General features: G+C 50.4%; 55 protein-coding genes, 1 tRNA gene and 1 pseudogene (1 of these 57 running past the window's edge). 27 read left to right on the plus strand and 30 right to left on the minus strand.

From position 1 onward, the window contains the following. Positions 1-4: 4 nt before the first annotated feature. On the minus strand, positions 5-1,306 hold the full coding sequence (locus tag ACY2RQ_RS09385; protein ID WP_490112708.1) for an inosine/guanosine kinase: 1,302 nt from the start codon (positions 1,304-1,306) through the stop codon (positions 5-7). Between the two features lie 391 nt (positions 1,307-1,697). Here ACY2RQ_RS09385 and ACY2RQ_RS09390 point away from each other — a divergent pair, with 391 nt between their 5' ends. After that, entirely contained in the window at positions 1,698-3,005 is a 1,308-nt protein-coding gene (locus ACY2RQ_RS09390) for a glycoside hydrolase family 27 protein (RefSeq protein WP_490112709.1), read from the plus strand. Between the two features lie 135 nt (positions 3,006-3,140). On the opposite strand, the gene iscX is transcribed toward ACY2RQ_RS09390, so the two are convergent. From iscX to ACY2RQ_RS09440, 10 genes and pseudogenes are all read right to left on the minus strand, one after another. After that, positions 3,141-3,335, minus strand: coding sequence for a Fe-S cluster assembly protein IscX (iscX, locus tag ACY2RQ_RS09395; RefSeq protein WP_490112710.1), 195 nt, complete (start codon positions 3,333-3,335; stop codon positions 3,141-3,143). Then, the gene (gene fdx, locus ACY2RQ_RS09400; RefSeq protein ID WP_490112711.1) at positions 3,335-3,682 is read right to left on the minus strand and encodes an ISC system 2Fe-2S type ferredoxin; all 348 of its coding nucleotides are present in this window, start codon (positions 3,680-3,682) and stop codon (positions 3,335-3,337) included. The genes iscX and fdx overlap by 1 nt, the downstream gene beginning before the upstream one ends. A gap of 5 nt (positions 3,683-3,687) precedes the next feature. Then, positions 3,688-5,583, minus strand: coding sequence for a Fe-S protein assembly chaperone HscA (gene hscA, locus ACY2RQ_RS09405; RefSeq protein ID WP_490112712.1), 1,896 nt, complete (start codon positions 5,581-5,583; stop codon positions 3,688-3,690). Between the two features lie 22 nt (positions 5,584-5,605). Next, positions 5,606-6,196 (minus strand): Fe-S protein assembly co-chaperone HscB, encoded by a 591-nt coding sequence (gene hscB / locus ACY2RQ_RS09410; RefSeq protein WP_490112713.1) that lies wholly within the window; start codon positions 6,194-6,196, stop codon positions 5,606-5,608. Then, on the minus strand, positions 6,189-6,512 hold the full coding sequence (gene iscA, locus ACY2RQ_RS09415) for an iron-sulfur cluster assembly protein IscA (RefSeq protein WP_490112714.1): 324 nt from the start codon (positions 6,510-6,512) through the stop codon (positions 6,189-6,191). Before iscA ends, hscB begins: the two co-directional genes overlap by 8 nt. Before the next feature lie 91 nt (positions 6,513-6,603). Next, positions 6,604-7,005 carry a Fe-S cluster assembly scaffold IscU gene (gene iscU / locus ACY2RQ_RS09420; protein WP_490112715.1) on the minus strand — a complete coding sequence of 134 codons (402 nt, stop codon included), beginning with the start codon at positions 7,003-7,005 and terminating at the stop codon, positions 6,604-6,606. Between the two features lie 73 nt (positions 7,006-7,078). Continuing rightward, complete coding sequence (locus tag ACY2RQ_RS09425; protein ID WP_490112716.1) at positions 7,079-8,293, minus strand: IscS subfamily cysteine desulfurase; 1,215 nt, start codon at positions 8,291-8,293, stop codon at positions 7,079-7,081. A 94-nt stretch (positions 8,294-8,387) separates the two neighbouring features. After that, entirely contained in the window at positions 8,388-8,888 is a 501-nt protein-coding gene (gene iscR / locus ACY2RQ_RS09430; protein ID WP_490112717.1) for a Fe-S cluster assembly transcriptional regulator IscR, read from the minus strand. A gap of 244 nt (positions 8,889-9,132) precedes the next feature. Beyond that, positions 9,133-9,909: pseudogene (gene cysE, locus ACY2RQ_RS09435) on the minus strand (serine O-acetyltransferase); the annotation flags it as partial. Between the two features lie 121 nt (positions 9,910-10,030). Continuing rightward, the gene (locus ACY2RQ_RS09440) at positions 10,031-10,819 is read right to left on the minus strand and encodes an RNA methyltransferase (RefSeq protein WP_490112718.1); all 789 of its coding nucleotides are present in this window, start codon (positions 10,817-10,819) and stop codon (positions 10,031-10,033) included. 188 nt (positions 10,820-11,007) lie between these two features. Between ACY2RQ_RS09440 and ACY2RQ_RS09445 the strand changes: the two genes are divergently transcribed. Together ACY2RQ_RS09445 and ACY2RQ_RS09450 are read left to right on the plus strand one after the other, a co-directional pair. Next, positions 11,008-11,820: an inositol monophosphatase family protein gene (locus ACY2RQ_RS09445; protein WP_490112719.1), complete on the plus strand. Its 813-nt coding sequence runs from the start codon at positions 11,008-11,010 to the stop codon at positions 11,818-11,820. 193 nt (positions 11,821-12,013) lie between these two features. Next, a complete protein-coding gene (locus ACY2RQ_RS09450; RefSeq protein WP_490112720.1) occupies positions 12,014-12,502 on the plus strand; it encodes a bacteriohemerythrin in 489 nt (162 codons plus the stop codon). An 88-nt stretch (positions 12,503-12,590) separates the two neighbouring features. Here ACY2RQ_RS09450 and secF read toward each other — a convergent pair whose 3' ends face one another. The 6 genes from secF to ACY2RQ_RS09480 form a co-directional block, all read right to left on the minus strand. After that, positions 12,591-13,556 (minus strand): protein translocase subunit SecF, encoded by a 966-nt coding sequence (gene secF, locus ACY2RQ_RS09455; RefSeq protein ID WP_490112721.1) that lies wholly within the window; start codon positions 13,554-13,556, stop codon positions 12,591-12,593. A gap of 12 nt (positions 13,557-13,568) precedes the next feature. After that, positions 13,569-15,449 carry a protein translocase subunit SecD gene (gene secD, locus ACY2RQ_RS09460; RefSeq protein ID WP_490112722.1) on the minus strand — a complete coding sequence of 627 codons (1,881 nt, stop codon included), beginning with the start codon at positions 15,447-15,449 and terminating at the stop codon, positions 13,569-13,571. A 66-nt stretch (positions 15,450-15,515) separates the two neighbouring features. Continuing rightward, complete coding sequence (gene yajC / locus ACY2RQ_RS09465) at positions 15,516-15,854, minus strand: preprotein translocase subunit YajC (protein ID WP_490112723.1); 339 nt, start codon at positions 15,852-15,854, stop codon at positions 15,516-15,518. An 82-nt stretch (positions 15,855-15,936) separates the two neighbouring features. After that, on the minus strand, positions 15,937-17,055 hold the full coding sequence (gene tgt, locus ACY2RQ_RS09470) for a tRNA guanosine(34) transglycosylase Tgt (protein WP_490112724.1): 1,119 nt from the start codon (positions 17,053-17,055) through the stop codon (positions 15,937-15,939). Between the two features lie 77 nt (positions 17,056-17,132). Then, complete coding sequence (gene queA, locus ACY2RQ_RS09475; protein ID WP_490112725.1) at positions 17,133-18,197, minus strand: tRNA preQ1(34) S-adenosylmethionine ribosyltransferase-isomerase QueA; 1,065 nt, start codon at positions 18,195-18,197, stop codon at positions 17,133-17,135. A gap of 149 nt (positions 18,198-18,346) precedes the next feature. After that, positions 18,347-19,630, minus strand: a complete 1,284-nt coding sequence (locus ACY2RQ_RS09480; protein WP_490112726.1) for a hypothetical protein — start codon at positions 19,628-19,630, stop codon at positions 18,347-18,349. A gap of 101 nt (positions 19,631-19,731) precedes the next feature. Here ACY2RQ_RS09480 and ACY2RQ_RS09485 point away from each other — a divergent pair. Together ACY2RQ_RS09485 and ACY2RQ_RS09490 are read left to right on the plus strand one after the other, a co-directional pair. Further along, positions 19,732-19,818: transfer RNA gene (locus ACY2RQ_RS09485), tRNA-Leu, on the plus strand. 44 nt (positions 19,819-19,862) lie between these two features. Continuing rightward, positions 19,863-19,979 carry a YgjP-like metallopeptidase domain-containing protein gene (locus ACY2RQ_RS09490; RefSeq protein ID WP_490112888.1) on the plus strand — a complete coding sequence of 39 codons (117 nt, stop codon included), beginning with the start codon at positions 19,863-19,865 and terminating at the stop codon, positions 19,977-19,979. Between the two features lie 26 nt (positions 19,980-20,005). On the opposite strand, the gene ACY2RQ_RS09495 is transcribed toward ACY2RQ_RS09490, so the two are convergent. Next, a complete protein-coding gene (locus ACY2RQ_RS09495) occupies positions 20,006-20,701 on the minus strand; it encodes a hypothetical protein (RefSeq protein WP_490112727.1) in 696 nt (231 codons plus the stop codon). Between the two features lie 554 nt (positions 20,702-21,255). Here ACY2RQ_RS09495 and ACY2RQ_RS09500 point away from each other — a divergent pair. Beyond that, entirely contained in the window at positions 21,256-22,884 is a 1,629-nt protein-coding gene (locus tag ACY2RQ_RS09500) for a hypothetical protein (protein WP_490112728.1), read from the plus strand. Here the strand turns inward: ACY2RQ_RS09500 and ACY2RQ_RS09505 are convergent. After that, positions 22,856-23,629 (minus strand): ferredoxin--NADP reductase, encoded by a 774-nt coding sequence (locus tag ACY2RQ_RS09505; RefSeq protein WP_490112729.1) that lies wholly within the window; start codon positions 23,627-23,629, stop codon positions 22,856-22,858. The two genes, ACY2RQ_RS09500 and ACY2RQ_RS09505, sit on opposite strands and share 29 nt — an antisense overlap. Positions 23,630-23,857: 228 nt before the next feature. Between ACY2RQ_RS09505 and ACY2RQ_RS09510 the strand changes: the two genes are divergently transcribed. Together ACY2RQ_RS09510 and ACY2RQ_RS09515 are read left to right on the plus strand one after the other, a co-directional pair. After that, complete coding sequence (locus ACY2RQ_RS09510) at positions 23,858-24,811, plus strand: LysR substrate-binding domain-containing protein (RefSeq protein ID WP_490112730.1); 954 nt, start codon at positions 23,858-23,860, stop codon at positions 24,809-24,811. Then, positions 24,768-26,150 (plus strand): class II fumarate hydratase, encoded by a 1,383-nt coding sequence (locus tag ACY2RQ_RS09515; protein ID WP_490112731.1) that lies wholly within the window; start codon positions 24,768-24,770, stop codon positions 26,148-26,150. Before ACY2RQ_RS09510 ends, ACY2RQ_RS09515 begins: the two co-directional genes overlap by 44 nt. Positions 26,151-26,184: 34 nt before the next feature. Here ACY2RQ_RS09515 and pssA read toward each other — a convergent pair whose 3' ends face one another. From pssA to ACY2RQ_RS09530, 3 genes are all read right to left on the minus strand, one after another. After that, complete coding sequence (pssA, locus tag ACY2RQ_RS09520; protein ID WP_490112732.1) at positions 26,185-27,534, minus strand: CDP-diacylglycerol--serine O-phosphatidyltransferase; 1,350 nt, start codon at positions 27,532-27,534, stop codon at positions 26,185-26,187. A gap of 357 nt (positions 27,535-27,891) precedes the next feature. Further along, positions 27,892-29,142: an OprO/OprP family phosphate-selective porin gene (locus tag ACY2RQ_RS09525; protein ID WP_490112733.1), complete on the minus strand. Its 1,251-nt coding sequence runs from the start codon at positions 29,140-29,142 to the stop codon at positions 27,892-27,894. Positions 29,143-29,368: 226 nt separating this feature from the next. After that, entirely contained in the window at positions 29,369-29,536 is a 168-nt protein-coding gene (locus ACY2RQ_RS09530; RefSeq protein ID WP_490112734.1) for a rubredoxin, read from the minus strand. Between the two features lie 143 nt (positions 29,537-29,679). Here ACY2RQ_RS09530 and ACY2RQ_RS09535 point away from each other — a divergent pair, with 143 nt between their 5' ends. The 5 genes from ACY2RQ_RS09535 to ACY2RQ_RS09555 all read left to right on the plus strand — a co-directional run bounded on the left by ACY2RQ_RS09535 (position 29,680) and on the right by ACY2RQ_RS09555 (position 34,299). Next, positions 29,680-30,159, plus strand: a complete 480-nt coding sequence (locus tag ACY2RQ_RS09535) for an RDD family protein (protein ID WP_490112735.1) — start codon at positions 29,680-29,682, stop codon at positions 30,157-30,159. 768 nt (positions 30,160-30,927) lie between these two features. Beyond that, positions 30,928-31,674: a hypothetical protein gene (locus ACY2RQ_RS09540; RefSeq protein ID WP_490112736.1), complete on the plus strand. Its 747-nt coding sequence runs from the start codon at positions 30,928-30,930 to the stop codon at positions 31,672-31,674. A 204-nt stretch (positions 31,675-31,878) separates the two neighbouring features. Next, entirely contained in the window at positions 31,879-32,550 is a 672-nt protein-coding gene (locus ACY2RQ_RS09545) for a hypothetical protein (RefSeq protein WP_490112737.1), read from the plus strand. 132 nt (positions 32,551-32,682) lie between these two features. Continuing rightward, positions 32,683-33,426, plus strand: coding sequence for a hypothetical protein (locus ACY2RQ_RS09550; protein ID WP_490112738.1), 744 nt, complete (start codon positions 32,683-32,685; stop codon positions 33,424-33,426). 132 nt (positions 33,427-33,558) lie between these two features. Further along, positions 33,559-34,299: a hypothetical protein gene (locus ACY2RQ_RS09555; RefSeq protein WP_490112739.1), complete on the plus strand. Its 741-nt coding sequence runs from the start codon at positions 33,559-33,561 to the stop codon at positions 34,297-34,299. Positions 34,300-34,314: 15 nt separating this feature from the next. Here the strand turns inward: ACY2RQ_RS09555 and lptG are convergent, their stop codons facing one another. Then, a complete protein-coding gene (lptG, locus tag ACY2RQ_RS09560; RefSeq protein ID WP_490112740.1) occupies positions 34,315-35,373 on the minus strand; it encodes an LPS export ABC transporter permease LptG in 1,059 nt (352 codons plus the stop codon). After that, positions 35,370-36,509, minus strand: a complete 1,140-nt coding sequence (gene lptF / locus ACY2RQ_RS09565; protein ID WP_490112741.1) for an LPS export ABC transporter permease LptF — start codon at positions 36,507-36,509, stop codon at positions 35,370-35,372. The genes lptG and lptF overlap by 4 nt, the downstream gene beginning before the upstream one ends. Before the next feature lie 208 nt (positions 36,510-36,717). Between lptF and ACY2RQ_RS09570 the strand changes: the two genes are divergently transcribed. Together ACY2RQ_RS09570 and ACY2RQ_RS09575 are read left to right on the plus strand one after the other, a co-directional pair. Continuing rightward, entirely contained in the window at positions 36,718-38,271 is a 1,554-nt protein-coding gene (locus ACY2RQ_RS09570; protein ID WP_490112742.1) for a leucyl aminopeptidase, read from the plus strand. Between the two features lie 196 nt (positions 38,272-38,467). Further along, positions 38,468-38,704 (plus strand): DUF2789 family protein, encoded by a 237-nt coding sequence (locus ACY2RQ_RS09575; protein ID WP_490112743.1) that lies wholly within the window; start codon positions 38,468-38,470, stop codon positions 38,702-38,704. A 61-nt stretch (positions 38,705-38,765) separates the two neighbouring features. On the opposite strand, the gene ACY2RQ_RS09580 is transcribed toward ACY2RQ_RS09575, so the two are convergent. Further along, a complete protein-coding gene (locus tag ACY2RQ_RS09580) occupies positions 38,766-39,215 on the minus strand; it encodes a hypothetical protein (protein ID WP_490112744.1) in 450 nt (149 codons plus the stop codon). A gap of 173 nt (positions 39,216-39,388) precedes the next feature. Between ACY2RQ_RS09580 and ACY2RQ_RS09585 the strand changes: the two genes are divergently transcribed. The 4 genes from ACY2RQ_RS09585 to ACY2RQ_RS09600 all read left to right on the plus strand — a co-directional run bounded on the left by ACY2RQ_RS09585 (position 39,389) and on the right by ACY2RQ_RS09600 (position 41,955). After that, the gene (locus tag ACY2RQ_RS09585; protein ID WP_490112745.1) at positions 39,389-39,832 is read left to right on the plus strand and encodes a DNA polymerase III subunit chi; all 444 of its coding nucleotides are present in this window, start codon (positions 39,389-39,391) and stop codon (positions 39,830-39,832) included. Then, the gene (locus tag ACY2RQ_RS09590; protein WP_490112746.1) at positions 39,829-40,245 is read left to right on the plus strand and encodes a hypothetical protein; all 417 of its coding nucleotides are present in this window, start codon (positions 39,829-39,831) and stop codon (positions 40,243-40,245) included. Before ACY2RQ_RS09585 ends, ACY2RQ_RS09590 begins: the two co-directional genes overlap by 4 nt. A 241-nt stretch (positions 40,246-40,486) precedes the next feature. After that, complete coding sequence (locus ACY2RQ_RS09595; RefSeq protein WP_490112747.1) at positions 40,487-41,032, plus strand: hypothetical protein; 546 nt, start codon at positions 40,487-40,489, stop codon at positions 41,030-41,032. A gap of 170 nt (positions 41,033-41,202) precedes the next feature. Further along, on the plus strand, positions 41,203-41,955 hold the full coding sequence (locus ACY2RQ_RS09600) for a hypothetical protein (RefSeq protein ID WP_490112748.1): 753 nt from the start codon (positions 41,203-41,205) through the stop codon (positions 41,953-41,955). A gap of 124 nt (positions 41,956-42,079) precedes the next feature. Here the strand turns inward: ACY2RQ_RS09600 and ACY2RQ_RS09605 are convergent, their stop codons facing one another. Both ACY2RQ_RS09605 and ACY2RQ_RS09610 read right to left on the minus strand, forming a co-directional pair. Next, positions 42,080-43,084 carry a CobW family GTP-binding protein gene (locus ACY2RQ_RS09605; protein WP_490112749.1) on the minus strand — a complete coding sequence of 335 codons (1,005 nt, stop codon included), beginning with the start codon at positions 43,082-43,084 and terminating at the stop codon, positions 42,080-42,082. A gap of 67 nt (positions 43,085-43,151) precedes the next feature. Beyond that, entirely contained in the window at positions 43,152-43,346 is a 195-nt protein-coding gene (locus ACY2RQ_RS09610; protein ID WP_490112750.1) for a CPXCG motif-containing cysteine-rich protein, read from the minus strand. 261 nt (positions 43,347-43,607) lie between these two features. On the opposite strand from ACY2RQ_RS09610, the gene ACY2RQ_RS09615 reads away from it, so the two are divergent. Then, on the plus strand, positions 43,608-44,309 hold the full coding sequence (locus ACY2RQ_RS09615; RefSeq protein ID WP_490112751.1) for a hypothetical protein: 702 nt from the start codon (positions 43,608-43,610) through the stop codon (positions 44,307-44,309). A gap of 752 nt (positions 44,310-45,061) precedes the next feature. After that, a complete protein-coding gene (locus ACY2RQ_RS09620) occupies positions 45,062-47,995 on the plus strand; it encodes a valine--tRNA ligase (protein WP_490112752.1) in 2,934 nt (977 codons plus the stop codon). A gap of 137 nt (positions 47,996-48,132) precedes the next feature. Here ACY2RQ_RS09620 and ACY2RQ_RS09625 read toward each other — a convergent pair whose 3' ends face one another. Then, on the minus strand, positions 48,133-48,666 hold the full coding sequence (locus ACY2RQ_RS09625) for a hypothetical protein (RefSeq protein WP_490112753.1): 534 nt from the start codon (positions 48,664-48,666) through the stop codon (positions 48,133-48,135). 196 nt (positions 48,667-48,862) lie between these two features. Here ACY2RQ_RS09625 and ACY2RQ_RS09630 point away from each other — a divergent pair, with 196 nt between their 5' ends. Beyond that, entirely contained in the window at positions 48,863-49,432 is a 570-nt protein-coding gene (locus tag ACY2RQ_RS09630) for a chalcone isomerase family protein (protein ID WP_490112754.1), read from the plus strand. Positions 49,433-49,470: 38 nt separating this feature from the next. Here ACY2RQ_RS09630 and ACY2RQ_RS09635 read toward each other — a convergent pair whose 3' ends face one another. Next, positions 49,471-50,565, minus strand: coding sequence for a glutathione S-transferase family protein (locus tag ACY2RQ_RS09635; RefSeq protein WP_490112755.1), 1,095 nt, complete (start codon positions 50,563-50,565; stop codon positions 49,471-49,473). A gap of 139 nt (positions 50,566-50,704) precedes the next feature. Here ACY2RQ_RS09635 and ACY2RQ_RS09640 point away from each other — a divergent pair, with 139 nt between their 5' ends. Beyond that, positions 50,705-51,544 carry a 23S rRNA (adenine(2030)-N(6))-methyltransferase RlmJ gene (locus ACY2RQ_RS09640; protein WP_490112756.1) on the plus strand — a complete coding sequence of 280 codons (840 nt, stop codon included), beginning with the start codon at positions 50,705-50,707 and terminating at the stop codon, positions 51,542-51,544. Positions 51,545-51,864: 320 nt separating this feature from the next. Beyond that, complete coding sequence (locus tag ACY2RQ_RS09645) at positions 51,865-52,839, plus strand: hypothetical protein (RefSeq protein ID WP_490112757.1); 975 nt, start codon at positions 51,865-51,867, stop codon at positions 52,837-52,839. A 141-nt stretch (positions 52,840-52,980) separates the two neighbouring features. Here ACY2RQ_RS09645 and ACY2RQ_RS09650 read toward each other — a convergent pair whose 3' ends face one another. Continuing rightward, positions 52,981-53,916 carry an acyl-CoA dehydrogenase family protein gene (locus tag ACY2RQ_RS09650; protein ID WP_490112758.1) on the minus strand — a complete coding sequence of 312 codons (936 nt, stop codon included), beginning with the start codon at positions 53,914-53,916 and terminating at the stop codon, positions 52,981-52,983. A gap of 216 nt (positions 53,917-54,132) precedes the next feature. Here ACY2RQ_RS09650 and ACY2RQ_RS09655 point away from each other — a divergent pair, with 216 nt between their 5' ends. The 3 genes from ACY2RQ_RS09655 to ACY2RQ_RS09665 all read left to right on the plus strand — a co-directional run. After that, entirely contained in the window at positions 54,133-54,915 is a 783-nt protein-coding gene (locus ACY2RQ_RS09655; RefSeq protein ID WP_490112759.1) for a GNAT family N-acetyltransferase, read from the plus strand. A 3-nt stretch (positions 54,916-54,918) separates the two neighbouring features. Further along, positions 54,919-55,812, plus strand: a complete 894-nt coding sequence (locus ACY2RQ_RS09660; protein WP_490112760.1) for a lysophospholipid acyltransferase family protein — start codon at positions 54,919-54,921, stop codon at positions 55,810-55,812. Between the two features lie 207 nt (positions 55,813-56,019). Continuing rightward, positions 56,020-57,671, plus strand: partial view of a U-box domain-containing protein gene (locus ACY2RQ_RS09665; protein ID WP_490112761.1) — the 5' portion only. It continues 610 nt past the right edge of the window; only the first 1,652 of its 2,262 coding nucleotides appear in the window; it begins with the start codon at positions 56,020-56,022; its stop codon lies off the right edge, out of view.

Below are 57,671 nucleotides of genomic sequence, written 5' to 3' on the forward strand. Positions count from 1 at the left end.
ACAACTAACGGCTCCAATAAGCCTCTTCGAGGCTGTCCTCACGTTCAGGCAGACCACGGGAGAGCCTCGGAGAACTCTGGGCCAGAACCTGATAACTCACCCGGTTAGCGTACTTGCACACCTGAGCGAATGAGGAATACGTAAGATAAGAGCGAGTATGTTTCCCGGAAGTGGGCAAAACCCTTGTGTGGAAGGCGTTTGCCGCCACATCATGCACCACAGCAGCCAGGGCACCATCTCCAGCACCATTAGTATTGCTTATCCGTTCCGGGCCGCCCATATATGGGTCTATCTGGGCGTATATCTTAGTCGGCTGCTGACACTCACGGTGCAGCATCGGCCGACTGAACTCATAGCGGTTGAAGTCACTGATGGAACCGGAACGAATGGGATTGGAGGTCTGCCGGAGCACATCCTCATCAGCATAACCACTGAGGTACAAGCCTTCAGGCCCGGCAGTCAGCAGCACCATATCGGTTAAATCCAGCAGTTTTTCACTGGCCAGCAAAGGATCGGAAAAGCCTGTCAACGCTTCGGCTTCCTCTTCATTCATGGCCACGAGGGTGATGTATTCCTCAATAAACGACAAGAATTCTTTCTGCCGCGCGGCCACCATTTGACGGGAACCCATAGTCAGAATGACCGGCACGCCATTCTTTTTTGCGATTTTCGCAGCTTTCAGCGTCGCACGATAAATGGGTAGACCGGTATTGGCCAGCGTATAGGCGCATAGCAACAGAGCGGAGCTTCCGGCAACTTTCTCTTCCGGAATAAATGTTTCATCCAGCTGGTTCATCAAGCCTGGGCTGATGCCAAATGTGCGCTCTCCGTCTGGGGTAATCAGCGCGAAAGCCCGCCCGATAGAACCACTGACAGGCTGAAGACAGGTTAGATCAACCTTACTGCTGGTATTGCAGAGATAACGATAGGCCGATGTACCAATAACAATATTTTCGCTCATCACCCCAAATTGAATGGAACTGTCGTCAGCGAGAACCGAATAATTATGGAGGGTGTTGCCAATGGTGCCGCCAGCAAACTCCTCTTCGATCAATTTATTCTTCAACAGGAAAGCATACAACCGCTCAGTGGTGTCGTTATCAGGCAGCAGCTGGGATACACCTTTCTGCAACCCGAATTCTTTTAAAACATCGTCGTTTACCCTGGCGGTAATATCGACAATATTCTGGTCAATGCCAGTCACATAGGTATTGACATGGCCAAATGTGACGCTCTCGCGATCAAAGCGATTACCTGCATTCACGGGAAAATAATGTTTGATTTTCCGCTGACCGGGAAACTTCATGGATCACCTGCCGTACACCGGATTACTGACAACCAGCAACACCTGAGCGAGGAACAAAGAAAGGTCGCGGATTGTACGCTGGCTACAGGAATTAGGCTATAGCATAAAGAAACCCGACTGCGGAAACCGGGTTTTTTTGCCTCTCCATTTGTCCAGGGAATGACAGCTCCGCCGTTTTTCGACGTCAACGCATCCATAGACTTGAACGTTCCTAGCCCTTTAGGAAAGAACGAACATTACCCTGAACTTTACGACACCCTGAGGTCTTGCAACTTTGCATTCCAGCAAGCGCGGAAGTGATTTATGGGGCCTGCGTTAACCACAAGCTTCTTATCGCAGATATGGACTATAGTTTCCCCGGTTTAGTGAGGTACTACAGGAGCTGGCCATTATGGCTAATTGCAATAAATACACGCTTGATGGTGTGACAGCCGGCATTACAAAGAGTTTTCTTGTCACTAATATGAGTTGTCTCCTGTTAGTCGTTACTCTGTGCTTTGCTCCTCTTTCCCGAGCTCTGGAAAATGGTCAGGAAAGAGTACCAATTCTGGGGTGGGGCAGCTGGAATGGTTTGCAGAGAAATATCTCGGATGAGGTGATCCGCAACCAGGTTGACCTTATGCACTCCCTGGGTCTTTACGACGCCGGCTACAGGTTTATCAATATTGATGATGGCTTCTGGGGGGGGCGTGACGGGAACGGCAGGCTTAAAGTCAATGCAAACAAGTTTCCCTCCGGCATGAAACCTCTTACAGACTATATCCATTCCAAAGGGTTTAAGGCTGGTATATACACCGATGCGGGATCGGACACCTGTGGCTCAGAGAACAGTGATCCAAACGGCATTGGATCAGGTTTATATGGGCATGATCTGTCTGACCTGACGACTTTTTTTATGGACTGGGGTTATGATTATATCAAGGTCGACTGGTGTGGAGGCAAGAAGCTCGGCCTGAATCAGCAGACGCGTTATACCCAGATCCGCGATGCGATTCAAAAGGTTAAACCTGATGTCGTCTATGGTATCTGCAGCTGGGGTTTCCCTGGTGGATGGGTCGTACAAACGGGTAACTCATGGCGTATTTCCGCTGATATTCGCCCTGCATTCGATAGCATCCTTTCTACTGTAGACAACAATGCCACTCTGGCGAAATATGCGGGCCCTGGCCATTTCAATGATATGGATGCCCTTGAGGTCGGCAATGGCATGTCGGTCACGGAAGACAGGGCTCATTTCAGTTTATGGAGCATCATGAGTTCACCACTGATTATAGGGGCGGATCTTCGCAAGATTTCCCACGATGCTCTGGAAATCCTGACCAACAGGGATGTCATCGCAGTCAATCAAGACCCTGCAGGGAGGCAGGGTATCAGGGTCTATCAGAAGGATGGTAAGGAAGTTTGGGTCAAATCCCTGGGGAAGCAGGGGACAGAAAAAGCGGTTGTCTTTTTCAATCGTCAGGAGCATGTGGACTCTCTCAGAATGAAGTGGAAAGATCTTGGCGTGAGCGGGAAGACATTATCTGTTCATGATCTCTGGACGCATCATAAGGGCGAGACTGCAGAGGATACAATCGATGTTCACATGGAGGCGCACGGCGTTGTGATGCTTCGCGTGAAGCCAGCCGGAAAGAGCACACGCTTCACAAACTCTTCGAGCACTCCTGACTTGCTCAGTTCTACCAGTTCAACTTTGTAAGAGTCATGGCTTACCTGCCATAAGTCTTTAAAATCAAAGTGCTGAGAATTCTGGGCAAATACAGGACGGCAGGACAACCAGAGAGTCTGAGGCCAGGAAAACCGACCTCTGGAAAAAGGAAGGTGCTCAGAATAATTATTCTGTTTCTTCAATCCAGGCGGCCTGAATGGCCTCCAGGATTTTTTCACCACAACGCTCCGGATCATCATCAAAGCTTTCCAGCTCCGTGACCCAGGTGCGCAGATCAAAAAAATTCACATAGCGGGGGTTCACATCCGGCTTCCCATCCGCCAGCTCAATAGCAATATCATGAATATCCATCCATTTCATCAGTGCTTCTCCGACACCTGGTTAATGGTATAGCGGGGAATTTCAACAACCAGCTCTTCATCCGCCACCTGCGCCTGGCAGCTCAGGCGGGATTCCGGCTCCAGCCCCCAGGCCTTATCCAGAAGGTCATCTTCCAGCTCATCGGACTCTTCAAGGGAGTCGAAACCTTCCCGAACAATGACATGACAGGTAGTACAGGCGCAGGATTTCTCACAGGCGTGCTCAATCTCGATACCTTCTTTCAGGGCAGCATCAAGAATAGTGGTTCCCGGCTCCACTTCGACGACAGCGCCTTCAGGGCAGATCTCTTCATGGGGCAGAAAAACAATCCGAGTCGTTTTTATCATAACCTTTACTCCTCTGGCCTGTTTGACTGATTATTATCCGTGGTGACATCAAGCTCATTGACAGAGTGGCCCGACAGAGCGGCACGAATACCGGCATTCATACGGCGCCCGGCAAATTCCTCGGAAGCCTTGGCCACCTCTTCAGTCACCTTAACAATCAAAGCGGTATCTGTGCTTTTTGTTGTTTCTGCCAGACGGCGAACCTCTCCAGCAAGGCGTTCCCGCTCTTCGGCGGTAAGAAGAATATCACCATCCTGCTCAAGAGCATTCTCAAGGGCTTCAAAAATACGCTCCGCTTCTACACGGGCCTCCAGAAGCCTGCGGGCTTCCTTGTCCTCAGAGGCATAAGTATAAGAGGCCTGCAGCATATCGGTAATCTGGTTCTCAGACAGGCCGTAAGAGGGACGAATCTCAATACTTGCGGCCACGCCGGTGGATTCTTCCCGGGCACTGACGCTGAGCAGGCCATCCGCATCTACCTGGAAAGTTACCCGGATACGGGCCATACCCGCCGGCATGGGGGGAATACCATTCAGGACAAAACGGGCCAGGGAACGACTGGCAGATACCAGTTCACGCTCACCCTGAAGCACATGGATGACCATGGCCGTCTGGCCATCTTTGAAAGTAGTGAATTCCTGGGCACGGGCCACAGGAATGGTTGTGTTCCTGTGGATAACCTTTTCCATCAGCCCGCCCATGGTTTCCAGACCAAGGGAGAGGGGAATTACGTCCAGCAAAAGCATATCGTCTGCAGACTTGTTACCCGCCAGAACATCAGCCTGCAAAGCCGCACCGATAGCAACGACACGATCCGGGTCGATATCCGTCAGGGGCTGTTTACCAATCAGTTCCGCTACACGCTCACGGACACGGGGCACACGGGTAGAACCGCCCACCATGACCACACTCTGAATATCCGCCGCTTTCAGTTTGGCATCTCTAAGAGATTTCTTAACACTCTTCAGGGTACGGTCAATCAGACCATCAACCAGACTGTCAAAAATTGCGCGGGTTACTTCACCGGACCAGCCACCAAAGCTAACGGTAACGGCGTCACTATCAGTCAGAGACTCTTTGGCGGAACAGGCCACATCCAGCAGCTGACGATGCTGTTCCGGATTCAGGGCGGGCATATCCATACCAGCCTGCTCAAGAATCCAGCGGGCCAGAGCCAGATCAAAATCATCACCACCCAGGGCAGTATCACCACCGGTGGCCAGCACTTCAAATACGCCACGATGCAACCGCAGAATGGAGATATCAAAGGTACCGCCGCCGAGATCATAAACGGCAATGGTACCTTCTCCACCCTGGTCCAGACCATAGGCGACAGCCGCCGCAGTTGGCTCATTCAGAAGCCGCAAAACTTCCATACCCGCAAGACGTGCAGCGTCTTTTGTCGCCTGACGCTGGGCATCATCAAAATAAGCGGGAACGGTAATCACCGCGCCTAGAAGATCACCACCCAGGCTATCTTCTGCACGGCGACGCAGGGTTTTCAGAATTTCCGCAGAGACCTGCACCGGACTTTTATCACCCTGCACGGTTTCAATAAACGGCATGCCTTGCTCCGCATCGCGGAAACGATAAGGCAGTCTTTCACTCAGCGCCTGAATATCTTCCAGGCCACGGCCCAGAAAACGCTTGGCAGAGATAATAGTATTCAGGGGGTCTTCTGCTGCCAGGCGACGGGCTTCAGCGCCGGTCAGGGTACATTCCGGACCGTAATGAACAACGGAAGGAAGTATATGCTCGCCCAGGACATCGGGCAGGGTTTCAACGGTACCACTGCGAACAGTGGCCACCAGAGAGTTTGTTGTACCAAGATCAATCCCGACGGCCAGCTTGCGCTGATGGGGATCAGGGCTCTGCCCTGGCTCGGCTATCTGCAATAACATGTTTTTTCCCAGGCATCAGCTTTCAGAAATCAAGGATCTCTTCTTCAAGCTGCTCGACTTCGGTGATCAGTTTATCGACAAAATGCATTTTCCGGGCAAAATCAGCAGCCAGTCCAAAACTCTCTGTCGTATTCTTTTTCCAGGCAGCGACAAAACCGTCCTGCAATTCAGACAGCAGGTTTTCCGCCCGTTCCCTGACAGCTTCAACCGCCGCTTCCTGGTCACGGGCATCACGGACATCACCCAGGTCCTCACGGAGGGACATCTGCTCCATCAGGAAACCGGCGTCCATAACCGTGTTTTTTTCCACATCAACGGGGTGACCGGAGAGCTCCAGCAGATAGAGGGCACGCTTCAGGGGAGAGCAGAGAGTGTCATAGGCTTCGTTGACGAATGCCGCATACTGCACAGCCAGTCGCTGTCCGCGCTCTCCGAGCCCGACAAAACGATCAGGGTGAACAATACGCTGCAAGTCAAGGTAACGACCCTGGATGGTGTTGCGGTCACAGTCGTAGCTCTGCTCAACACCAAACAGTTCAAAATAGCTGGATCGCAGGTCGATACCGACAGGGCTGGCCGCCCCAGCCGCATCCGGTGTGTTTGTCTCAGACATTGAAGCTTTCGCCGCAACCGCATTCACTGGAGATGTTAGGGTTGTTGAACTGGAAACCTTCGTTCAAACCTTCCTTTACAAAATCCAGCTCGGTTCCGTCGAGATACACAAGACTCTTCGGGTCGATGAATACCTTTTCACCGAAGTGCTCGAAAGACTCATCTTCCGGATTCTGCTCGTCGACAAATTCCAGAACGTAAGCCATACCTGAACAGCCACTGGTTTTCACCCCCAGGCGAATTCCCAGTCCCTTGCCTCGCCCATCCAGCTGCCTGCGGATATGCCGGGCAGCGGCTTCAGTCATTGTTACTGCCATGAAAGATCCTGATGACACGTGAAGGCAGGCACGCTACCCGCCAGAAAATTTCCAACACCTGTTTCAGCAACTACCGCTGGTATTCCCGCAATTATTCAGCGACGTTTTCAGAGCCACCCTGCTTGTGGCGGTAATCTTCGATCGCTGCCTTGATGGCATCCTCCGCCAGCACTGAACAGTGAATTTTCACTGGCGGCAGGGCCAGCTCTTCGGCGATCTGGGTATTGCGGATTTCAGCCGCCTCATCCAGGGTGCGTCCTTTCATCCACTCAGTGGCCAGGGAGCTGGACGCAATAGCAGAGCCACAACCATAGGTTTTGAACTTGGCGTCTTCAATAACACCTGTATCATCCACCTTGATCTGCAGGCGCATAACGTCACCACAGGCCGGCGCTCCCACCATGCCGGTACCGACTGCCGGGTCTTTGTCGTTCATCTTGCCAACGTTACGAGGGTTCTCGTAGTGGTCGATTACTTTTTCGCTGTAAGCCATGATTCGTTCCTCCAGCCTGCGCCACCGGGCGCGAGGCTTTCTATTCGTGATGCACCAGTTTACGGAGCACCTGTCAGTGCGCGACCCACTCGACCTTGCTCAGGTCAACACCGTCCTTATACATGTCCCAGAGAGGGGACAGTTCACGCAGTTTTGCCACTGCTGAGCGCACTTGTTCTGCGGCGTGGTCCACTTCCTCTTCCGTTGTGAAGCGACCAAAGCTGAACCGCAGGGAACTGTGTGCCAGTTCATCGTTCAGACCCAGAGCACGCAGTACGTAAGACGGTTCAAGGCTCGCGGATGTACAGGCGGAACCTGAGGAAACAGCAATATCCCTCAGGGACATAATCAGGGATTCACCTTCCACAAAGGCGAAGCTGACATTCAAAATACCGGACACCCGTTGCGTAACAGAACCATTGATATGAACTTCTTCCATATCGGTAAAGTGGTTCAGGAAACGGGTTTTCAGGGCTAAAGCATGGTCATTGTTGGCCTGCATTTCTTCCTTGAGAATGGCACAGGCTTCACCCATACCAACAATCTGATGAGTCGCCAGGGTACCGGAACGCATACCACGCTCATGACCACCGCCGTGCATTTGGGCTTCCAGACGAATACGGGGCTTGCGGCGAACATACAGGGCACCAATACCTTTCGGGCCATAAATCTTGTGGCCGGAGAAGGACATCAGGTCCACTTTCAGCTCTTTCATGTCGATGGGCAGACGCGCCATGCTTTGGGCCGCATCGACATGGAAAATAATTTTGCGTGAACGGGTCAGTTCGCCGATAGCGGCGATATCCGTCACTGTGCCGATTTCATTGTTCACGTGCATCAGGGATACAAGGATCGTATCTTCACGGATCGCAGACTCAACCAGCTCCGGAGTAATGATGCCGTCAGAACCCGGCTCAAGGTAAGTGACTTCGTAACCTTCACGCTCAAGCTGACGACAGGTATCCAGTACCGCCTTGTGTTCCAGCTTGGAAGTAATGATGTGGTTGCCGTTCTTCTTATAGAAGTGGGCGACACCTTTGATGGCGAGATTGTCTGACTCGGTAGCACCGGATGTCCAGACAATTTCACGGGGGTCGGCATTAATCAGCCCAGCCACCTGCAGGCGGGCATTTTCTGCAGCTTCTTCTGCCTTCCAGCCAAACACATGGGAGCGAGACGCAGGATTACCGAAGTTGCCTTCTGTCGTAAGACACTGCACCATTTTTTCTGCCACTCGTGAATCAACCGGCGCGGTGGCGGCATAATCGAGATAAATCGGCAGCTTCATTCTAGGTTTTCTCCCAAGTATTTTCGAACCGGTACGCTAGTTAATACTGTTGCACCGGCAGCTTTGCCAAACAGCTTTCCATTGACAACGGAGGTCAGAGGGTTTCCGCGGCTATACGGCGCCCCAGTTCCTCTGCTTCCAGCACACGGGATTCTTCCTGTTCCCTATCCTGTCTTTCAGCCACAGAGCGCACTTCCCTGCGCTCTACAAGGTCGGCCAGGGTGATACCACTGAGAAATTCATGAATCTGCTGGCTCAGGTCACACCAGAGGTGGTGGGTCAGGCAGACTTCACCATGCTGGCAACCTTCTGTGCCATGACAGCGCGTTGCGTCGACTGACTCATCGACAGCATCAATCACTTCCGCAATACCAACTTCAGCACCGGGGCGATTCAGGCAATAACCACCACCAGGGCCTCGAACACTTTTCACCAGATGATTACGACGCAGCTTGGCAAACAGCTGCTCAAGGTAAGACAGGGATATTCCCTGGCGCTCAGAAATATCAGCAAGGGCAACAGGGCCGCTGCCAGCATGAAGCGCCAGGTCAAGCATCGCTGTTACCGCATAACGGCCTTTTGTTGTCAGACGCATACCGCTTGTCCATCTGGGGTGCCACATGGAGAACCATATGACATTCGATCCAGTCAGTTTACTTTCTCAATATCCGGACTATCCGGAAATACTGACTGAATTATCTAATAACCAACCATTTCAGTCAACTATTAGCCATTCAGAAAGGGACACTATGGTTAGCGCGACGGAGTATAACAAACAAGTATGAAATAACCGAAGCGCCTAACCAAAGTCAGCAGTCAAAGTAACAATTTCAACCGGTTCAGATCTTGTCGCCACCGGACATCACCTCAAAATCCTCTTCCCGCAACTCGGGAATAGAGGCCTCGCCGCAATCCAGGCCCTTCTCTTTCAGAGCCTCGCAAAGGCTCTCAAAGCGAGCGTCTACGGCCTGGATATGCTCAAGCATGGCGTTAATGGCATGAACCGTCGGGTCAGGCATTTCTCCGGTGATGGCATAGGCGTCAAAGCCTATCTTTTGGGCCATGGCCTGCTGGGCCTCCCCTACAGGGGACTTGCGCCTGACAATCCTGCCAGGAATACCAACAACCGTCGCCCCCGGAGGAACAGCCTTAACAGCAACAGCATTAGAGCCAATCTTGGCACCCGCACCCACCGTAAACGGCCCAAGCACCTTGGCACCGGCACCTACAACCACACCATTCTCCAACGTTGGGTGTCGCTTGCCTTCATTCAGGCTGGTGCCACCAAGGGTAACGCCCTGGTAAAGGGTGACATCATCACCCACTTCAGAGGTTTCACCAATGACAACACCCATACCATGGTCAATAAAGAAACGACGACCAATCCTGGCCCCGGGGTGAATTTCAATTCCAGTGAGCCACCGTGAAAATGTAGAAATAGTACGCGCCAGCCATTTCCAGTCCCGACACCAGAGAGGATGCGCCAGCCTGTGCAGCAGAATCGCATGCAGGCCCGGATAGTTGGTCAGAACCTCAAAGGTATTACGCGCGGCCGGATCTCTGTCCAAAACACTGCGAATATCTTCACGAATTCTTTCTAACATGGTGACGCATTCCTGTTTTTTAAAATTAAAACATTGCCTTTCTAGTTATACTGGCAATATTTCCCGCACAGCCTGACAGATTCCAAATCAAACTCCCAACCCATCAGGATACGCAACAAAGCTTATTGCGGTTTCAGCTTCGCGTTTTGCGAACGGCAACCTGTGTTTCAGACAGGATACCCCGCAAAATATTGTACTCAACCCGGTCAGGACGCCCCCGACCATACAGACGGCGCAATTTGGCCATGATCTTATCCGGGTTACAACTTTTGAAGAAGCCGATTTCCTCAAGGGTTTCTTTCAGATGAGAATAATACCCTTCCATCTGCTCGGAAGAGGCCGGTTGATACTCACGCACCTCAGGCACTTTCTGGCCACCTTCAGCAGTCAGGGAAGCCATACGCAATTCATAACTCAGAACCTGCACAGAAGCCGCCAGATTCAGGGAGCTGAATTCCGCGACAGAGGGAATATGCACCTGACGGTGACACATGCGCAGTTCTTCATTGGTCAGGCCACGATCTTCCCGACCAAATACCAGAGCAACTTTCCCCTCTTCAGAGGCCTCATTCACAACCAGCCTTGCGGTATCCCGGGGATCGGTCAGCTCCAGAGAGATACCCCGCACACGGGCACTGGCACCAATAATCAGGTCACAGTCCGCCACAGCTTCGGCCAGGGTTTCAGTAACCACCGCATTTTCCAACAGGTCGGTGGCACCGGAAGAAAGAGCCCGCGCCTCACCGGAAGGAAAATCAACGGGATCAACCAGATAAAGAGAGGACAGGCCCATAGTCTTCATCGCCCGGGCGGCGGAACCGATATTGCCCGGGTGAGTGGTATTAACAAGAACGATCCGGATATTCTCTACAGACATCTTCAGCCACTGGCCCGCTCTCGGGCCTTTATCCAAAAGGCCCATTCTAACAGAAGCTGCTGGAGTTCCCGATACATGCGTCACCTGAAGACCCATATCGACCACAGGCAAAATACCCATCAAGTCACATCATCCCGGCGAAAAGCCACTTATATGCCTGCTAAACAACCCGACTAGTGATATAATCCCCCGATTCGCATATACCATTTTCCTCACAGAATACACATCTCGCTATGCAACCGATGGTCACAATTGCTTTGCGTGCTGCACGCAAGGCGGGCGATATTATTGCCCAAGGCTACGAACAGCTGGACATTATCAAAGTCCAGAAGAAAGAGGCCAACGATTATGTTACAGATATAGATAAGACCGCTGAGCGAGCCATTATCTCTATCTTGAAGAAAGCCTACCCCAACCACGGCTTTCTGGGGGAAGAAAGTGGCCACCAGCCCGGTGAAGGCGAAGGTAAGGACCATCTCTGGATCATCGACCCGCTGGACGGAACCACCAACTTTATCCACGGCGTACCCCAGTTCGCGGTAGCCATTGCCTGTCAGTACAAAGGCCGGATTGAGCATGCCGTCGTCTATGATCCCATCCGCCTGGAAGAGTACACCGCCAGCCGCGGACAGGGTGCAGCCCTGAACGGTCGTCGCATTCGCGTCACTAACCGCACCAGCCTGCAGGGTGCCCTGCTGGGAACAGGCTTCCCCTTTCGTGAAGGCCAGATGGATAACATGGACAACTACCTGGGCATGTTCCGCAGTCTGATTGGCGAAACCGCCGGCATCCGTCGCCCCGGTGCAGCGGCTCTGGATCTGGCCTACGTTGCCGCCGGTCGCTACGACGGTTTCTGGGAAATGGGCCTGAAACCCTGGGACATGGCGGCAGGCAGCCTGCTGGTTCTGGAAGCCGGCGGCCTGATTGGTGATTTCCGTGGCGGCAACAAATACATGGACAAGGGTAATGTTGTTTGCGGTGCCCCCAAGGTATTCAAGGAAATCCTGACCCGCATCCAGCCCCACCTGACTGAAGATATGAAGTAATTCCTTTTTCAGGAACAGCTTCCCCGGTGCCTGCCCCCGCAGGCACCACCTCTCCTTATATCACACAAACATTGGCAAATACTGACCTGGATCAATACAGGGTAATAAGTGTTTATACGACTATAAACCCTAAGGGAACTCTTTCATTCCATAAATAAGAACAACACAATCACCTAATTTCCGGGAGGGGCCTATGACCCATTCAGCTATTCAGTTTCAAAGATGGAAACACAAGGAACTGATCACCTGGAGTGACGATCTCAGCGTAGGCATCCAGGAAATTGATGAGCAGCATATGATTCTGGTGGATCTGGTAAACCAACTGCACCAGGCTATCCACGAACGTCATGGCAATGAAGCCACCAACAAAATTCTTAATGATCTGGTGGAATACACCCGTATCCACTTTGCTGTTGAAGAGAGTCTTCTGCGGGTGCTGGGCTACCCTGAATACGAACCTCACAAAAAACACCATGAACAGTTAATCGACCAGATTAACGAACTGCGCGGAAAAGTTTCCGAAGGGAAACACGTCAGCTTTGAGCTACTCCACTTTCTGAAAAACTGGCTGACCCACCATATTCTCGAAGAAGATAAAGAGTACGTGCCGTTTATGCTGAAGAAAGGCGTAAAAGCCAAATATGAAAAACGCTCCTGGATGGATCGCCTTTTCCACAAGTAATCCCATTACTGAAAAACATAAAAAAACGCCGGCGTGAAAACCGGCGTTTTTTATGGGTCAAAACATCTTCAAGACCTTGAGCTTCACCTCAGTGCATTTCGTCTTCTTCATCTTCCCTCACAGGAACAATCAGGTCTTCACGGGAGATATTCATATACAGCAGCATATTGGACGCGATATAGATGGAGGAGTATGTACCCACACCCACACCCACCAGCAACGCTGTGGCAAAGCCGTGAATCATGTCTCCGCCCAGGAAGAACAACGCCAGCAGTACCATAATAGTGGTACCGGACGTTGCCAGAGTACGCCCAAGGGTCTGACTCAGGGAGATATTAATAATCTCCGCCGGCGTACCACGGCGCACCTTGCGGAAGTTCTCCCGCACACGGTCATACACAATAATGGTGTCGTTCAGTGAGTAACCGATAACAGCCAGAATCGCCGCAAGAACCGTCAGATCAAACTGTAACCCGAACAGGGAGAACACACCCAGTACAATCAAGCTGTCGTGGGCCAGAGCAACAACCGCGCCTATGGAGAACTTGTACTGGAAACGGAAGGCGATGTAGAGCATAACCAGCGCCAGGGCCAGCATCATGCCCAGGCCACCCTGGTCACGGAGCTGTTCACCCACCTGCGGGCCGACAAACTCAACCCGCTTTACCGTGATATCTCCGGGGTAGAGGTCATTAAGCTTACGGGCAACACGATCACCCAGATGGGCGTCAGTGTCACCGCCGGGAATACGAATAAGAACATCCGTTGCCGAGCCGAACTCCTGGGCAATGGCATCGCCATAACCCATATTTTCCAGCTGCTGCCGTACACCCGCGACATTGGCAGGACGATCATACTCCAGCTCAACCAGGGTTCCCCCGGTAAAGTCCAGACCAAAGTTAATGCCATTTACAAACAGGCTGGCAACAGAACCCAGAAGCAGAATCACCGACAGCAGAGTCGCCATCGTGCGCAGCTTCATAAAATCGATAACCCGGGTCGGGCCAAACATCTTCCTGCCAGACATTTTTTCTTCAGAAACAGTATCTGTCATGTTCCCCCCCTCCTAGATAGACAGCGTTTTCAGCTGGCGACGACGACCGTACGTCATATTGACGATAGCGCGGCTCACCAGGACGGCGGTAAACATGGACGTCAGGATACCCAGGGACAGTGTCACGGCGAAGCCTTTCACCGGCCCGGTACCAATGGCGTACAGAATCACACCCACGATCAGGGTGGTGATATTGGCGTCGAAGATAGACACAAAGGCCCGGTCGAAACCTTCGGCAATCGCCTTCTGGGGAGACATGCCCTGTTTAATTTCTTCGCGAATACGGGAGAAAATCAGTACGTTGGCATCCACCGCCATACCCAGGGTCAGGACGATACCGGCAATACCCGGCATGGTCAGAGTCGCTCCGAGAATGGACATCATGCCCATCAGGATCACCAGGTTCAGCGCCAGGGCGATATTCGCCACCAGACCGAAGAACCGGTAAACAACCAGCATGAACAGAACAATCAGGCCAAGCCCCACCAGGGTGGAATTAATGCCCATACGGATATTTTCCTTACCCAGGCTCGGGCCAACCGTCCGCTCTTCCACGAAGTGCATGGGCGCGGCCAGGGAGCCGGCACGGAGCAGCAGGGCCAGTTCAGACGATTCAGCCCGGGAATCCAGGCCGGTAATCCGAAAACTGCTGCCCAGAACGCTCTGGATAGTCGCAAGACTGATAATGCGTTTGTCTTCACGATAGATGGGTACGGAGACTTCCGTCTTCACACCATCCACTGTGCGCATTTCCTTACGGTTACCAACAAACTTCTGTTCGATAAACAGTACTGCCATGCCACGACCAACGCTGGTTTTGGTGGCACGGGCCATCAGTTCACCACCACGGTTATCCAGGCTGATATTGACTTCAGGACCACCTGTCTGGGGATCAACATTGGAGCGGGCGTTGGCAACCTGATCACCGGTCAGGATGATATCTTTCTCCAGATTGGCCGTACGACCATTGCCGGAACGGAACTCAAAGGTTTCGTAGGTACCGGGAGCGGCATCGTAATTGGCCGCCAGTCGGAACTCCAGGTTAGCGGTCTTGCCGAGAATACGCTTGGCTTCAGCGGTATCCTGAACACCGGGCAGTTCAACAACAATGTGTTTTCGACCCTGGCGCTGAACCAGGGGTTCAGCCACACCCAGCTCATTCACACGATTGCGAACCGTGGTCAGGTTCTGCTTAACGGCATAATCTTCAAGGTTACGGACCTGCTGTTCGGTCATACGAACATCAACCAGAAAACGACTATTGTCATCTTCACTGGCTTCCACGCTCAGATCCGGAAATTCTTTGGCAATAACCCGGCGGGCCTTATCGCGGGTGGCTTCATCATTGAAAGCCAGTTCATGGCGCAGGGGATCGTTGCTTTTGACCGTACGATAGCGCAGGCGCTCTTTACGCAGCAGGGTGCGCATTTCGCCGGCGTATACATCCATACGGGTCTCAACAGCTTTCTGGCTGTCAACTTCCAGCAGGAAGTGCACACCACCGGAAAGGTCAAGACCCAGCTTCATGGGAGTCGCGCCCATGGACATGAGCCATTCCGGAGTTGTCGGGGCCAGGTTGAGAGCGACCACATAGTCATGGCCAAGAAGATTCTTGATCGCGGCCTTGGCTGGCAGCTGATCTTCATTGTCAGTCAGCCTGATAAGAGCGGAATTGCCCTTAGGACTGACTTCTGCGGATTTTACGGCAATACCTGCCGCATCCAGTTCCTTCACAGCTTTCTGCAGAAGAGGTTCACCAATTCGCAGGGATGAGCTGGAGCCGGAAATCTGAATCGCGGGATCATCCGGATAAAGATTGGGCAAGGCGTAAAAAGCGCCTATAGCCACAAGCAGAAAAATTGTGAGGTACTTCCACAAGGGGTATCGGTTCATGGGACCCTCGGGTTCCTTTCAAAAACAGAATGACCTGTCAGACAGACAGGTCATTTGCAATCCTGTTCAATTAATAGCCTTCATCGTGCCCTTGGGCAGAGTCGCGGCAACAGCGCTTTTCTGGAACTTAAGTTCAACATTGGTGCTAACCTGCAGAGTAACAAAGTCGTCAGCCACGCCAACAACCTTACCGACGATACCACCAGTGGTTACCACCTCATCACCCTTACCAATGCTTTCCAGCAGTTTTTTGTGATCCTTCGCACGCTTGCTCTGGGGGCGCCAGATCAGCAGCCAGAAAATCAATACAAAACCACCCAGCATTAACAGCTGGCCAACCATGCCGGGTCCGGCCGCACTGGCAGCGGCTTCGGGGGCAGCGAAAGCCTGACTGATCAAGCCCATATCCATACTCCTCGTTGAGACAGTCTTTTAAATCGAGAGCCATTAAAAGGCCGGCTTAAATGCGGCCGGCCTTCATGCTTCATTAAATATTCAGCTCCGTGGGCACCTGCCCCCGGGCTTCATAGAACTCTTTAACAAAGAGGCTCAATGTACCCTGTTCAATACTTTGCCGCAATCCAGCCATTAACCGTTGATAATAACGCAGGTTATGAATGGTATTGAGCATAGACCCCAGCATCTCGTTACATTTATCAAGGTGATGAAGGTACGCCCGTGTGAAATTGCGGCAAGTGTAGCAGTCACATCCGTATTCAAGGGGTTCTTCTGCATGGCGGTGAACAGCATTACGTATTTTTATGGTCCCCTGCGCCGTAAACAGATGACCATTACGGGCATTTCGCGTAGGCATTACACAGTCAAACATATCCACGCCACGGCGAACCGCTTCCACAATATCTTCCGGCGTGCCCACACCCATCAGGTAGCGGGGGTACTCTTCCGGTATTCTACGGGGCGTATGTGACAGAATCCGGTACATATCCTCCTTGGATTCCCCTACAGACAAGCCCCCAATAGCGTAGCCATCAAAGCCGATCTCCAGCAGTCCATCCAGGGAACGGGCACGCTGATCTTCAAACATCCCCCCCTGGATAATACCGAACAGGGCGGACTGGCTGTCACCATGGGCTTCCCGGCTGCGCCTGGCCCAGCGCAGAGACATTTCCATAGAGGTACGGGCACGCTCTTCATCGGCATCACCAGGAGTGCACTCATCGAAAATCATGACAATATCGGAACCCAGATCACGCTGTACCTGCATGGAGGATTCCGGGGACATAAACACTTTTGAACCATCCACCGGAGAGCGGAAAGCCACGCCTTCTTCGGTGATTTTGCGCATATCTCCCAGACTGAACACCTGAAAGCCGCCGGAGTCCGTCAGGATGGGTTTATTCCAGCCATTAAAATCATGAAGGGTGCCATGCTCCTTAATCACTTCTGTGCCGGGGCGCAGCATCAGGTGAAAGGTGTTGCCCAGGATAATCTCCGCACCAGTTTCATGAATATCCCGGGGCAGCATGCCCTTGACCGTGCCATAGGTGCCGACGGGCATAAAACAGGGTGTTTCGATGGTTCCCCGGGGGAAAGTTACCCGCCCCCGACGGGCCAGGTCATCTTCACCCAGTTTTTCGAATGACATAAAGCATTCCTGGCGCATGGCACAATCTCCTGAATATTTAATGTAAATCGCTGAATGGCTTGCTGGAGGAAATCCTGTTACTCCCCGCTCTCTTCCACTGGCGCGCTGTTTTGGGATGAGGCCCGGGTCAGAAACATGGCATCACCATAACTGTAAAAACGATAACGCTCGTCTATAGCTTCCCGGTAGGCGTTCATAACATTCTGATAACCGGCGAACGCAGACACCAGCATTAACAATGTGGATTCAGGCAGATGGAAATTGGTAATCAATCCATCCACAACCTGATACTGGTATCCGGGAAAAATAAAAATATCCGTTTCCCCGGTAAAAGGCTTTAATTCGCCATCACGGGCCGCTGTTTCCAGACTGCGAACCGATGTTGTGCCAACGGCAACAACCCGCCCACCCCGTTCCCGGGTGCGCTTCACCGCATCCACCACCTGCTCAGACACTTCCAGGTATTCTGAGTGCATATGGTGGTCTTCAATCTTCTCAACCCGCACCGGCTGGAATGTTCCGGCTCCTACGTGCAAAGTGACAAAGGTTTTCTCAACGCCCTTCTCTTCCAGCGCTGCAAACAAAGCATCATCAAAGTGAAGGCCAGCCGTTGGAGCAGCTACAGCGCCTTTCTTACTGCCGTAAACAGTCTGATAACGTTCCCGGTCCGCCACTTCATCTTCCCGGGTGATATAAGGCGGCAGAGGCATATGGCCGTGCTTTTCCAGCAGGCGAATCACGGAATCATTTCCAGAAAAACGCAGCATAAACAGGGCGTCCCGGCGCTCAACCATCTCAGCTTCCAGGCCACCTTCAAACATCAGGCGGGTTCCCGGCCTGGGGGACTTACTGGAACGGACATGAGCCAGTACCTGATGTTCATCCAGAACACGTTCAACAAGAATTTCAACCTTGCCACCGCTCTCTTTCTGACCGAACAGGCGGGCAGGAATCACCCGGGTATCGTTCAGAACCAGCAGATCACCCGGTTCCAGACAGTCAACGATCTCCCGAAAGGTTTTATGAACCGGTTTGCCGGTTTCGCTGTCCAGAACCAGCAGGCGGCTGGCACTGCGCTCAGGCATCGGGTAGCGGGCAATCAGCTCATCGGGCAGATCAAAATGGAAATCACTGACACGCATAAACCGCTAAAACCTCGCCACATAAAAAGGGCGGGAAGCATACCGAAAGCGGCGCAAAAAGTCAGGCTACATAAGGAGGAAAAAAAGAAGAAAACTGCGGCGTGAATTCCGCAGTTTTATAGAAATACAGTTTAAGGAACAAAGCTCCATCAATTCTTACCCGGCAATGGCGGCGGCGGGGGCGGAGGCGGAGGCTGTTCTTCATCCTCCGCAGGTGGCGCTTCCGCTATATGAAGCTGAGAACGACTTAATGGTTTCTCCTCCGGCCCGGTATAAAGCGGAGCGCCAGTCAGACTGTCACTACGCCTATTGCTTATGCTGTCTTGAAGAGAGGGTGGCGGTTCCGGTCTTGGAATCATGGAGTCCGTCAATGGTTCCGTTGTTGGCCCAGTAAATGATGGTGCTCCACTCAGGCTACTGGCATAGCTGGCTATGGTATCCCCTGACTCACTCTGGGTGTCATCACTCTCATCCTCTTCGCCATCACCCTCATAGCCTTCCATAGGTTCAGGTTCTGAAATCTCACTGACGCTGCGAGTCCTCAAACCGGGGATCTCACTTTCTTCAACGTCTTCTGTCTCTTCCTGGCTTTCCCCACGGGCAAGCCTGTTATGCCGGGAAGTATCAGGTCCGGCTGGTTCCTTTAACTCATAGTCAGGCTCGCCATAAACCCGGGCATTTCCCTGTGCCAGGCTCAGAACAACCTTTGTCTTCTGCAGCATCTGATTTTCAACATCCTTGAAAACCCTGACTTCCAGCTTTTCCAGGGTCTTATCCAACCTCTTTAACTGTTTTTTAAAAGCCTTGATTTCGCTTTTCAATTCTTTATTTGTTTTAAGGGTCTGCCCTTCCTCCATATTTCTCATGGATGTCAGTACGAAATCTCTCATGGCATCCTGCCGGGCCTTGTCGACCGCCGGACTGTACTCCATGGGCACAAGCTGAATCTCTACCCCTTCAAGCTCGGCTTTAATTTTCAAGCCTGCTTCTTCAGCAAATACAGGATCCTCCATCGCCTTGATAAACAGCGGCAACCTCGCCCGCATCCACTCCTGGGCAAGGTTATCTCTCTGCTGCTCAATAAGCTCCTGACGCTGGACCAGAGACTTATTTATGACTCTCTGATTCTCGGCCTTTGCCTTCTTGCTTATCTGGTAGGAAGGGTCACTCTGAACCGACTGAACCTGCCGTTCATGCACGCTTCGGGAGCGGCCGCTGGTATTGCTACTCCTCTCTTCTCCCTCAGAATCTGTTGAGGAAACTGAACTTTGCCGGGCAACCCTGGATTCAGGATCAGTATGAGTTCGAACCGGACGCTGGAAAGCTGACTGAGAGTCGGCTATGGATTCGTCCCCACTGGCCACGGACTCATCCGGCGATGCAGGATGCTGAGGGACCGACACGTCAGAAGGTCTTCGGGCAGGAGGTTCCATTCTAAGCACCCTGTAAGCAAAATAATTGCTGTTCATATCGACCGAACAGGAATGATCTTGCATGCTTATTCGCAAATGTTATACTTCGCCCCGCTCAGAATGCCGGTGTGATGGAATTGGTAGACATGACGGATTCAAAATCCGTTGCCTTCACGGGCGTGTCGGTTCGAGTCCGACCACCGGTACCAGAGATAGCAAGGCCCAGCGTGTTAGTATGTGACTTAAACCCCATATTGCTGAGCACAACCACAGCGACTGCTTCTGGCGATTGCTCACTCAGGTTATGCCCCACTGGAGGAAAGTGAAGAACCGGTTGGATGGGATGGCTGAATTATACCTTAACAAATAGATCCCATGTTTGAGGATTTCAGCCAATCAACCTTCTATATCATCAGGAGGGGCCTCATCATCGGTGGAAGCCTCATTATTGGTGGAAGCCTCATCATCGGTGGGAGTTACAGTAAATCCAAGAAGGTTAATATCTACAGTCAATTTTCTAATCAATTTATCAGCAATTGAATCTGGCATATCGGGATGTTTTTCATCCATCCTCTCTGAAATAGATTCAAAAACAAGATCTGCATTTTTTCCACCCGGGTCATTTTTGTTTAGTAGTGCCCGAAAATTAGGCACCTGATGAAAGAGACAAAGATGATTAATAACTTCATTCAGCGAACGCAAATAGTCACTATCAGACAATTTCTCTTTTTGAATTATTTCACCATCTATTTCATCCTCACTGCTTATATCATCTGGAATTATCTGAACATCATCTGAAAAAGTAACTTTTCTATCTCTTAATAAAGATGATTGCTCTTTGTCACTCTTTTTTAAAATTGACTTGCTGGAACTATCAGAGCTTACACTTCTGCCATTCACTGATCCTTCAATGGTTTCATCCGGATTTCCATCATCAGATTGAGTGGGTAAGTGCACCTGTGAACTCTTTCCTAAGTCTATTTTTCTATCCATAGCAATATTCCAATAGTATTTAAATTTAATTATTAGCCTATGAATGAGCACACAACAAGAAAACCCAAGTAGCACTTTCGGCGTACCTGAATGCGCCATTAAGTACCCAGAAATAAGTAACTCAATTCAAGTTGAATACACATTGGTACAGCTTCCAGAATACTGGCTCCGTGGTATAAAGGAGGAGTGAGAAAATAATTTTCAAGGCTAACCCGGATATTTCATAAATGGCCCCGAAGATCGCGCCGGGGCTTGTGACTCCATGGTGTTTGGCGAAGAAGTGCCGTACCGGGGCGTACGGCCGACTCACAACTCACAATAGGATTCTTCTTCAGACACGCCTGGCTGTTATAACTACGGACAAAACTGTCACTATAACTAACCAGCCCCAGAATTTTTCTCTCTGGCACAACTCTAAATACACCAGCAACTTCAGTCATCAGGGATAATTTATTGTGGAGCATGGACGCTACGGGAGGCTTACGCCCGCCCCATCTGATTTACATCACCGGTCACAGGTACCTTTTCCAGGTCAGCACACTCCAGGTCAGCGCACTCCGGGGCAGTTTATACGGCCATTTGTTCCTGAGGAAACGTTTCTCCAAGTGGCTTCACCATTCCCTCCGCCCGGCTTTTGCCCCGCTGCGCTACATATGCGTTCAATAAATCACACATCAGTAGAGCGTCTTCTGGATGAGCTGGCAAACTGGCTGAAAAACCCCAATCCGCTCACACCTGAGCTGGCCTGGGTCATGCTTAAGGACACGCGTACAATCCTGTCCACAAACATAAAACTGAACCACCAGCAGAGAAAAACCGTACTAAACTGTCAGGGCATCTCTAAAGCCCTACTGCGTCAGCCCATCACATTGTCCGAAGAACTCGCTCTTATTCAGTTTCACCTACTCCCCCTCGGTTTTCGAGATGAAGCCCGTGACCGCCTTGCTCACACAATCTGCACACCCCAACCCTATCTAAATCATGATCACTTGACCCTGGCTATTCGCCTGTACCATGACCTTGGCTTCTTCAACCCTGACCATCTGCCGAAATCACTGCAGGAACTCTACGACGATTTGAAAAAATCCCACCTGTCTCAGGATATGTTACAGCGGGTCGCCTCACTTCTGGAGAATGAGGTTACCTGGCCCATGTTTGATCAACCCATACGCCACCCTGAACCAGTTCTGCTTCTGGATAGCCTGCAATGCCCAAATAATGCCACCAAAAACTTTCAATGCCCGAAACTCAACGAAAAATATTATATGCCTGTTTATCAGGTCTTTAATTTCTACAAAGTGAAAATGATGGGCATAACTTCTTCTACATGCGCAATAGCTGTCAAGGATTATCTGTACACAATTATAAAGCACCCAGAAAAAGTTAATCCCGAACATTTCCATTACAATTACGTGGCAGCCATGCGGTTATGGCGTTCACTACCAGAGTATAATTTCGCCATAGTTATGAAGCGACTCTATGATGAATGGCTTAACTGGTTCCAGCTTCTTACTCCCGAAAAAAGACACCAATGGATAGCGATTTTAGAAGAATTAAAAGGTGACCAGGTCATCTCCCTTGAACAGGCAGAAAACAATCAGTCTTTACTGAGTAAGTCTCCTCTGCTCCCTCAAATAGTCGCTGATACAATCCTTAAGGCTCAGGCCCAGATCTGTTCAGCCCTTATGAAAATATCTAACCCGAACGACCAGGAAAGAGTGAAAACGCTTTCTCTGGCCTGCGCCCGAACAATGCCTGACACTTCTCGCTTTCTGCCTTTCAAGACAAAAGTCTTCCTGACATACCAGTGCTATTCAGATTTAGAGACCACTCTGCGAACCATGAACAGGCACCATAAAGGCTATGGCACAGAAGAGAAAATATCCCTTGTTATTGCTCTGCTGGGGCAAAACCGGGAAAAAGAAGCGATGCAGGAATTGAGCCATATATTTGGCGAGCATATCTGCCTCCTCACCACAGGCTCTTCTCCCTGCTTTGCAAAAGCACTCCTGCCAAAGCAACCCAGGGAGAAACAGCACAAATCTGGTCAAAAACCATCACGAGGCAACGACGATACTAACCAGAGAAAACAAACCCTTTGCCTTGAAGCACTCTGGAAGTTTTACCATGTTCAGGGAGATCTCAGGAGAACAGGTGAAATAGCAAGAATCGCAAAACTTCTGGAGCTTCCCTGCTGTTTTCCCGAACGTGCCGGCAGCTATTCAAAAGCCCCCGGCGCATCAGCCAGGAGTACTACTTCTCCACAAAAGCCCGCTCAATAACATAGTGCCCGGCATTGCCATGGCGGGCTTCTTCAAAGCCACGGGCATCAAGAATTGCGCAGGTGTCCTTAAGCATGGCAGGGCTGCCACAGATCATAAAGCGGTCCTGCTCAAGGCTGAACTCCGGCAAGCCAATATCCTGCATCAGTTTCCCATTTTCCATCAGATCGGTAAGACGCCCCTGGTTAACAAATTCTTCACGGGTGACTGTCGGGTAATAAATTAATTTCTCTTTAATGTCATCACCAAAATATTCATTAATCGGCAGTTCATCCTTGATCATCTGCTGATAAGCCAGCTCAGAGATATAGCGCACTCCGTGGGTCAGGATAACTTTGTCGTACTGTTCATAGGTTTCCGGGTCTTTGATAATGCTGATAAACGGCGCCAGCCCGGTTCCGGTACTGATCAGATAAAGATTTCTGCCCGGTAAAAGATTATCAAGAACGAGGGTTCCCGTAGGTTTATTGCTGACAAAGATTTCATCACCTTCCCGGATATTCTGCAGGCGTGAGGTGAGCGGGCCGTCAGGCACTTTGATACTGAAGAACTCAAGTTCTTCCTCGTAGTTAGCACTGGCGATACTGTAAGCCCGCAGCAGAGGACGCCCCTCCACCTCCAGGCCGATCATCACGAAATGACCATTCTTGAATTTAAAGCCAGAGTCACGGGTTGTGGTGAAACTAAACAGGGTATCGTTCCAGTGATGAACCCCTGTGACCCGCTCTGTACGTAATGAACTCATTATCAGTATCCGGTTTTTATCGTGTTATAAACTGATGCCAGTCAGTTATTAAAACTTTATCCGACGGTTTTACTTCTTATTTTTAAACAGGTTCAGAAAAACATGTTTACCTGCCGGAGCAACAGATCAGCAACTGGTCAGGCCAGGCAGTGTTGCTGTACAGGTTATCCACTCTTACAATATCGGTAAATCGGATTTTATAAATATGATTAATCGGTTTACTCGATAATGAACTATACATTCCGTCAGCTGGAAGTCTTTCTGGTTACTGCCCATACCGAGAATATCTCCCGCGCTGCCGAACAACTTTCTATGTCCCAGTCCGCCGCCAGTGGTGCCCTGAAAGAACTGGAAAAGCAGTTTTCCATCGAACTGTTTGAACGGATCGGTAAACGCCTGCGCCTGAGCGAAATGGGACGCTGGGTACGCCCGAGAGCTGAAGCCCTGCTGGCCCAGGCCCGGGAACTGGAGTCCGCCCTTCAGCACCAGAGTAATGTAGGCAGCCTCCGTGTCGGCGCGACCCTGACCATCGGAAACTATCTGGCCACCGAGATTATGGTTCGCTTTCTGGAACTGCACCCCAAAGCCCGTGAACATGGAATCCTCTCCCTGGAGATTGCCAATACCGCTGAGATTGTTCGCCAGGTCTGTAACTTTGATCTTGATCTGGGCCTGATCGAAGGTGAACTGCAACACCCCGACCTGGATATCAGGCCCTGGCATCAGGATAAACTAGCTGTGTTCTGTGCCCCCAGTCATCCACTTGCCAAAAAAAACAGCCTGACAGATTCAGACCTGCTCTCATCACCATGGATTCTCCGGGAGCCAGGCTCAGGCACACGGCAAACCTTTGACCGGGCCATGCATGGCCTTCTGCCTGATATGCAGATAGCCCTTGAACTTCAGCAGCCAGAAGCCATACGCCGGGCCGTTGGTGCCGGGCTGGGTATTGGCTGCCTGTCCCACATCTCATTAAACCGGGAGTTCGCTTCCGGCAACCTGGTTCACCTGCCCGTGAATCACCGTAATTTAAACCGATACTTTTATGTGATTCTCCACCGGCAGAAGTACCAGACCCGCTATATTCAAAGCTGGTTAAAGCTTTGTTATCAATGGCCGGAATCCACAAGGAGCCAGCATGAGAAACATGCGCACCGAGTCCGACAGTCTGGGGAAAATTGAAGTTCCCGCCAACGCCCTCTATGGCGTACAGACACAGAGGGCGATTAATAATTTTCCGGTCAGCGGCCAAACCATGCCCGAGGCGTTTATTCGGGCGCTTATCCAGATAAAAAACGCGGCGGCCCAGGCCAACAGTGATCTCGGGGAAATATCCCCAGAACACGGAAAAGCCATAACCACAGCCTGCCAGACGCTGCTGAAAGATCCGGGATTGATGGCTCACTTTCCTGTGGATATCTTCCAGACCGGTTCAGGCACCAGCACCAATATGAATGCCAACGAGGTGATAGCCCATATCGCCAGCCAGGCGTCCGGGCCCGCCATACACCCCAATGACCATGTCAACCGGGGCCAGAGCAGTAATGATGTTATTCCTTCAGCCATTCATGTCAGCGCGGCTCTGGAACTCCATAGAAAACTGCTGCCGGCTATTAAACACCAGATCACCACAATAAAAACCAAAGCCAGCCAGACAGAACAATATGTAAAAACCGGTCGCACACACCTGATGGATGCCATGCCTGTACGCTTCAGTCAGGTTCTTGAAGGCTGGGCCGCACAGCTGGAGCAGAACAAGTCTTTGCTTGCGCAGATGCAGAACAGGGTCCAAATCCTTGCCCAGGGAGGAACCGCCGTAGGTACAGGCATAAATGCCCATCCTGACTTTGCAGTCCTGTTCTGTAAAAAGCTTTCCCACGACACCGGAATAATATTTGCGCCGGCTGATAACTTTTTTCCCCTGATCAGTTCACAGGACACAGCCGTCGCTCTCTCCGGGCAATTGAAAACCCTTGCTGTCACCATTATGAAGATCGCCAATGACCTGCGCCTTATGAATTCTGGCCCTCTGGCAGGCTTTGGAGAAATAGAACTTGAAGCTTTGCAACCAGGGTCATCCATAATGCCCGGTAAGGTGAACCCTGTGATTCCAGAGTCTGCGGCCATGGTTGCAGCCCAGGTGACAGGCAATGATACCACCATCAGCATCGGCGGACAGGCTGGCAACTTTGAACTGAATGTTATGCTGCCTGTAATTGCCAGTAACCTTCTGCAAAGCATCTCCCTGCTAAGCAACACATGCCGTCTGCTGGCGGATAAAGCCATCGCAGGTTTTATCGTAAAAGAACAGCAGATTGAAAAAAACCTGGCCCGTAATCCCATTCTGGCCACAGCCCTGAACCCGATTATCGGTTATCAGAGAGCGGCAGACATCGCCAAACAGGCCTACCGGGAAGGCCGGCCTGTTATAGATGTGGCAGAGGAGAGAACGGATATTTCCCGCAAAGAGCTGGAGAAGCTATTGAATCCGGCCAGACTGACCGGAGACAGCAGTCCATAGAGCTGCCCATAAAACAGCCCATAAACAAAAAGGGTCAGATAATCTTCTTGATCAGCACATGGGCCTTTAAACGCCGGATACGCCCCAGTAACTTCTGCACATCTGCCGGATAGTCCCTCAGCTTTTCCAGCTGCCGGTAATGCTCAATACGCTGGGCATTGCCAAGTATCAGGTCACGCTCGCTATCCAGTTCATCACCAATAAGGCGCTGGCAGTCCTGAACCAGAATCCCATTTTCAAGATCCAGCCCCCAGGCCCTGGGATTCAGATTGCTGCCGGTAATCAGCGCCCTTTGCCCATCCACATACAAGCCTTTCAGGTGGTAACTGTTGTTCTGGTCTTTCCAGAGCATAATGTTCAACTGTCCGGAATTGATTTCCTTCTGGTGCTTGCGGGCAAAAGACCGCAGGTTATGCTCATACAGATAAGGCAAGCCACCAATGGTGGAGAAAGGCTCATCCGGTGGAATATAAAAGTCATTCGCCGTTTTATCACCCACAACTATGGTGATCTTCACCCCTCTGCGCAGTAACTGGTTAATATCCCGGGAGATGGTTTTCGGAAGATTAAAGTAAGGCGTACAGATAAACAGCTCGTTATCTGTGGAGCGAACAAGATCACGGATCACACGGTTAAGGCGATTACCCCTTGGGCCAATACCACAGACCGGCGTAAGCCCCAGCTGGTTTTCGCCAACAAGATCAGGCGAAAAACGGTAATTAGCTTTCCGCATAACCCGGCGAAACCGGCGTATCTCCTGCCGAAGCTGTTTTCTTCCGGTTATCTCCTCTTCGCTCAGATCCTGAACCGCTGAACTGGCCCGCAGATAGCCATTCATAAACTCTACAAAGCTGTTACCAAGCTCAGGGCTGTAAATCTCATGGTAACGGTCGTAGCGGTAACGCTGTTCCTGATGCAGGTAGACATCATTGATACTGGCACCGGAATAGAGAACCGTGTCGTCAAACACAAACCCTTTCAGGTGCAAAACTCCGAAAACTTCCCGGGTTTTTACCGGCACCCCATGAATACCCACGGGATACTTATACTCTCCGTTCAGGCGCTGGTAAAAATCCCTGTTGGTCTGGGCGGCCTGTTCACCAATTCGACCACGCTGGGCACGATGGAAATCCACAAAGAGCTGGATATCCAGCTCTGGATTGCGCTGTTTCGCCTCAAGCAGTGACCGCAGAACCTCTTCCCCGGCACCGTCTGCTTCCAGATACAGAGTGGTCATGTAAATACGCCGGGACGCCGCCTGGATGAGTTCCAGCAGCCGCTCCTTAAACCCCCGGGTGGTTTTGATAATACAATAATCACCGGTATCAACCGCAACCTGAGGCAGGCTGTTCAGTCTCTCCCGATAATACTCTGGTGCAAACATATTTCTGCCTGAATAAGGCCACGCCACCCCGGATACAGTGCTCCACGCTTAGCCGAAAACCTGTAACCGTACGCTTTACAGGCGACACAACAGCGCCCACTACAGCCAGGGGGTTGGCATGAGAAATCGAAACATCGCACTCTACCAAAAATCCGCGGCCTGCGCAGATTTTTGGTAGCCTAATACTTCATGGCCTAATACTTCATGAAACACTTCATGGAATTCTGTAACGGAAAAAGCGCATAAAAAAAACCACTCCTGGGGAGGGGAGTGGTTTTCCTGGAGCTATGCCTTAGAACTATGCCTCAGAACTATGCCTCAGAACTATGACTTAGTGCTATGCCTTAGCAGGCTTGCTTAGAAAACGTACTGGAGACGACCTACGATAGCTCTTCCATCTTCAGAACGCTTCTTGGTAGTACCAGAGAAGTTACCGCTTACCAGATTCTTGGTGTTGCCATGAACATAATTGAGGCTGGCACGAACATTCTTGGTGGGGAAGTAGTTAACACCCAGAGTCCAAGTATTCACTTTAACATCCTTGCCGGCCTTGGTGCTGACAGATGCAGTGTTCTTGGCATCAACATTCAGGTGGCTCATGCGAGCGAACACTTCCCACTGGCCGCCCTTGGGCTTACCAAATGCACCTTTCTTATAGGAGCGCTTGCCGCCGTCCAGCATGTAGGAAACCTGGCCATAATAACCATTCAGCTTCACATCCGCCTTGTCAGCACCATTCTTTTGGTCAATTTTACGCATAAAGTACTCACCCTGAACCTGCAGGGATTCAAACTGGGCAGCACCTTCCAGAACGATTTCGTTATCATTACTGGCTTCGAAGCTATTGAACAGCTCGAATTTTTCGGCCTTCTTCACACTAAAGGAAGAGTCATTGTTACCGGTAGACTTCTTATCAGGGTTGCTGTTGTGATAGTTGAAGCCAACATGAACCAGCATGTCATCTTCCATGATAGGAGCTGCAGTGGCACGCAGCGTATAACCCCAAGTTTCATCACTGCTGTTCTTGGCGTCTGTCATGCCTTTATCATGGTGCAGACCAAAAGCAACAGTGTATTGCTTCTCATAAACGGCGGCCTGAATACCATATTCATTGGTTTCATCGCCACGCATTACGTCATAAATGAAAGGGCGCTCAATACCCATAATCCAGGAAGAACTGGTGGTGTTCTCCAGGCCATAATCCCGGCCCCACTTACCAACACGAATTTCAACTGGCTCAAAGCCAAAATAGTCAATATAAGCATTAGAGAGCTTGTTTTTGTCAGTGCCCAGCTTCAACTTCAGTCCATAACCAAAATCCTTATAAGCCTTACCACTGATTTTCAACTCAGCACGACGGATGTAACCCTTGGTAGCATCCTTACCTTCGTTACCATCGTTATACAAATCATTAAAAGCAGCATAATCCCACTGCAGCTTACCGCTGATCTTGAAAGAGAAGTCACCGCTGGCAGTCCTGGCCTGGAAACCACCTTTTTTGGTGCTGATAATAATGTCTTCACCTTCAGTTTTAACAACGCCGGCGTTGGCAGCAGAGGCCATACCCATGGCGGCCGCAACGGCCAGAGAAACAGCTGTACGCTTCATTAACCCACTCCTTGCGAACTTTCGTTCTTTTTGTGTGTGCTGTGTGTTTTATGGGACAAACTTCGAGGAGAGAGTTTGGACGGGGCAGATGACAGGCGGGTTAATGACTTATTAAGGTTTTATGGGGTTAAGATTTCAATTTCTTTACAAAGACTGACAAGGCGCTGACTTTTGCAACGACCGGCAGTCACCAGTCGTCATGATAAACAGCCTGAAAAAACGGAGTTCAGCCAATTTCAACCATTTCAAATTCGTCTTTACCGACACCACAATCCGGGCACTCCCAGTCATCGGGCACATCCTCCCAAGCGGTGCCCGGCTCTATGCCGTCGTCAGGCCAGCCCTCAGCTTCGTCATAAATAAAACCACATACAACACATTGCCATTTCTTCATACAGACCACCCGGCTTCATTATTATTTGTAGATTCCCAGTCTACTCCAATTCCTTTCTCTGTTCCTTTCCCTGTAAAGGTTCTTGTTCAGAAGAATGGAAACGGTAAACTCTGCCTTGGAATATTCACAACAGAATACAGATAATGACCCGGGACAAAGCCCCCTTTCACACCAGCGATGAAGCTTTACCAGCCCCCCTGTGGCGCCGTCTGGCGGCCATGGTTTATGATACCCTGCTGATAGCGGCCATTCTGGTTATTACCAGCGGACTCTACCATGGCCTTGTCAATAACCTGCTGCTGGGCCTTGATGAAGCCCCATCCGGCTTTAACCCTTTGCTCAGCACCCTGCTGACATTTATCGTCTTTTTCTTTTTTGCCCATTTCTGGGGGAAGAACGGCCAGACCCTGGGTATGCAGGCCTGGCGACTGCAGGTGCGCAACAGCAGAACAGGACAGAGAATTTCTCTGACACAGAGCCTCCTGCGGTTTATGGTTGCCATACCCGCAATTGGGCTGGCCGGAGCAGGCGTTTTCTGGATGCTGATAGACCGGAATAAAAAAACCTGGCAGGACCGTTACTCGGAAACAGAAACCGTAATGCTGCCCAAAAGCAAATCCTGACATAACTGAAGTTACGCAGCTGCGAATGACCGCAGCTGCTTAAACAATGTCCGCTAAAATGTCCGCTAAACAGACATAGAAGTTTAGTGTGGTGGTGTTCCGCAGTTTAAAGTATTCCCCCAATCCCCGGGTGTCCACATACATGTATACTCGCCAACGCCTTTACACGGAGCTTCACATTGAGTGGAGCCTTTACAGGTTTGTCCACGGGAGAAAAGTGAGACTGAGCAGTTTTTAACGTTAATGCTGCCATAGGTTCTGATCTGTGCACATATATCTTCTGCATCCTGAGCACATTGAGTGTCAAAGTGGTTATCCCGGGGATTGAAGCAATTGTATTTAACCCATGATTTCTCCAGCCAGCAATCGTATTCGGCAAGAGCTGTTCCGGAAAAAATGATGAGAACAATAAATGCACGACTACGTAATAGTAACCTGACCGGAAGGGAGAGAACGTTTGAGTAATACATGATATATCTCAATCTTGTTCAGATGAGGTAAACAGTTATAGGTTTGAATAAAAAAATTTACAATATGGAAAATGAAGATACTGATACGCAAAGACTTAACAGAAATAAGGAACAGAAAAGCCATACATTTTCTTATTACAACTGTACTGCGCTACTCTTCTCTTCGTGTCTATTCCTCTTATTCTCCTGTGCACAGCAACTTGAAACTGCCTTTATGACTGCCTTGCCTGTAAAGCCCATCTACCTTGCATATCTTATTATTTTGCTGCATGCGTCAGCATGTTATGCCGGAAGATTTATGTGGTCCTGGGGCGGCTGGTCTGTTGAGGAGGAAGAAGGCAGGCCTCTGCTGATCAGCACAGGAGTCCAGGTTATGGGGTTGTTTCAGGAGGTTCAACCCATGAGACTCTACGAAAACAGGATAGGCTATATCGATTGGCTGGCTGTGCATCCGGAATACCTTATTCCCCATCAGTTAGAACCCAGGCCACAAATTTCATTTAACCGGTCAGCTGCCGCTCTGTCTTTCATGACGTCCGAAACCGATATACCCCTGCAAGGCTTTAACGGCAGGGTCATATTTATATCCCATTTAAACCCGATAGAGAGCAAGATAGAGATGAAAGTCAGCAAAGATGTATTTGTCCAGATTAACGTGCGGGATTTTGGCAAAGAGCTTGGGGAGTTTTTTGCCCGTCTTAATATCAGAGTTTCACAGATTGACTGCCTTGCCTGCAGATCTGACAAGGATGCCCCGCAACTTATAGAAGGCCTGACGTCAACGGGTATGACCGACTTCAGGCTCAATACCTGGAAGTACGCCGTAGCCATACCAACTGTAGATACTAAAACAAATATAAGTTTAAACATTAGAGATGCAGAAAAAAAAATCGTCGGCGAGATACCGCTGGTAGACTTTTTCGTCCGGGACATTATGCCCAAGGTACCAGAGGGTATCAGCAGAACTTATGACGTGGGAAAACCTAAGCCGGTTCCCATTCTTCCCGAAACACCAGCTTCGCGATGGGGCTGCTCCGTACAATAATCGACATCTGTCCTATTCTCCTGTACATGGCAATTTGAAGCTGCCTTTATGACTGCCTTCCCCGTAAAGACCACCTGTCTTGCATATCTTATTATCTTGCTGCATGCGTCAGCATGTTACGCCGGAAGATATATGTGGTCCTGGGGCGGCTGGTCTGTTCAGGAAGAAGGCAGGCCTCTACTGATAAGCACAGGTGCCCACGCAATGCATTTATTTAAAGGCTCTCCAACCATGAGCCTTTACAAAAATACGATAGGGTATATCGACTGGCTGGCGGTGCACCCGGAATACCTTATTCCCTATCGTTTAGAACCCAGACCGCAGCTGTCATTTAACCGGACATCTGCCGCTCTGTCTTTCATGAAATACAAGACCGAAATCCCCCTACAAGGCTTTAACGGAAGAGTCATTCTTATGACTCATGGCGTCGATGAAGCTAACACCCTAGCACTGGAAATCGAAACAGGTTTATACATAGAGTTTGACAGCCAGGCCTTTGGCAAAGAACTTGGAGAGTTTTTTGCCAGTATTAATATCAAAGTTTCACAGCTTGACTGCCTTGCCTGCATGGGTGACATGAAAGCCCCACAGCTTATTGAAGGTCTGACGTCAACGGGTATGACCGACTTCAGACTCAATGCCTGGAAGTACAGCACTTACATACCAGAATCAGAGACAGAAGAAAATAAAAGTTTTTGCATTGATAATAAGAAAGGCGAAATCATCGGCAAGGTGCCGCTAGATGATTTTTTCGTCCGGGGCATTATGCCTCAGGTGCCAAGGGGGATCAGCATAACTTATGACGTGGGAAAACCTAGGCCGGTTCCCATTCTTCCCGAAACACCAGCTTCGCGATGGGGCTGCTCCGTGCAGTAATCGACATCTGTCCTATTTTTCTGTATACGACAATTTGAAGCTGCCTTTATGACTGCCTTGCCTGTAAAGCCCGTCTACCTTGCATATCTTATTATCTTGCTGCATGTATCAGCATGTTACGCCGGAAGATATATGTGGTCCTGGGGCGGCTGGTCTGTTCAGGCAGAAGGCAGGCCTCTACTGATAAGTACAGGTGCCAACGCTAGATACTTGTTTGATAAATCTCCAACCATGAGCCTTTATGAAAATACGATAGGGTATATCGACTGGCTGGCGGTGCACCCGGAATACCTTATTCCCTATCAGTTAGAACCCAGACCGCAGCTTTCATTTAACCGGACATATGCCGCTCTGTCTTTCATGAGGTACGAGACCAAAATCCCCCTGCAAGGCTTTAACGGAAGAGTTATTCTTCTGATTCATGGCATCAAAAAAGCTAACACCATAGGGCTGGAAATCGGAACAGATTTTCACATAGAGGTTAACCCCCAAGTCTTTGGCAAAGAGCTTGGAGAGTTTTTTGCCAGTATCAATATCAAGGTTTCACAGATTGACTGCCTTGCCTGCATGGGTGACACGAACGCCCCACAGCTTGTTAAAGGCCTGACTTCAACAGGGATGACAAACTTCCGACTCAATGCCTGGAGGTATCACACCTATATACCAGTAGAAGAGGAAAAAGAAGATGAAGGTTTTTCCATTGGTAATGAGAGAGGCGAAATCATCGGCAAGGTGCCGCTAGATGATTTTTTCGTCCGGGGCATTATGCCTCAGGTGCCAAGGGGGATCAGCATAACTTATGACGTGGGAAAACCTAGGCCGGTTCCCATTCTTCCCGAAACACCAGCTTCGCGATGGGGCTGCTCCGTGCAGTAATCGACATCTGTCCTATTCTCCTGTACACGGCAATTTGAAACTGCCTTTATGACTGCCTTTCCCGTAAAGACCACCTGCCTTGCATATCTTATTATCTTGCTGCAAGCGTCAGCATGTTATGCCGGAAGATATATGTGGTCCTGGGGCGGCTGGTCTGTTCAGGCAGAAGGCAGGCCCCTGGTGATAAGCACAGGTGCCAGCGCTAGATACTTGTTTGATAAATCTCCAACCATGAGCCTTTATGAAAATACGATAGGGTATATCGACTGGCTGGCGGTGCACCCAGAATACCTTATTCCCTATCAGTTAGAACCCATACCGCAGTTGTCATTTAACCGGACATCTGCCGTTCTGTCTTTCATGAGGTACGAGACCGAGACTCCCCTGCAAGGCTTTAACGGAAGAGTTATTATTCTGAATCATGGAAGCCGGCAAGACAATAAGACGGTGCTGGAAATTGGAGATGGTTTAAAAATCAGGGTTAACATGCAAGAGTTTGGCAAAGAGCTCGGGGAGTTTTTTGCCAGTATCAATATCAAGGTTTCACAGATTGACTACCTTGGCTGCAAGGGTGACCTCAATGCCCAACACCTTATAGAAGGCCTGACATCAACGGGTGTGGCCGACTTCAAACTCAATACCTGGAAGTATGATATAAAACTCCATGGCTCCCGCAGACATAGACGTTTGCTTGTTAGGGACGAGAACAATGACGTTATCACTACTACGCCAGTAGAAGACTTTTTCGTCCGGGGCATTATGCCTCAGGTACCAGAGGGTATCAGCAGAACTTATGACGTGGGAAAACCTGAGCCGGTTCCCACTCTTCCTGCTGAAACTCCAGTTTCGCGATGGAAATGCTCCGTGAAATAATCGATAAAAACTGCACTATCCAGCCCTTCGCAGCAGGAATATGCCTATCAGCAAACAGGCAATAATCGGCAGACTGACCGCCATCAGTGGAGAGAAACCAAACACCAGGCTGGCCGGACCCATAAGATTCTGCAGAATCATAAAGACAATACCGGTAATAACACCGGTAAACAGCCTGAGTCCCATAGAAACAGTTCTCAGAGGGCCAAATACAAAGGACATACCAATAAGCACAAGGGCAAAGATAGCCGCCGGTTGCAGAACTTTCTTATACAGTGCCAGTTTGTATTCCCCGGACTCCAGCTCCTGCCTCTGCAGATAACCGATATACGTCGCCAGGCCAGAAATAGAGAGATCATCAGGCTTAACCACCACAACTTTCAGTAGAGTTGTCGTCAGGTCAGTCTCCCACTGCTTCACTCTCTCCTGTTGTGTTTCAACATGATTACCGAGATATGTACTGGTTTCCACATTCTCCATCATCCAGAAATCTCCCTGGCTGATGGCCCGGTCAGCATATACTGTTTCTTTTAAACGACGGTTCTCATCAAAGCGGTAAATATTAATGCCATACAGCACACCATTAGGTTCTACCGCATTGAAATACATATAGTCATTGCCTTCCCGGTGCCAGAGGCCTTCATTGGAGAACCTGCCATCTGCAGAGCGTGCAATCTTGCGCCCGGTCTGGGCCATCTGCTCTGCTATCGGAGAAATGTACTCGGTGAGCACGCCGCCAATCAACATCAGGACAATGGCAGGCTTCATAACAGCCCAGCCAATACGCATCAGGGATACACCCGCAGCCCGCATCACCACCAGCTCACTGTGATTGGCCAGGGAGCCCAGCCCCGCCAGACAGCCTATCAAAGCCGTAACCGGTATAATGTCATAAATCCGCCTGGGGGTTGTCAGCAGCATATACTGCAATACCTGAGGCAACTGATAATTGGCCCGCATGGCATCCAGCTGGGCCATAAAACCAAACAGCGAGTCCAGAAAGATAATCACAATCATCACCACCATCATGGCGGTGAATACGTTTATGCCAATATGGCGATCCAGCTTTTTCATCCCTGAACACCCTGACTGCTTTGGTGATTGGCCAGACCGACTTTTGCACTGCGGGCTTTCATCAGCATCTGCGGACCAAAGAACATGCCCAGGGCAATTGCCCCAAATACACCGTGGATAGCCCACAATCCAATGCCCGCCGGCAGTCTGCCATCTTCAATAGCGCCACGTCCGGCAATCAATAGGGAGATATAAAGAAGATAAAGAAGAATACCAGGAAGCAGCTTCATAAACCGCCCCTGCCTTGGATTAACCCGGGCTAAAGGCAGGGCCATAAGAATAATCACCGGCACTAGCAAAGGCAGGGAAATACGCCACTGCAGTTCGGCTTGAAGACGGGGATTATCACTGCCGACAATCGCGCTGGTTGGCAGAGTATTTTCCTTGGTCACAGTGCGCACTTCACTGTCCTGCATCTGTACACCATACACATCGTACTGCATCAGCTTCCCTTCCGGCTTGCCTGGGGCAAGGTCGTAACGATAGCCGTCATTCAAAAGCAGGTAGCGTTTACCGCTCTCAGGGTCCGGGTAAATGCGCCCGCTTTCCGCCAGGAAAATAGAAACCTGCCCCTGCACGTCACTGGCATCATGCTTGCCCCTGTCGGCGATAAACACTCTCTGCATTTTGGAACGGTCATCGGTCAGGGTTTCCGTATAGGTCACCCGGCTGCTCCCTTCCATGGACTGGAACCGCCCCGGAGTCAGCGTATCAAACTCCGTCATAGCGTCCTGAGTGTTAAAAATACGTTCTACATGGCCCGCCCCCCAGGGGCTGAGAACAAAACTGATGGCCGCCACAATCAGCATCACCCCGGCTGCGGGCACAGTGGTATAGGCCAGCAGCCGGTTTCGACTCATGCCGCAGGCTTCCAGCACCACCATTTCGCTATCCACATACATACGGCCATAGGCCAGGAGAATGGAAAGGAACAGGCCAAGGGGAAGAATAATCTCCAGAAAACCCGGCAGACTGTACCCCATAATTGCAAACAGAAACTCAGGCTTGAGTTCACCTGTGGCGGCCTGCTGGAGGTACCTGATAAACCGGCCACTGACAATAATCAGCAGCAAAATACCACTGATAGCCAGCCAGCCCTGGATCAGTTCCCGGGCGAGATAACGAAGAACGATCAAAACTGGAAATCCCGTCTGCTTATTTATCCCTCTGCCGATTGTGAAAAACCCTGACAGAAAGGCTGATAATCCATACAAACCTGTCGTAAACTCGGTAAGTATACCGTCTGGCATTGACACTACCGAAGTTGAGCCAGGCATCGTCGGCTCCGGCATTATCCCGCAGTGCATAACCTGCATAAACGGCTGCCGGAAAATTCCGCCGATAGTGAATCGGGCATTATCCATTAAAGCCCTGGATAACGCACCGGTTTTTGCCCCCTGTACAGGAGATAACATGGAAATCACAGCCAAGAGTGGCAGCGCCATCAAGCAGCAGACTCAATGCCTTGTTCTGTTTACTGACGCGGCCAAAGGAGCAACCGTTCTCACGGACGTTGACTCAGCCACTAATGGTCTTTTAAGTTCACTTTCAGAACGTGGCGATCTGAAACAGACCCCCGGCCAGGTGCTTATGGTGCCTGTGGTAACCGGCATCAAAGCCGAGCGGGTACTGCTGGCAGCCATAGGCAAAGACAGGCTGAACGCGGCGGCAGCCGGAAAAATCTTCTCAGCCATAGCCGATGCCCTGAGCAAAGCCCATATCAAGGATGCCATTGTCGCTTTCGACGACCTGACCGTTGAAGACCGTGACACCGGCTGGCTGCTGCGCCAGCTGACCTGCGCCATTGCCGGTGCTGGTTACAACTTTGATGAGTTCAAAAGCAAAAAGCAGGATGACAAAACCACCAGGCTGGAAAAAGTCACCCTGCTCCAGGCGGATCGCAAGGCCCTGGATGCCCATAAACAGGCCACTGCAGAAGGTCTGGCCATCGCCGAAGGTATGGCCCTGGCCCGTGATCTGGGCAACCGCCCCGGCAATATCTGCACGCCAGAATATCTGACAGAGCAGGCCAAACTGCTGGCCAAGGGTATCGCCAGCCTGACCGTGAAAGCTCAGAGCGAGAAAGAGATGGAAAAAATGGGTATGCACTCATTCCTCTCCGTCTCTAAAGGCTCTGCACAGGAAGGCCAGCTGATTGAGATGGAATACAGCGGCGGCAAAAAAGGCGACAAACCCATCGTACTCCTGGGCAAAGGCATTACCTTTGATACCGGTGGCATCAGCCTTAAACCCGGCGCAGCCATGGATGAAATGAAATACGACATGTGTGGTGCGGCTTCTGTATTTGGTGCCATGAAAGCTATTGTCGAACTGAAGCTGCCCATTAATGTTATCGGTCTGATTGCTGCTGCGGAAAATATGCCCGCAGGCCATGCCAGCAAGCCGGGGGATATTGTCACTTCCATGTCTGGCCAGACCATTGAAATCCTGAACACCGACGCGGAAGGTCGCCTGGTTCTGTGCGATGCCCTGACCTATGCCGAACGTTTCAAGCCAAAAGCGGTGGTTGATATCGCAACTCTTACAGGTGCCTGTATTATGGCTCTGGGCCATACCATCAGTGGCTTGATGAGTAATAATGATGAACTGGCCGATGAACTGGCCGCAGCTGGCAATCTCGCCGGAGATAAAGCCTGGCGTCTGCCTTTAGACGACAGCTACCAGAAACAGCTGGACAGCAACTTCGCGGATATGGCCAATATAGGCGGTCGCCCGGCGGGTACAATCACCGCTGGCTGCTTCCTGTCACGTTTTGCCAAGGAGTTCCCCTGGGCCCATATTGATATTGCCGGTACAGCCTGGAAGAGTGGTGGAGATAAAGGTGCCACCGGTCGACCGGTGCCTTTGCTGGTGCAGTATATTCTTAACCAGTTGTAAACAGTTTGCTTGACCTGCGACATCCGCCGGCTATCTGATAGCCGGCGACTTCCTTTTCCAGAAATAAAACTCATGTTCATTTGTTCAGTACTTTCCGGGAAGAAGTAACACTCACGATGAACGGATCATCAATAGGAGGAAAAATCCCAGATTCCGGCAATACTCAATACAGTTTCTTTACCTTGGAAATAGCGCAGTGAATCATCACACTCACACGATTAATGAGCTGTTTCAGCAGCTGGGTTTGCCCAGCGATGACAGAGATATTCGGCAGTTTGTTACACAGCACCAGTTAAAAGACAAGTGCCAGCATCTTGAACATGCTGACTTCTGGACGCCGAGCCAAGCGGGTTTTATCAAAGAGAGCTGGAATGATGATTCGGAATGGTGTTTAACCATTGACGACCTGAATACCCGCTTAAGGCCTGAATAGCGATACCCTGGGTATCTACTCCCTGAGTCACCACCCGGGCTTATCATGCAACATGCGCCCTCTATTCTTCGAGGTTCTGTATCTTTCTGGCGAAATAGAGACAACAAAGGCTTGTCCAGGCAAAACCACCGAAAAATGTTATCCCTCCCCACAGGGCACCGGCGACTTCCAGACTCTGCCTTCTGGCATCCGGAGAAACACCACTTCCATCGGATAATTCTCCCATTCCAGCAAAATAAGCGGCAAACGCCACCGCTCCTGCGACAAAACTGACAAGTAGACCGATACCTGGGCAGGTCAGGGCTTTGCAAAGCCTGGTTCTCAAACCTGGTCCTTCAAAAAAGTCAGGTCTAGCCAGCCGAACCATCTGAGAACCACACTCACATCCCAAGGTAACCGTTCGCCCAAAGCAACCCTGAGAGTAACGGTCGTACATACCAGCAACACACGATAACGGTGCCTGATGACCGCCATCTGGAATCGCTCCCGTACCCGTTGTAGAAAATGCCATATCTCACTTCCGAATATTGTATAACGTCAGGAATAACGACCGATACGGAGCTTTATTGTTCCTGAATTGTTAGTAGTACTGATTACCGTTGTCAGCCATAAACCACAGTCCCGTACGCCTCACCTGGGAAACACTATATAATGCGGTTTCATAGCTCCTGCGACGGAAATGTCATGACCCAACAGGTAAGTTTTTATATTCTTCAGGAAGACGCAATTGAGGCAAGGGCCGGATTTGCCTGTCGTCTGGCGGACAAAGCCTGGCGCAACGGAGTAAAAACCCATATTCATACCGCCAACAAAGAAGATGCCAAAGCTCTGGATGCCCTGCTGTGGTCATTCCGGGATGAGAGTTTTCTGCCCCATGCCCTGCTGACAGAGAAAAACACCGGGGAAGAACCTGTTACCGTCGGCTGTTCCGCTGCCCTTCTGTCCGAGTGTACTGGGCTGCTGATTAATCTCGGGGATGAGATTCCCGAACACCTTGATTCGTTCTCCCGCATAGCCGAAGTGGTTGTGCAGGAAGAGAGCATTCTTGCTCTGGCGCGCAGCCGGTTTCGCCAATATCGTGAACGGGGACTCGACCCACAACATCAGAAAGTCGGAAGACCCGCATGACATCACAGAGCAATCAGGCAGATCAGTTACTTGATGAGTTGGAAAACCTTCGCCAGCTGCTCAGGCAGAACGAAAGGTACCAAAGTGCTACCCCTGGAACGGGCCTGTTTTCTGATGAAAGGCTATCTGACGAGCTGGCGGCTGAGGAACTGGAACTGGAACTGGATAACAACCTGATTCAGGTGGGGAAGATACCAGTTCTCAACCAGAGCGACGAGGAAGAAATTCCCGTTCTCGATGATATGATTCAATTTGATGATCAACACAGGACGCAAAAAGCCGGCCCCTTTATATCCTCACTAAACGAAGAAACTCTCAATCAATTAATTGATGAGCTGGTGGCCCAGTACCTCCCAAAACTGGAAGAAAAACTGAGAAAGCGTCTGTTAGAAGAACTCAGTTACGATCTGTAGCTGCAACCTGTAAAAGCCTGCCAGTGAACCTTTTCCGCGCCTGTAACTCCAACATATGATATTGAAACAGGACGCCATAGACATGAAGGCATTATACGGATATCCAATCAGGAGTAGCATATCCACTGCAGGTCGGGCAGGTCTGTTATCCCAGGGTCTGAATCAGCTTACGGCTGCAGGAAAGTCTGCGGCTAACAACCTCTATCACCTGTTCTGTAAGCCTGTACGGACCAGGACCTATATGTCATACCCCCTGATCTGCTGCCAGAATTATGGCTTTGCAGAAAAATACCGGACTCCCATTACCAATCGGACCATTTTGACATTAACCGGAGCATCCATATCAGGAATCCTGACATCCTTTTTCGCTCTCAGCTGCAGAACCGGATCAACAGTCCTTAGCTTTAATAATTCAAGAGCCCTGATCGTCACCGGTGGTTCTCTTCTTCTTTCACTCTTTGTTGGGGGGCGAATTGGCCATCAGGCTGGTAAAGCTGCCGATAAACTTCAGGCTACTCTGCCATCAACAATTATACGTCCGGGCTTCTTCCACAAATATCGCTGGTCCATAGCGCTTACCGCCCTTGGCCTTGTCTCCGGCCCATTTCTTATGATGATGACAACACCCGGTATCGCAGGTGTCGCACTGTTTCAACGCAATGTACTTATCCTTACAACAGCTAACTCTCTTTTACAGGGTCTTTTAGGTTTTACAGCCGCCCATCTTGAAAGAAGGGCACAAAACATCGGTTCAGCTGTCCGAAAACGACACCAGTTAAAACTATAACGATTTTAATGAAACACCATCATTAAAAACTGGGATTTAAACTATCTTGAAAGACCGGATGAACAGAGTATGACACAGTCCGGGAATACAGCAGCCGGGTTGATGCACCAGCCCTGCCAATGTAGCCCCCCCAGCTGCCTTTTACGGCATATAACCCTCGGGGATCAGTCATGAAAACTGCCCGCTTATTCTTTTCTATTACAACCTTCCTGTACTGCCTTTTCACGATTTTGCCTGCATCTTCGGACTACACCTACCTGGCTGATGAGATAGACAACATGCTGGCTGAAGGCAAACGTGTTGCTATTCTCATCACGGATTTTGGTGAACAGAAACTCCAGCAATACCCGGAACAGCTGGTTGTAAAAATCACACAGGACTATACCCAGCTGCTTCTCCGTTACAGGGCCGTTAAAGACGTTATTTTTATTGGCGTAACAGGTACTGACGCGGGGAATGACATGCCTGTAAACAGTCTTTACCGGGAACTGAAAAATGAATACTACGAAAAATACGTTGCCTTCAGCGAACACCTGGAGCCAGTGACCGAAGACGAGTTTGATGAATTTGTTGTATTGCAAAGCTACGATGAGGTTAAACGGTTTGTATCAGGCAATATGGTCGACCTATTAAAGGCCAAAGACATTTCTACGGTCGTTCCTACAGGAACGTCTGAAAATGAGGTGATTGCAGAGGCGGCAGAGAATGTCCTTGAAAGTGGCCGCAGGGTTCTTGTAGACCCTGAGATGATCCTGCATGATGATAACGACCCCTATATCAGATATCTCCCCGGCAATGATAAAACAAACAGGGATGCCGTAAAGGCCGTAACAAAACAGCGCTGGAAAAGTATCCAGGACAAGTATCCTGACAACATTGATTTTCTTCCTGGCCCCCCTGCGGCCACCTGTAGATTTCTTTGAACCAGGCACCTTACTGAAACCTGGATATAAAAATGTATTTATTAAAACCAACCAGTAACCTGACCGGTTTTATTGCTTAAAAAGGCATCAATATTCGATTACTTATGCCTGGGCACTTATGCTCCTATACTTCAGTTGCGGGAACTGCTTCCTCATTAATCGCACGACAGAGTGTATGTTCTAGACTGTCCCAGTCCAAAGGTTCACTGTTAATAACCTCAATCCGGCTGTGTTCACAGTCATCCAGCTCCAGGATACTGACAACACCATTTTGCGCATTAAACGCCCGTACTCCCTGTTCAGTATGCACGACAGCTTTCAAACGTTCAGCATCAACACAGTTAAACAGCTGGAACAATTTATCAAAGTGAAATTCCAGGGATTCATGGAACAGCCAGCCACAACTGACACGGCCCTGACCTTTATTTTCCCTGCGAATAAAGTCCTGTCCCTCTGGCAAAACCAGGGGAGCGTCCGATGCTTTATTAGCATGGTGATGGTGAGCATCAGCATTCACCGCCTGATAATGCTGCTGCCGGGGCAGATCAAGCCAGGCCGGATCAAGTTTCCCCTGGCTGACCCAGCCAAAGGTTTTACGCTTATCCTGAACGGCACAGTACTCTTCAAACAGCTCCCGCTCTTTTTCTCCGCAGATATCTGTTTTATTTGCCACCAAAACATCAGACAAAGCCACCTGATCCCGGAAATTATCATTTTCCAGATAGCGCTGATCCGTCAGGTTTCCTGGGTCCAGCAGACAGATACTGGCCCGTAAATCCAGAATATCCCGGTAATGTTCTCCGGTCAGGGTGTTCAGGATCTGTTCCGGGTGACCAAGGCCGGTGGGTTCAATAAGAATACGATCGGGCCTGCTGCGGGCAATCAGCATATTCAGAGCAATCTGCATGGGCAAACCCGCCACACAGCACATACATCCACCGGACACTTCACGCACCACAGCGCCTTTGCCAGACAGCATGGCCCCGTCTATACCAATTTCCCCAAACTCATTGACCAGTACGCCCCAGGTCTCTTGCTCAGGCTTATTGGCCAGAAGGTGGAGTATTGCGGTGGTTTTGCCTGCACCAAGGAAACCGGTAATGATATTTGCCGATATAGACTTGTTCATAGGTACAGCATCCGAAAAATGTTATACAGTAATATTTCTTCGGCACGAGTGAAGCACCTGCTGCACATTAAATCTCGTTTTCACTGTGTACATCGGCAAACAACTCACCATCGTCGTTTTCTGAAACAGCAACAGTAATCGGCTGACAGCAGACCTGGCAGTCTTCAATGTAAGAATCCCCTGTATCCTCACTGTTCAGCAACAGTTCAATGCGCTCGCCACAGTAAGGACAGGATATCAGCGCTGACGTGAGCTCATTCATATTCACCCTCTATACAGACTCTCTATACCAACCTATGCAGACTCCCCACTTTCTGCAGGCTCTCTACTGCAGAGTTTCCACTCAGGCTTTTTATACCAGGACCTGTTGAAAAACAGATACTGTGAGGGTACTGCTCAACAGAACGAATATAATCTGTTCGCCAGCATAGTCTACGATATATGGTCTGTTCCATATCGTTTTCTACGCTTTACACATGATCTCATGAGAATTCAGCCTTTTCTTTTCTGTTCTGTACTGCTGATGTTTTTTTCCTGCAGCGTGCTGTCGGGGTTTCCCGAAACAATTACCCATATCGACAGGCTGCTGGCACAGGGGAAAGAAGTGACCATTCTGTTTGTTGATGTGAACAACTCCTTTCTCTCCCGCAGTATCCTTGCAGGGCGTCTGCTGACGGCTCAGGAACGGATTGCTCTCAAGTATCGTGATGACTACCGTGTGCATTTTATTGATGTTCAGTATCAGTCCAGAGATGAAGGAAGCACCCTTGAGTCCCTGCGGGCAATAACGAATGCGAAAGCCAGGGCCATGTTTGATGGCAAGCTGGTAGGTACCAGGGAGGAAGATGATTTCTTCATTGTCGACTTTTTAAACCACGCAGAATTTGTCGACTGGGTGAATAATAATCTGGCTGACGCGATTAAGGCCTATGCCTCAAACGATGTTATGCTCTTTGGTTCGACGGACCAGCACGATGTAAACGATATCATTGATGAACTGATTAATTCGGGCAAACAGATTCATGTTGACCCGGAACTCACACTGATAAATCCAACAACAGAAGAACGTGCATTTGAAGAAGACATCTACAGCATAGAGGATTATGAGGCATGGGTTATTGTTTCTGAACACAATAAAAGGCAATACTGGGAAGGGATGGCTGCAGAGGAAAGTCAAGTGCATGTCATCAGTCAATCATCGTCGGCAACATGCAATATCCTTTAAGCCTGGATATTTCACCAAAGTAAAGCCACCTTCTAAAGAAGGTGACATTGCAGGAGCCCTTTCATAGTAGTCCCTTGTAATAGCCCCTTGTAATAACCCCTTGCTCAGTATTCCATTCCTTCCCACAGCCCTCCACTGTCTTGACATTAGGAGACAGCATACTAAGTTCAGATTTCTTCAGCTTCATCTCACTTTGAGGTATGGGCATGCACTTCTTCAGAGAGCTTACGGTATGCAGCATGGTAGCCTTCTGCTGTACTGTGGCAGCAGATTTTGTGGAGGACGGCATGGGTTATCATGTCATTCCCAACTCCTCAGATACTATAAGCAACGCTGAAGGCTGCATAAAGGATGGTGATGAAATTCCAAACGATAACTGCAGCTATTGCTGCCAGGATAGATGCTGCTGCGGAAACTGCATGGTGCTGTTCAATCCCCGGAATGGGCAAAAAACTGGAGCCGTCTGCGAACCGCAGTAATGGTAAAGACCTCACGCTATGAGCTGTTACTGCTGACTGGTACAGGTCCAGGTGCAGCGCTCTTTCTTCAATACCATTTTCTGTTGCCCGCCATCACCTATCTATGTAGCTCTGCAAGGCCTGAGCGCTCTTATTCTTGGAAGCAGAGCTGACGCTCTCAAGTGAAAGCCCCTAAAAGCCTTCCTACTGCAGCCATCAGCTATTCGTACTCATGCCTATCACAGGTATACTTGCTGGTTTATATTCCCGCCCCCATCAGATTGAAGCTGCATTATGGAAAAGACTTACAATCCGAGTGCTATTGAGAGCACCTGGTACAAAACCTGGGAAGAGAAGGGTTATTTCGCCCCGTCTGGCTCAGGCACCCCTTACAGCATCATGCTTCCGCCGCCGAACGTCACCGGCAGCCTACATATGGGGCATGCTTTCCAGCAGTCAATTATGGATGCCCTGATCCGCTACAAGCGCATGAAAGGCAACAACACCCTGTGGCAGGTGGGTACCGACCACGCCGGTATCGCCACACAAATGGTCGTTGAGCGCAAGGTGATGGTCGAGGAAGGCAAGACCCGCCACGACTACGGTCGGGACGCCTTTACCGACAAAATCTGGGAGTGGAAGGCCGAATCCGGCGGCAACATCACTCGCCAGATGCGTCGTCTGGGCGACTCTGCTGACTGGGACAGCGAACGCTTCACCATGGACGATGGCTTCTACAAAGCCGTACAGGAAGTCTTTATCCGCTTGTACGAAGACGACCTGATCTACCGCGGTAAGCGTCTGGTGAACTGGGACCCGAAGCTGCACACAGCTATCTCCGATCTGGAAGTGGAGAACAAGGAAAAGCAGGGCCATATGTGGCATCTGCGATACCCCCTGGCGGATGGGGCCAAGACCGGCGAAGGTAAAGATTACATCGTTGTCGCCACCACCCGTCCGGAAACCATGCTCGGTGATACTGGCGTGGCCGTAAACCCGGAAGATCCACGTTACAAAGACCTGATCGGCAAGGACATCGTTCTGCCCCTGGTGGGCCGCCGTATTCCCATTGTTGGCGACGAGCACGCCGATATGGAAAAGGGTACCGGCTGTGTGAAGATTACCCCGGCCCACGACTTTAACGATAATGAAGTCGGCAAGCGCTGCAGTCTGCCCATGGTCAATATCATGACCCTGAACGGCGACATCCGAGAACAGGCCGAAGCCTTCAATATTGACGGCTCCTTAAACAGCGATGTCGATACCGCCATTCCGGAACAGTTCCGGGGTCTGGAACGTTTCGCCGCCCGTAAGGCCATTGTTGCTGCCTTTGAAGAAGCCGGCCTGCTGGAAAAGATCGACGACCACTCCCTGATGGTGCCCTACGGTGACCGTTCCGGCGTGGTTATCGAACCCCTGCTGACCGACCAGTGGTTTGTGAAAACCGCGCCCCTGGCTGAGCCTGCCATCAAAGCTGTTGAGAACGGCGATATCCAGTTTGTTCCCAGGCAGTACGAGAACATGTACTTCTCCTGGATGCGTGATATTCAGGACTGGTGTATTTCCCGCCAGCTGTGGTGGGGCCACCGCATTCCCGCCTGGTACGACAACAACGGCAATGTCTACGTGGCCCGCAGCGAAGCAGAAGTCCGTGAAAAGAACGGCCTGGCCGCTGACGTGGAACTGCGTCAGGACGATGATGTTCTGGACACCTGGTTCTCCTCCGGCCTGTGGACCTTTGGTACTCAGGGCTGGCCGGAAAATACCGACCGCCTGCAGACCTTCCACCCCTCTGATGTACTGGTGACCGGCTTTGACATCATTTTCTTCTGGGTTGCCCGAATGATTATGATGACCATGCACTTTATGAAAGACGACACTGATCCTAAAAATCCGGGCAAGCCCCAAGTGCCGTTCAAACATGTGTACGTCACTGGTCTGATTCGGGACGAGAACGGCGACAAGATGTCCAAGTCCAAGGGCAACGTCCTTGATCCCCTGGATATGATTGACGGTATCGACCTGGAATCCCTGGTGCAGAAGCGCTGCGGCAATATGATGCAGCCCAAGCTGGCCCAGAAGATCGAAAAGCGTACCCGCAAAACCTTTGCCGAGGGCATTGCTCCCCACGGCACCGACGCCCTGCGCTACACCCTCTACTCACTGGCTTCTACCGGCCGTGATATCAACTGGGATATGAAGCGCCTGGAAGGTTACCGGAACTTCTGTAACAAGATCTGGAATGCTGCTAACTATGTTCTGATGAACACTGAAGGCCAGGATTGTGGGCAGAATGGTGACGTACAGGGAGGTACTCATGCCGCGGGAGACAGGATGTCGGGAGCGGCGGAAGAGATTGAACTGACCCTGGCGGATAAGTGGATTATCTCCAGGCTGCAGCGGGTTGAGGCTCAGGTTACCAAAAATATCGATGACTTCCGTCTCGACCATGCTTCCCAGAACCTGTACGACTTTATCTGGAACGAGTACTGCGCCTGGTATCTGGAATTGTCCAAGCCGGTGCTTTGGGATGAAACAGCACCGGAGGCCCGCAAGCGCGGCACCCGTCGTACGCTCGTCCGTGTACTGGAAGCCATTATGCGAATTGCCCACCCGTTTATGCCTTATATCACCGAGGAAATCTGGCAGCAACTCAAGCCTCTGGCCTTCTCGTCTAAAGAACCACAGGGCGACACCATTATGACCGCCGCCTACCCGGTAGCCGATGAGAGCAAGATCGACGCCCAGGCTGAGGAAGATATCGAATGGTTGAAAGGCTTTATCACCGGCATCCGGAATATCCGTGCCGAAATGAATATCGGCCCCAGCAAGCCTCTGGACGTAATTCTGCGTAATACCTCTGCAGAAGACCTGCGTCGTCTGGAAGACAACAGCGGCTTCCTGACTTCCCTGGCCAAACTGTCCGACCTCAAGGCCCTGAAAGACGGTGAAGAAGCGCCCATGTCCGCCACCCAGCTGGTTGGCGAGATGGAAGTTCTGGTGCCTATGACCGGCCTGATCGACAAGGATAAGGAGATCGCCCGCCTGAACCGCGAAGTGGAAAAGCTGAGCAAAGAAGTGACCCGCTTTGAAAGCAAGCTCTCCAACGAGAAATTTGTCGGCAAGGCACCGGCGGCGGTTATTGAGAAGGAAAAGGCCAAGCTGGAAGAGGTCCGTATCGCTCTTAACAAGATGGAAGAGCAACTGACAGCAATTAAAATGCTGTAAAAGCGCCTTAACTGCACTTCAAATAACGGCTCCTGATGGAGCCGTTATTTTTTCCTGGAATAAGCAACCTGAATCGCAGTCACCCTGCAAGGGGTAAGGGGTATCAGGGCTGGTTGTCTTATTCTTTTCTCTCTGAATCAGAAAACAACCGGCAGTGTACAACTATAAAAATACTCGTGATAAAGAGCGTGGTGCTTTTTCCTGACAGGAGTGCAGCACTTCATCGCACCGGTAGCAGCAGGATTGGTATAGCAATTATGATAATCTATTCTCAAACTCCCTGTAGCACTACTGCCCGGTACTGGCGTCAGGGAAAGACCTGCTTTTGAATTATCTTTGCTGAAATAATAATTCAACTGATACTGGCCGGACTCTCCTGCCACTGACACCGCATAAAAGCCATGGGGAGAATGTTCCCTGCTATGCACTTCCCCTACCTGACGAGGAGCCATCTGCGCTGCCGGAATCTGAACCGGATGATTGGTTAGATAACAGTTATTATTTTTACTGCCATCGTGGGGCACGCTGCACCCGGAGACGGTCAGCATCATGCCCGTTTGATTCTGCAGACTGATCACCGCTTTATACTTATCGTCATAAGCGGCACAGGCCAGCCCGGAAGAAGCGGCGACTAATACCAAAAAGCTGGTACGGGGCAGAGACAGTTTCATAACCAACTCATTCACAAATAAGCCGTAGGAATGATGAAAATAGTCACTTTTTTCCCAATCACAAGCTAACTTAACCTTCCCAGCCTTCTGCTACTCTCCTGCTTTCAGTTATGCTATTTAAGCTGTATTTACAATTACGTCCCCTGTCTTTTATGACATTACGTTTTTACAATATTACGTTGTATCGGAGTTTTTTATGAAATCAGCCCTGATATTGGCTTCAGCACTGTTTTTCAGCTTTGCTCTTCATGCCACTCCGCCCACAGAGCTGAATGGCGTCAAGCTTGCCCCGACAATTACTCTGGAAGGCAAAACCCTGCAATTGAACGGTGCTGGTATACGTACCAAGTTTTTTTTCAAAGTCTACGTTGCCTCCCTGTATGTGGAAAATAAAACCAATAACGCTGAGACTGTTCTTTCAGGTGAAGATCATGTCGCCATACGCCTGAATATCACTTCCTCCCTGGTGACTTCCGAGAAAATGATCACCACTGTTGAGGACGGCTTTGAAAAGGCAACCCATGGCCATGTCGCGCCTCTGCAGAAACGTATCGACAAACTAATGGCTATTTTCTCCAAAGAGAAAATCAAGGATGGCGATCAATTCACACTGCTCGGCACAATCAGTGCAGGCGTCACCGTTTATAAAAACGGAAAGGAAGCTACAAAGGTGGAAGGTGAAGACTTCCGCAAAGCCCTGTTTGCCATCTGGCTTGGGGATGACCCGGTTGACCCCGACCTGAAAGAAGCCCTCCTGGGAGGCTAATGACTTTACTATCTGACTTTCCTTTCGATCAGCAGTTTTCAGGCCAGCACTTCCCGGTAATTCTCTCGTTTTATCGGGTGGCTGACCTTAGTATTAAGGAAGTTCTCCCCTTCCAGACTGCGCAGCCACTCCTCGATATGCTCTTTCTCATGGTCAGCAACCTGCTCCCAGGCATTTAATGATCGTTGAACCATCCACTGCAGGTAACTGGTTTCCAGTCTGGAACCCTGCTCTTCACCAATAACAAACTGACTTTTGCCAACAGCACGGGATACGTGTTTAGTACCGGGATGCTGTTCTATATATCTGTTCACGCCCCTAATAACAGAGCGGCAGAATTCAAACTGTTCAGCAAAAATGGCTTTTAACAGGGGTTCAAGGGTTTCGGGAACCCTGTCATCTGCCAGATATTCGCCCTTATCCGGCAGAGGCGACTGAAGCCGCTCAAACCAGGCGACAATTGCCGGGAAGTCATCAAACAGTGTTTTTGTACCAGGATCACGATAAAGGTGTGCCCATAACGGCCCGTAGATGGAGAAATCACCAATACAGGGCTTGCTGCCAAGCAGAAACAAATGCTTTTCAAAATGCTGATTGAGAATACTCAGCAATCGTAGTGTATAACGTTCAATACCCTCTTTTACCTTTCCCTGAATGCCGAAAAGAGGAAGATAACGGCGCATATTATCTGCCACTTTGTGTCCGATTTTTCGCTGGATAAATTTCGGTCCCAGTGGCCAACCATTGCGCCCGAACTCCTCAATGGCAAAACTGGCATTTTCCGGAACATTCCATCGGTAATGCAGCGCCGCCAGGGTCAGCCACTCATCACCATGGAGCTCCAGAAGATTCGCCACAATAAACTGCCGGGAAGTATGGGGATAAACCGGATTGTCCGGATACAGGGTTTCAAAGTGGTCAATAATCTCGCTGGAATCCTGCCACCACTGGGCATCCGGTGTTTGCACCACCGGCATCACCATACGACCAACCCTGTTTTTAATAGTGGTCACCATAGTCAGAAAATTAGGAGCCTTCTCCTGAAACGGTATCCCTTTATAGGCCAGGTATGTCGCTACCTTCTGGGTGTAGGGTGAGACTTTCCATCCATAGAGCACATAGGCATCAGACATACTGTTTTCCTTTCAGAGCTGTGCCCTTAAGGTGGCAAACTCTTTACGCCTCAACAATGGCAAAAGCACTCATTCATACCCACTTTCCCCAACTTAGGGTATATTTCCTGCCCATTTTCATCGTAACAGACCCTTATCTATGCTCAGCTACCGTCACGGATTCCATGCCGGCAACCATGCTGATGTTCTCAAGCACCTGGTGCAGTCTCTGATAATTGAGTACCTGACCCGCAAGGATAACCCCCTGTGCTATATCGACACCCATTCCGCCACCGGAGGTTACTCCCTTAGCGATGCTTTTGCGGAAAAAACAGCGGAGTGGCAAGAAGGCATCGGTCTGCTCTGGGACGAAAAGAATCTTCCCGCAGAGCTGGAAGAGTATTTATCCCCTGTCAGAGCATTTAATTCCGGTGATAAGCTGAAGCTCTATCCCGGTTCCCCGACCATTGCCGCAGAACTGCTGCGTCCCAGGGACCGCCTTCAACTCTTTGAACTTCATCCGGCCGACAGCCGGGAACTGACCAGAAACTTTGCTGAAGATCGCCGGGTAAAAGTCACCCGGGGAAATGGCTTTGCCGGCCTGAAAGCCCTGCTGCCTCCTGTAGAGCGCCGGGCACTGGTGCTGATTGATCCACCCTACGAAGTAAAAGACGACTACAACACGGTTATCAAGGCACTGAAAGAAGCCATGCAGCGTTTTGCCAGCGGAGTCTATGCAGTCTGGTATCCCCAGCTGGACAGCGAACATTCCCGGATGTTCCCCCGCCGGCTGGTGAGCTGTGGCGCTGAACGCTGGCTTCATGTGACCCTGCAGGTTCGCGGCAAACAGACCGGCGGCATGTACGGCAGTGGTATGTTTGTGATCAACCCACCCTGGCTGCTGGTACAACAGCTAAAAAACAGCCTGCCTGCGGTGGTTGAAAAGCTGAGACAAAACCCGGATGCCGGGTTTACCCTGAAAACCAAAGGGCTGGATTAAATTTTACAGGCATTTTGAGTCATAAGGTGATCTCCAGTTTTTTACAATTGCCTTGCTGAGAGTGCTTTATTTAAGACCAGTTCTTACGACAAAACCAGGCAGAGTAACCAGACCGGTTATTCTGCCGCTTCGCTACCCTCCAGAGCCTGCAGTCTCTTCATGCAGCACGAATCAGAGTCTGAAAGAAGAATAAAATTCTAAAATATGGAGCTAGAGTGGGTAAATACATTAATGGAGACTTATCCTCAACATAACTTCGCGAGAACTTCTCTTCCGGATAAAACTCATTATCACTGATACTTTCTTTCAGGAGATGTGAAATGAAACATCTATATGTATATGCAAAAACGACTTTATATCTTCATAGTTTTCTATTGGCATTGCTCTGCCTGTGTATAACTCAATCGCCGGTTTTACAGGCAGAGGAAAAATACTTCCAGATATGGGAGACGGACGGGGATCATTTCGAGTCAAAAAAAACAAGTGGGGGTTCAGTAGAGACTAAACTCATAGACGGAAACATTATTGAGCAAAAAATCAAAAGTGATCTTGCTATCTCTGCCACTGCCTCTGCCACTCCCACCCTCCTCAAGATAGGTGCAAGCCTGGAACCAAATCTTGCTGAAGTAAACTTTTCCGGCAATAAAATTCCTAATGTTCTGCTATTGGAGCAGTTTCTTGCGTCCCAACCTCGCCGAAATGCCATTTTCCAGCGGATGAAACTAAAACCAATTGTATTTTTGAATATTCCTGCCATCAGTACCAGAGGGAAGCAAACCCATATACAACCGATTGTTCAGATTGTTGGCATGGAAGGACGGGCAAACAGGGTTACATTACTGGCCAGCACTCTGGCCTGCAATAATTGCAGCTGTGAACAGTGCCCTGAAAAGAACGAAAGCATAATGCAATATTGTGCAGAATGCCCCTGCTGTGCACAGTCCGGCTGTACACAGCAGGGTGGATGTATTGGTAATAAAAAAGCAGTCATCCTGATAACGCTGTCTGATTCCAACGATAAGGTTGCCCTCGTTCACGTTCGCCATGACGCAGGTATTTCAACAGTCGTTCTGTCCGACAGTCCATTTCAGGCACCAGAAGAAGTTCCCGAGAATATAGCGGATATCGCTGCCTTCTTTAAATCATTGGATATGACAAAAATAGAAGCTGCAACCTTCACTCTGCTTCAGCTCAACATTGCGTTTCCACCCTCTTCTGTGGGTTCCAAGAAAGAGTTTCAGGCTTTGCCTCCGCCCGTTCCAACAAAGAGAAAAACAAGAAGCAGCTTTACATAAGCACTTACATAAGCAAACGGGGCTGAACCTGTTGGCTGGCCCCGCCATTTTTTTACCTTGGAAAAGGCGAATTTGCGCTCGAATATTATACTCACCCGTGAGTGATGATCCCCCAGGTACCCAGACACCGGGGGCGGGAAATCATTCACCATTCGTCTTCCTGTCCAAAGACTTCTCAAGGCCCAGCTGCTGACGGGCTTTATGTCGGCGCATAGCCCGAACCTTACCAGCTACTTGTAATAATGGCCGATCCCGCTTCCAGAGGGCCTGCTCAGAAGGAGTGGGAATCTTCTCGACAAGCTCATCAAGGAGCGTTTCGAAATAGCCTTTTACTCCTGCCAGAGTAAGATCTCCCTGAAAACGATCTCCCCCGGCAAGACAGCCATCCAGGGAATAAAACAGTGCCAGTGCTTTTTCCACCAGCCCTGCCTCACCAAGTTCAAAGGCTTTATGGGCCATCCTGCCCAGCACCGCACCCTGAACATGGATATCTTCCACGAACCGGAATGGACGCATATAATCCAGATAACCATCCCCTGGTAAAATAGCAGAGTCGAAAACAGTAACTCTCTCCATAGACATACGGTCATGGGACAGCTCAGGAACAAAGGACAGACTCGGACACGCCGCAAAGGTCACTCCGGAAGAGGCCACCGGAACGCGCACTATCTTCAACACCGGACGTCCTTCCCCATCTTCACCGGTTTTGGCCACTACCAGGACTTCATCAGCGCAGGAGCCACAGGAGATATAAGTTTTTGTGCCATTCAGACACCAATCGCCGCCGTTCTCAATCAGGCGCGTTTCGATATTTCGGGGGTGATTTCCATTTTCCTCCGTAATCCCCAAAGCCAGAATCTCTTCCTTATCAGCCAAATCAGGTACCAGATAACGAATGCTCCACTGATACCCACCGGTAAATGCCCAGGCCATACGATCCGCCCTGCAACCATCAGCAAACGCCTGTTCAAGGGTTGATCCCTGCGGCAGCCAGCTTTTGCTCCAGCGTTCCTTCCATTGGTTAATATCTGAACAGTTCTCTGTTTTTTTCAACAGGATCGTGGCTAAATTTTTCATAACTATTCTCACAAGCCATTCTCACAAGCCATTCTCACCAGCCGTTTTGCAAGATCCGTACTCCGGCCCCAATGTAGCAGAGAGTCACAGCACAAAAACAGACAAAAATCAGCGAAAAACGGACCATCGTCATATATTGGTCATACCTCCGTCACATCACCGTAAAGGCACCTTCATAACCTGTGATCATAAAAATTCATGTTCAGGTAATCAGTTATGGCACCGGCCAAGAGCAGGACGTCAATCTCAGCAAATGCTTCGGGGTCAACAGAATCCGGTCTTAGCGTCGGCTTCGCCAGTACCGGGCAGGATATGGATGATATATTCCGCCTGCGTCACGAAGTGTTTTCCAGCACATTCAATGGCGAGTTCGACAGCTCCGCCCTTGATACCGACATGTTTGACGCACACTGCAAGCACCTGATTCTGCGGGATAACAGCACTGGTGAAGCCATTGCCACCACCCGCCTGTTGAGCGATGAAGCTGCCGGTCTCATCGGCCATTTTTACAGCCAGAGCGAATTCTTCCTTCCGGGTATTACCGAACTGCCAGGCCGGATACTTGAGCTTGGACGTACCTGTATTAAAGAAGGCTACCGTGACGGCGCGGCTATCTTTGTGCTCTGGCAGGCCCTGGCACGGTTCCTGATGGAGAATAACTACCGCTACCTGATCGGCTGCGCCAGTATCAGCATGGACGACGGCGGCATCCAGACTGAAGCTGTCATGAAAGATATTCGTGACAAATATATTGATCACACCCGTATCCACGCCCAGCCCAGGACAGCCGTTCCCCAGCTGACCCTGCCAGACAATGTCGTGGCTCGTATGCCCACTTTACTGAAAACCTATCTGCGCCTTGGCGCACGTGTATGTGGTGAACCATCCTGGGATAAAGAGTTTGGCTGCGCGGATGTTTTCATCCTGCTGGACCTGAACGAGCTGTGTCCCCGTTATGCACGCCGTTTTCATCTCGAAAACTGGAAGCCCGGAGAGTAAATAATGGGTTCCATGGTTGCTCAGACAGCTGAAAGAATAACAGAAAGCCCTGTACTGCCAGTACTGCGCAAAGTGCTGCGAACAACGGCCATCCTGCTGTTAATTACCCTTGGCCTGTTACTGGCTCTCTGGCTGCAGGTGTTGATCTGGGCGGACCGGGTTTACCCTTCCGCCCGGGTAAATAATATCCGCATGTCACTGAAGCAATGGTGGCTGGGGTGCCTCTGTCAGATTCTTGGGTTAAAAATATACCGTAAAGGCGGACCCTGGACCGGGCCGGTACTGATGGCCTGTAACCATATTTCCTGGCTGGATATTCCCATTCTCGGAGCCAGTGTGTCGTTTCACTTTCTGTCCAAGGCAGAACTGCGTAAATGGCCCATTATAGGCTGGCTGGCGGAGGTAACCGGCACACTGTTTATACGGCGTGGGGCAGGAGACAGCCGTAATGTCACCCGGCAGCTTTCCAATTACCTGAGCCAGGGTAACAGCGTGCTGTTCTTCCCGGAAGGCACGACATCAGACGGGCGACAGGTTCTGCCTTTCCACAGTCGTTTGTTTAAAAGCGCAATTACCAGTGAAGTGGCTGTTCAGCCAATCACTATCGCTTACTGTGAAACTGGACTGCCCCATACACGGGTGCCGTTTATTAACGACGATTCCCTGATACCCCACATCTGGCAGTTACTGGGTGAGCCAAGTATCCATGTTCACATCCAGTATCATCCCCCGGTTCTGGCTACGGACAAACAGCTGCGGGAACTGGCCCAGGCCACCCGAGCTACGATTGCCAATGGTCTGGACAGCATCTTTCCTCTAATGAAATCTCAGGAGGAGTGCTCTGCCGCACGGGATATTTCTGAAGGAGAGTTTTCCTCCCCGGAAGTGGCCATCTGAACTCAGTATTCGGAGCTGCCAAAGATCAGCTCCGGGGCAGCACTTTCCCGTTTGCAGCTCCGGCACCTGTAGGCAGTGAAGTGGTGTTTTTAGGCAGATTCACCAACTGCCAGCACACAGATCATGACCAGTTTGTCAGAACTCCCCTTCCCAGAAACGGTCTTATTTTTACCGGGTATCCAGCATACAGTTATAAAAAGGGCACCAATGTATACACTATGGAAAGCACTTTCAGGAACATCCGCGCCTGCGCCTGCCCCTGGCATCCAGAAAAGTGCGCCGGAAAGAGGACTGCTAACACCTGCACTGGCGCTATCACTTATTCCTGAATATAAACATCATATCTACTTGGAAGTAGGGTGTCTCCTTGGGCTGCCCATCAGTACATTGCAGGTAGATATTCAGAGCCAGCGACTTCAGCAGCCTGCTTCGAAGGACACACAAGCCATGGGGTTTGTTCTTGAGCAGGCTCAACACAATCAGTTGTTGACGGCCGAGCGACTGGTAACGGCTCTGATGCTTGCTTGGGGGGAATGCCTTGCCAATGAGGTCGCCAGAGCACTCCGCTGTGTCGTTGTTACACAGCCGTCATGCTTTCTTGCTCCTGGTAATACCCACCCCGATGAAGTGATTTCTATCATTGATGCGGCCCTGCTTCTTAAACACTTTCATCACTTCAATCAGGTGGACATCCTGTCTCTGTCTGTGGAGATGGGGTTACCCATAGAAACTGTCACCGGTATTCTGAAACACCATCACGGCAATCCCCAACTTATGTCTTACTTCCTGCTCGAGGCGCTTCAGGGGGCCGGGTTGCTAACCTGGAGGCACTTGGGCTCAGCAGCCCGGGTCTGTCAACAAAATGTCATGGGCAGTGAATTAGAAAAGGCTCTGGCCCTGCCTTCCTCTCTTCGTCAGCCGGATATTCAGCCACTGACCGATAAAACAGCGGCCTTGATGCAGCCGCTGACCTTCAGGGATTTTTGTCACTATGCCCAACCATTCGATTTAAGCCATCAAGGTGCCTGGTGTCATGTTCTTGGCTTACCCTCAGTGTTTCCAGTCCGGGCAAGCACAACAGAAAAACTCACCTGGCTGTATTCTCAATACCGAGAGACACACGGGACAATGACCCTCAATACCCTTACCCGGGCACTGTGTCATGCGAACATCAGCAACCCTGCCCTTGCTCACCAGCTTGCTGCCATCGCAACTGGGCAGCCGCTGGAGAGAAACCTCGACATTGGTGAGCTGGCTTATCAATTTCAACGGCTCAATTTTCCCCCGCTGTGGCGGGCCGCATTTGGGCAGCATCTTGGGCTTTCACCAAAGCAAGTGGATACAGCGATACAGGGCGAAATTGACGCTCAGAAGCTGTTACTGACGGCCAATCAAGAGATGAGGCTCACCCCCGAAAACCTTGTCTATGCTCTGGAGGCATGCGGTCATAAAAACTGGCTGCAATCATTGAAAGCCAGCATGCCGATACTGCAGGATGTAACGGGAAAATCTTTTGTGCCGCCACCTCCTCCCTACCTGAATGCAGAAGAGACCGGACATTCCACAGCGCCTGCCGAGGCCGGGTCACGGCGACTCACAGACGATATTATCGGCAGTCTGCCATCAAACAACTGGTACTGGATTGGCCTGGCTATGGGGGTATCCGCAGTTGACCTGAGTATGATTTACTGGAGCTACCCGAAATCACCCACACAATGCTTCTACACAATGATTGCCAGGGAGCTGCATAATAAAGTTTACGAGACCGGACACCTTTATCAGGTTCTGACTTTACTTGGTGAAACAGAGGACCTGGCGCATTTTCCGGCCCACCTTGCAGGGCAACCATCAATTCCGGT

The sequence above is a fragment of the Parendozoicomonas sp. 209JJ7-1 genome (assembly GCF_058147085.1).

Bases quoted from the DNA above. Each gene is read 5' to 3' on its own strand.
- ACY2RQ_RS09385 (WP_490112708.1), bottom strand. From the start codon at position 1,306: ATGAAGTTTCCCGGTCAGCGGAAAATCAAACATTATTTTCCCGTGAAT.
- ACY2RQ_RS09390 (WP_490112709.1), top strand. From the start codon at position 1,698: ATGGCTAATTGCAATAAATACACGCTTGATGGTGTGACAGCCGGCATT.
- iscX (WP_490112710.1), bottom strand. From the start codon at position 3,335: ATGAAATGGATGGATATTCATGATATTGCTATTGAGCTGGCGGATGGG.
- fdx (WP_490112711.1), bottom strand. From the start codon at position 3,682: ATGATAAAAACGACTCGGATTGTTTTTCTGCCCCATGAAGAGATCTGC.
- hscA (WP_490112712.1), bottom strand. From the start codon at position 5,583: ATGTTATTGCAGATAGCCGAGCCAGGGCAGAGCCCTGATCCCCATCAG.
- hscB (WP_490112713.1), bottom strand. From the start codon at position 6,196: ATGTCTGAGACAAACACACCGGATGCGGCTGGGGCGGCCAGCCCTGTC.
- iscA (WP_490112714.1), bottom strand. From the start codon at position 6,512: ATGGCAGTAACAATGACTGAAGCCGCTGCCCGGCATATCCGCAGGCAG.
- iscU (WP_490112715.1), bottom strand. From the start codon at position 7,005: ATGGCTTACAGCGAAAAAGTAATCGACCACTACGAGAACCCTCGTAAC.
- ACY2RQ_RS09425 (WP_490112716.1), bottom strand. From the start codon at position 8,293: ATGAAGCTGCCGATTTATCTCGATTATGCCGCCACCGCGCCGGTTGAT.
- iscR (WP_490112717.1), bottom strand. From the start codon at position 8,888: ATGCGTCTGACAACAAAAGGCCGTTATGCGGTAACAGCGATGCTTGAC.
- ACY2RQ_RS09440 (WP_490112718.1), bottom strand. From the start codon at position 10,819: ATGGGCCTTTTGGATAAAGGCCCGAGAGCGGGCCAGTGGCTGAAGATG.
- ACY2RQ_RS09445 (WP_490112719.1), top strand. From the start codon at position 11,008: ATGCAACCGATGGTCACAATTGCTTTGCGTGCTGCACGCAAGGCGGGC.
- ACY2RQ_RS09450 (WP_490112720.1), top strand. From the start codon at position 12,014: ATGACCCATTCAGCTATTCAGTTTCAAAGATGGAAACACAAGGAACTG.
- secF (WP_490112721.1), bottom strand. From the start codon at position 13,556: ATGACAGATACTGTTTCTGAAGAAAAAATGTCTGGCAGGAAGATGTTT.
- secD (WP_490112722.1), bottom strand. From the start codon at position 15,449: ATGAACCGATACCCCTTGTGGAAGTACCTCACAATTTTTCTGCTTGTG.
- yajC (WP_490112723.1), bottom strand. From the start codon at position 15,854: ATGGGCTTGATCAGTCAGGCTTTCGCTGCCCCCGAAGCCGCTGCCAGT.
- tgt (WP_490112724.1), bottom strand. From the start codon at position 17,055: ATGTCATTCGAAAAACTGGGTGAAGATGACCTGGCCCGTCGGGGGCGG.
- queA (WP_490112725.1), bottom strand. From the start codon at position 18,197: ATGCGTGTCAGTGATTTCCATTTTGATCTGCCCGATGAGCTGATTGCC.
- ACY2RQ_RS09480 (WP_490112726.1), bottom strand. From the start codon at position 19,630: ATGGAACCTCCTGCCCGAAGACCTTCTGACGTGTCGGTCCCTCAGCAT.
- ACY2RQ_RS09495 (WP_490112727.1), bottom strand. From the start codon at position 20,701: ATGGCGCATTCAGGTACGCCGAAAGTGCTACTTGGGTTTTCTTGTTGT.
- ACY2RQ_RS09500 (WP_490112728.1), top strand. From the start codon at position 21,256: ATGCGTTCAATAAATCACACATCAGTAGAGCGTCTTCTGGATGAGCTG.
- ACY2RQ_RS09505 (WP_490112729.1), bottom strand. From the start codon at position 23,629: ATGAGTTCATTACGTACAGAGCGGGTCACAGGGGTTCATCACTGGAAC.
- ACY2RQ_RS09510 (WP_490112730.1), top strand. From the start codon at position 23,858: ATGAACTATACATTCCGTCAGCTGGAAGTCTTTCTGGTTACTGCCCAT.
- ACY2RQ_RS09515 (WP_490112731.1), top strand. From the start codon at position 24,768: ATGAGAAACATGCGCACCGAGTCCGACAGTCTGGGGAAAATTGAAGTT.
- pssA (WP_490112732.1), bottom strand. From the start codon at position 27,534: ATGTTTGCACCAGAGTATTATCGGGAGAGACTGAACAGCCTGCCTCAG.
- ACY2RQ_RS09525 (WP_490112733.1), bottom strand. From the start codon at position 29,142: ATGAAGCGTACAGCTGTTTCTCTGGCCGTTGCGGCCGCCATGGGTATG.
- ACY2RQ_RS09530 (WP_490112734.1), bottom strand. From the start codon at position 29,536: ATGAAGAAATGGCAATGTGTTGTATGTGGTTTTATTTATGACGAAGCT.
- ACY2RQ_RS09535 (WP_490112735.1), top strand. From the start codon at position 29,680: ATGACCCGGGACAAAGCCCCCTTTCACACCAGCGATGAAGCTTTACCA.
- ACY2RQ_RS09540 (WP_490112736.1), top strand. From the start codon at position 30,928: ATGTGGTCCTGGGGCGGCTGGTCTGTTGAGGAGGAAGAAGGCAGGCCT.
- ACY2RQ_RS09545 (WP_490112737.1), top strand. From the start codon at position 31,879: ATGCATTTATTTAAAGGCTCTCCAACCATGAGCCTTTACAAAAATACG.
- ACY2RQ_RS09550 (WP_490112738.1), top strand. From the start codon at position 32,683: ATGTGGTCCTGGGGCGGCTGGTCTGTTCAGGCAGAAGGCAGGCCTCTA.
- ACY2RQ_RS09555 (WP_490112739.1), top strand. From the start codon at position 33,559: ATGTGGTCCTGGGGCGGCTGGTCTGTTCAGGCAGAAGGCAGGCCCCTG.
- lptG (WP_490112740.1), bottom strand. From the start codon at position 35,373: ATGAAAAAGCTGGATCGCCATATTGGCATAAACGTATTCACCGCCATG.
- ACY2RQ_RS09580 (WP_490112744.1), bottom strand. From the start codon at position 39,215: ATGGCATTTTCTACAACGGGTACGGGAGCGATTCCAGATGGCGGTCAT.
- ACY2RQ_RS09585 (WP_490112745.1), top strand. From the start codon at position 39,389: ATGACCCAACAGGTAAGTTTTTATATTCTTCAGGAAGACGCAATTGAG.
- ACY2RQ_RS09590 (WP_490112746.1), top strand. From the start codon at position 39,829: ATGACATCACAGAGCAATCAGGCAGATCAGTTACTTGATGAGTTGGAA.
- ACY2RQ_RS09595 (WP_490112747.1), top strand. From the start codon at position 40,487: ATGTCATACCCCCTGATCTGCTGCCAGAATTATGGCTTTGCAGAAAAA.
- ACY2RQ_RS09600 (WP_490112748.1), top strand. From the start codon at position 41,203: ATGAAAACTGCCCGCTTATTCTTTTCTATTACAACCTTCCTGTACTGC.
- ACY2RQ_RS09605 (WP_490112749.1), bottom strand. From the start codon at position 43,084: ATGAACAAGTCTATATCGGCAAATATCATTACCGGTTTCCTTGGTGCA.
- ACY2RQ_RS09610 (WP_490112750.1), bottom strand. From the start codon at position 43,346: ATGAATGAGCTCACGTCAGCGCTGATATCCTGTCCTTACTGTGGCGAG.
- ACY2RQ_RS09615 (WP_490112751.1), top strand. From the start codon at position 43,608: ATGTTTTTTTCCTGCAGCGTGCTGTCGGGGTTTCCCGAAACAATTACC.
- ACY2RQ_RS09620 (WP_490112752.1), top strand. From the start codon at position 45,062: ATGGAAAAGACTTACAATCCGAGTGCTATTGAGAGCACCTGGTACAAA.
- ACY2RQ_RS09625 (WP_490112753.1), bottom strand. From the start codon at position 48,666: ATGAAACTGTCTCTGCCCCGTACCAGCTTTTTGGTATTAGTCGCCGCT.
- ACY2RQ_RS09630 (WP_490112754.1), top strand. From the start codon at position 48,863: ATGAAATCAGCCCTGATATTGGCTTCAGCACTGTTTTTCAGCTTTGCT.
- ACY2RQ_RS09635 (WP_490112755.1), bottom strand. From the start codon at position 50,565: ATGTCTGATGCCTATGTGCTCTATGGATGGAAAGTCTCACCCTACACC.
- ACY2RQ_RS09640 (WP_490112756.1), top strand. From the start codon at position 50,705: ATGCTCAGCTACCGTCACGGATTCCATGCCGGCAACCATGCTGATGTT.
- ACY2RQ_RS09645 (WP_490112757.1), top strand. From the start codon at position 51,865: ATGAAACATCTATATGTATATGCAAAAACGACTTTATATCTTCATAGT.
- ACY2RQ_RS09650 (WP_490112758.1), bottom strand. From the start codon at position 53,916: ATGAAAAATTTAGCCACGATCCTGTTGAAAAAAACAGAGAACTGTTCA.
- ACY2RQ_RS09655 (WP_490112759.1), top strand. From the start codon at position 54,133: ATGGCACCGGCCAAGAGCAGGACGTCAATCTCAGCAAATGCTTCGGGG.
- ACY2RQ_RS09660 (WP_490112760.1), top strand. From the start codon at position 54,919: ATGGGTTCCATGGTTGCTCAGACAGCTGAAAGAATAACAGAAAGCCCT.